The 49,107-nt window shown below is 70.7% G+C and carries 49 protein-coding genes; 33 read left to right on the top strand and 16 right to left on the bottom strand.

The genetic code is table 11. From position 1 onward, the window contains the following. Nucleotides 1-378: hypothetical protein (locus E1258_RS01465; RefSeq protein WP_207919361.1), on the top strand; the 378-nt coding region annotated here is incomplete at its 5' end. 539 nt (nt 379-917) lie between these two features. Further along, on the top strand, nt 918-1,253 hold the full coding sequence (locus tag E1258_RS01460; protein WP_132396077.1) for a hypothetical protein: 336 nt from the start codon (nt 918-920) through the stop codon (nt 1,251-1,253). Nucleotides 1,254-1,590: 337 nt separating this feature from the next. Here E1258_RS01460 and E1258_RS01455 read toward each other — a convergent pair whose 3' ends face one another. The 5 genes from E1258_RS01455 to E1258_RS01435 all read right to left on the bottom strand — a co-directional run bounded on the left by E1258_RS01455 (nt 1,591) and on the right by E1258_RS01435 (nt 6,058). Further along, complete coding sequence (locus tag E1258_RS01455; RefSeq protein ID WP_132396075.1) at nt 1,591-1,998, bottom strand: Imm1 family immunity protein; 408 nt, start codon at nt 1,996-1,998, stop codon at nt 1,591-1,593. After that, nucleotides 1,995-3,095: a DUF6244 family protein gene (locus tag E1258_RS01450; protein WP_132396073.1), complete on the bottom strand. Its 1,101-nt coding sequence runs from the start codon at nt 3,093-3,095 to the stop codon at nt 1,995-1,997. The genes E1258_RS01455 and E1258_RS01450 overlap by 4 nt, the downstream gene beginning before the upstream one ends. A 140-nt stretch (nt 3,096-3,235) precedes the next feature. Continuing rightward, on the bottom strand, nt 3,236-4,711 hold the full coding sequence (locus tag E1258_RS01445; RefSeq protein ID WP_132396071.1) for a tyrosine-type recombinase/integrase: 1,476 nt from the start codon (nt 4,709-4,711) through the stop codon (nt 3,236-3,238). After that, on the bottom strand, nt 4,708-5,070 hold the full coding sequence (locus E1258_RS34240; protein ID WP_243715108.1) for a hypothetical protein: 363 nt from the start codon (nt 5,068-5,070) through the stop codon (nt 4,708-4,710). The genes E1258_RS01445 and E1258_RS34240 overlap by 4 nt, the downstream gene beginning before the upstream one ends. Before the next feature lie 130 nt (nt 5,071-5,200). Further along, complete coding sequence (locus E1258_RS01435) at nt 5,201-6,058, bottom strand: hypothetical protein (RefSeq protein WP_132396069.1); 858 nt, start codon at nt 6,056-6,058, stop codon at nt 5,201-5,203. Nucleotides 6,059-6,155: 97 nt separating this feature from the next. Here E1258_RS01435 and E1258_RS01430 point away from each other — a divergent pair, with 97 nt between their 5' ends. From E1258_RS01430 to E1258_RS01420, 3 genes are read left to right on the top strand one after another with little or no spacing between them, the layout of a single operon-like run. Further along, nucleotides 6,156-7,289: a tyrosine-type recombinase/integrase gene (locus tag E1258_RS01430; protein WP_207919360.1), complete on the top strand. Its 1,134-nt coding sequence runs from the start codon at nt 6,156-6,158 to the stop codon at nt 7,287-7,289. Next, nucleotides 7,286-9,361 carry a tyrosine-type recombinase/integrase gene (locus E1258_RS34235; RefSeq protein WP_243715107.1) on the top strand — a complete coding sequence of 692 codons (2,076 nt, stop codon included), beginning with the start codon at nt 7,286-7,288 and terminating at the stop codon, nt 9,359-9,361. Before E1258_RS01430 ends, E1258_RS34235 begins: the two co-directional genes overlap by 4 nt. A 44-nt stretch (nt 9,362-9,405) precedes the next feature. Further along, complete coding sequence (locus E1258_RS01420; protein ID WP_132396067.1) at nt 9,406-10,104, top strand: class I SAM-dependent methyltransferase; 699 nt, start codon at nt 9,406-9,408, stop codon at nt 10,102-10,104. Between the two features lie 62 nt (nt 10,105-10,166). Here E1258_RS01420 and E1258_RS01415 read toward each other — a convergent pair whose 3' ends face one another. From E1258_RS01415 to E1258_RS01400, 4 genes are read right to left on the bottom strand one after another with little or no spacing between them, the layout of a single operon-like run. After that, complete coding sequence (locus tag E1258_RS01415; protein ID WP_243715106.1) at nt 10,167-10,682, bottom strand: DNA cytosine methyltransferase; 516 nt, start codon at nt 10,680-10,682, stop codon at nt 10,167-10,169. After that, nucleotides 10,679-11,545 (bottom strand): hypothetical protein, encoded by an 867-nt coding sequence (locus E1258_RS01410; protein WP_132396065.1) that lies wholly within the window; start codon nt 11,543-11,545, stop codon nt 10,679-10,681. Before E1258_RS01410 ends, E1258_RS01415 begins: the two co-directional genes overlap by 4 nt. Continuing rightward, the gene (locus E1258_RS01405) at nt 11,542-12,513 is read right to left on the bottom strand and encodes a TRM11 family methyltransferase (protein WP_132396063.1); all 972 of its coding nucleotides are present in this window, start codon (nt 12,511-12,513) and stop codon (nt 11,542-11,544) included. Before E1258_RS01405 ends, E1258_RS01410 begins: the two co-directional genes overlap by 4 nt. Beyond that, complete coding sequence (locus E1258_RS01400; RefSeq protein WP_132396061.1) at nt 12,497-13,411, bottom strand: hypothetical protein; 915 nt, start codon at nt 13,409-13,411, stop codon at nt 12,497-12,499. Before E1258_RS01400 ends, E1258_RS01405 begins: the two co-directional genes overlap by 17 nt. 831 nt (nt 13,412-14,242) lie before the next feature. Here E1258_RS01400 and E1258_RS01395 point away from each other — a divergent pair. Continuing rightward, nucleotides 14,243-15,109: a hypothetical protein gene (locus E1258_RS01395; RefSeq protein ID WP_132396059.1), complete on the top strand. Its 867-nt coding sequence runs from the start codon at nt 14,243-14,245 to the stop codon at nt 15,107-15,109. Nucleotides 15,110-15,459: 350 nt separating this feature from the next. Here E1258_RS01395 and E1258_RS01390 read toward each other — a convergent pair whose 3' ends face one another. Both E1258_RS01390 and E1258_RS01385 read right to left on the bottom strand, forming a co-directional pair. Then, nucleotides 15,460-16,206, bottom strand: a complete 747-nt coding sequence (locus E1258_RS01390; protein WP_132396057.1) for an NPCBM/NEW2 domain-containing protein — start codon at nt 16,204-16,206, stop codon at nt 15,460-15,462. A 110-nt stretch (nt 16,207-16,316) separates the two neighbouring features. Then, the gene (locus E1258_RS01385) at nt 16,317-17,246 is read right to left on the bottom strand and encodes a hypothetical protein (protein ID WP_132396055.1); all 930 of its coding nucleotides are present in this window, start codon (nt 17,244-17,246) and stop codon (nt 16,317-16,319) included. Between the two features lie 197 nt (nt 17,247-17,443). Between E1258_RS01385 and E1258_RS32990 the strand changes: the two genes are divergently transcribed. From E1258_RS32990 to E1258_RS01360, 6 genes are all read left to right on the top strand, one after another. Further along, on the top strand, nt 17,444-17,620 hold the full coding sequence (locus tag E1258_RS32990; protein WP_165949598.1) for a hypothetical protein: 177 nt from the start codon (nt 17,444-17,446) through the stop codon (nt 17,618-17,620). A 364-nt stretch (nt 17,621-17,984) separates the two neighbouring features. Further along, nucleotides 17,985-18,365 (top strand): pilin, encoded by a 381-nt coding sequence (locus E1258_RS01380; protein WP_132396053.1) that lies wholly within the window; start codon nt 17,985-17,987, stop codon nt 18,363-18,365. Between the two features lie 6 nt (nt 18,366-18,371). Continuing rightward, the gene (locus tag E1258_RS01375) at nt 18,372-19,286 is read left to right on the top strand and encodes a type IV secretion system protein (protein WP_132396051.1); all 915 of its coding nucleotides are present in this window, start codon (nt 18,372-18,374) and stop codon (nt 19,284-19,286) included. A 38-nt stretch (nt 19,287-19,324) separates the two neighbouring features. Continuing rightward, nucleotides 19,325-20,251 (top strand): PrgI family protein, encoded by a 927-nt coding sequence (locus E1258_RS01370; RefSeq protein ID WP_132396084.1) that lies wholly within the window; start codon nt 19,325-19,327, stop codon nt 20,249-20,251. Next, nucleotides 20,248-22,044: a VirB4 family type IV secretion system protein gene (locus E1258_RS01365; protein WP_165949597.1), complete on the top strand. Its 1,797-nt coding sequence runs from the start codon at nt 20,248-20,250 to the stop codon at nt 22,042-22,044. The genes E1258_RS01370 and E1258_RS01365 overlap by 4 nt, the downstream gene beginning before the upstream one ends. Before the next feature lie 35 nt (nt 22,045-22,079). Continuing rightward, entirely contained in the window at nt 22,080-24,551 is a 2,472-nt protein-coding gene (locus E1258_RS01360; RefSeq protein ID WP_132396049.1) for an ATP-binding protein, read from the top strand. Nucleotides 24,552-24,691: 140 nt separating this feature from the next. Here the strand turns inward: E1258_RS01360 and E1258_RS01355 are convergent, their stop codons facing one another. Then, on the bottom strand, nt 24,692-24,919 hold the full coding sequence (locus E1258_RS01355; RefSeq protein WP_207919359.1) for a hypothetical protein: 228 nt from the start codon (nt 24,917-24,919) through the stop codon (nt 24,692-24,694). Nucleotides 24,920-25,490: 571 nt separating this feature from the next. On the opposite strand from E1258_RS01355, the gene E1258_RS01350 reads away from it, so the two are divergent. After that, nucleotides 25,491-26,366 (top strand): replication-relaxation family protein, encoded by an 876-nt coding sequence (locus E1258_RS01350; protein WP_132396045.1) that lies wholly within the window; start codon nt 25,491-25,493, stop codon nt 26,364-26,366. A 119-nt stretch (nt 26,367-26,485) separates the two neighbouring features. Here the strand turns inward: E1258_RS01350 and E1258_RS01345 are convergent, their stop codons facing one another. Then, nucleotides 26,486-27,568, bottom strand: a complete 1,083-nt coding sequence (locus E1258_RS01345) for a hypothetical protein (RefSeq protein ID WP_132396043.1) — start codon at nt 27,566-27,568, stop codon at nt 26,486-26,488. Nucleotides 27,569-28,245: 677 nt separating this feature from the next. Between E1258_RS01345 and E1258_RS01340 the strand changes: the two genes are divergently transcribed. The 20 genes from E1258_RS01340 (at nt 28,246) to E1258_RS01250 (ending at nt 44,473) form a co-directional block, all read left to right on the top strand. Continuing rightward, nucleotides 28,246-28,962 carry a hypothetical protein gene (locus E1258_RS01340; protein WP_132396041.1) on the top strand — a complete coding sequence of 239 codons (717 nt, stop codon included), beginning with the start codon at nt 28,246-28,248 and terminating at the stop codon, nt 28,960-28,962. Nucleotides 28,963-28,990: 28 nt separating this feature from the next. Then, a complete protein-coding gene (locus E1258_RS01335; protein ID WP_132396039.1) occupies nt 28,991-29,416 on the top strand; it encodes a hypothetical protein in 426 nt (141 codons plus the stop codon). 335 nt (nt 29,417-29,751) lie between these two features. Continuing rightward, nucleotides 29,752-30,876 (top strand): hypothetical protein, encoded by a 1,125-nt coding sequence (locus E1258_RS01330; protein WP_132396037.1) that lies wholly within the window; start codon nt 29,752-29,754, stop codon nt 30,874-30,876. Then, nucleotides 30,873-31,214: a hypothetical protein gene (locus tag E1258_RS01325; RefSeq protein WP_132396035.1), complete on the top strand. Its 342-nt coding sequence runs from the start codon at nt 30,873-30,875 to the stop codon at nt 31,212-31,214. The genes E1258_RS01330 and E1258_RS01325 overlap by 4 nt, the downstream gene beginning before the upstream one ends. Before the next feature lie 151 nt (nt 31,215-31,365). Continuing rightward, the gene (locus tag E1258_RS01320) at nt 31,366-31,833 is read left to right on the top strand and encodes a hypothetical protein (protein WP_132396033.1); all 468 of its coding nucleotides are present in this window, start codon (nt 31,366-31,368) and stop codon (nt 31,831-31,833) included. Between the two features lie 178 nt (nt 31,834-32,011). Continuing rightward, nucleotides 32,012-32,356, top strand: a complete 345-nt coding sequence (locus E1258_RS01315) for an Lsr2 family protein (RefSeq protein WP_132396031.1) — start codon at nt 32,012-32,014, stop codon at nt 32,354-32,356. A 284-nt stretch (nt 32,357-32,640) separates the two neighbouring features. Next, nucleotides 32,641-32,790, top strand: coding sequence for a hypothetical protein (locus E1258_RS32985; protein WP_165949596.1), 150 nt, complete (start codon nt 32,641-32,643; stop codon nt 32,788-32,790). Then, nucleotides 32,790-32,978 (top strand): hypothetical protein, encoded by a 189-nt coding sequence (locus E1258_RS01310; protein ID WP_132396029.1) that lies wholly within the window; start codon nt 32,790-32,792, stop codon nt 32,976-32,978. Before E1258_RS32985 ends, E1258_RS01310 begins: the two co-directional genes overlap by 1 nt. Next, complete coding sequence (locus E1258_RS01305) at nt 32,965-33,357, top strand: hypothetical protein (protein ID WP_132396027.1); 393 nt, start codon at nt 32,965-32,967, stop codon at nt 33,355-33,357. Before E1258_RS01310 ends, E1258_RS01305 begins: the two co-directional genes overlap by 14 nt. A 141-nt stretch (nt 33,358-33,498) precedes the next feature. After that, nucleotides 33,499-34,422, top strand: coding sequence for a winged helix-turn-helix domain-containing protein (locus tag E1258_RS01300; protein WP_132396025.1), 924 nt, complete (start codon nt 33,499-33,501; stop codon nt 34,420-34,422). A 94-nt stretch (nt 34,423-34,516) separates the two neighbouring features. Then, on the top strand, nt 34,517-35,194 hold the full coding sequence (locus E1258_RS01295) for a GGDEF domain-containing protein (protein WP_132396023.1): 678 nt from the start codon (nt 34,517-34,519) through the stop codon (nt 35,192-35,194). A gap of 94 nt (nt 35,195-35,288) precedes the next feature. Beyond that, the gene (locus tag E1258_RS01290) at nt 35,289-35,879 is read left to right on the top strand and encodes a hypothetical protein (protein ID WP_132396021.1); all 591 of its coding nucleotides are present in this window, start codon (nt 35,289-35,291) and stop codon (nt 35,877-35,879) included. 214 nt (nt 35,880-36,093) lie between these two features. After that, nucleotides 36,094-36,498 (top strand): hypothetical protein, encoded by a 405-nt coding sequence (locus tag E1258_RS01285; protein WP_132396019.1) that lies wholly within the window; start codon nt 36,094-36,096, stop codon nt 36,496-36,498. 46 nt (nt 36,499-36,544) lie between these two features. Next, the gene (locus E1258_RS01280; RefSeq protein ID WP_132396017.1) at nt 36,545-37,585 is read left to right on the top strand and encodes a hypothetical protein; all 1,041 of its coding nucleotides are present in this window, start codon (nt 36,545-36,547) and stop codon (nt 37,583-37,585) included. 100 nt (nt 37,586-37,685) lie between these two features. Then, nucleotides 37,686-38,237 carry a hypothetical protein gene (locus E1258_RS01275; protein WP_243715105.1) on the top strand — a complete coding sequence of 184 codons (552 nt, stop codon included), beginning with the start codon at nt 37,686-37,688 and terminating at the stop codon, nt 38,235-38,237. After that, the gene (locus E1258_RS01270) at nt 38,234-39,325 is read left to right on the top strand and encodes a M23 family metallopeptidase (protein WP_132396015.1); all 1,092 of its coding nucleotides are present in this window, start codon (nt 38,234-38,236) and stop codon (nt 39,323-39,325) included. The genes E1258_RS01275 and E1258_RS01270 overlap by 4 nt, the downstream gene beginning before the upstream one ends. A gap of 101 nt (nt 39,326-39,426) precedes the next feature. After that, complete coding sequence (locus tag E1258_RS01265) at nt 39,427-40,098, top strand: hypothetical protein (RefSeq protein ID WP_132396013.1); 672 nt, start codon at nt 39,427-39,429, stop codon at nt 40,096-40,098. Between the two features lie 67 nt (nt 40,099-40,165). Further along, nucleotides 40,166-41,260, top strand: coding sequence for a DUF4314 domain-containing protein (locus E1258_RS01260; RefSeq protein WP_132396011.1), 1,095 nt, complete (start codon nt 40,166-40,168; stop codon nt 41,258-41,260). 410 nt (nt 41,261-41,670) lie between these two features. Further along, nucleotides 41,671-42,825: an AAA family ATPase gene (locus E1258_RS01255; protein ID WP_371688547.1), complete on the top strand. Its 1,155-nt coding sequence runs from the start codon at nt 41,671-41,673 to the stop codon at nt 42,823-42,825. A 10-nt stretch (nt 42,826-42,835) separates the two neighbouring features. After that, nucleotides 42,836-44,473: a VWA domain-containing protein gene (locus E1258_RS01250; RefSeq protein ID WP_132396009.1), complete on the top strand. Its 1,638-nt coding sequence runs from the start codon at nt 42,836-42,838 to the stop codon at nt 44,471-44,473. A 126-nt stretch (nt 44,474-44,599) separates the two neighbouring features. On the opposite strand, the gene E1258_RS01245 is transcribed toward E1258_RS01250, so the two are convergent. The 3 genes from E1258_RS01245 to E1258_RS01235 form a co-directional block, all read right to left on the bottom strand. Next, nucleotides 44,600-45,421 carry an SAM-dependent methyltransferase gene (locus E1258_RS01245; RefSeq protein WP_165949595.1) on the bottom strand — a complete coding sequence of 274 codons (822 nt, stop codon included), beginning with the start codon at nt 45,419-45,421 and terminating at the stop codon, nt 44,600-44,602. A 251-nt stretch (nt 45,422-45,672) separates the two neighbouring features. Next, a complete protein-coding gene (locus E1258_RS01240; RefSeq protein WP_243715104.1) occupies nt 45,673-46,905 on the bottom strand; it encodes a hypothetical protein in 1,233 nt (410 codons plus the stop codon). Nucleotides 46,906-47,093: 188 nt separating this feature from the next. Beyond that, nucleotides 47,094-48,563: a BTAD domain-containing putative transcriptional regulator gene (locus E1258_RS01235; protein WP_132396005.1), complete on the bottom strand. Its 1,470-nt coding sequence runs from the start codon at nt 48,561-48,563 to the stop codon at nt 47,094-47,096. Nucleotides 48,564-49,107 lie beyond the last annotated feature (544 nt).

Raw genomic sequence — 49,107 nt, 5'->3', positions numbered from 1 at the left:
GACTGGACCACCGTGCCCATCGGCATCCGCGACCACAAAGGCCGCCACGACGACAACGGCACCTGGCACGCCGACACCCGCGCCGTCGACCGACTCATCGGCACCTGGAACCCCACCACCGGCCACCGCATCAACAGCGCCGGATTCCACCACCTCGCCGAACTCGACCCCCACGCACCCAACCCACTACCACCCACCGTCAACGGCCCAAACGGACTACACATCGACTACATCCTCGGCAACCAAGCCCTCCTCAACACCACCACCGTCACGCCCGGCTCCTACCGCATACACACCCCACCCAGCGCCGACCCCACCTCCTGGCCATCAGACCACCGCCGCATCAGCTGCACCCTGCACATTCATCGGCCCGTATGAGCGCGCATCACCGCACCGGGGGGAGGTGTGACAAGGGCTGGTTCCTGTACAACGTCACCTGCGTCCGACCGTCGCCAGTGTCGTCTATCTGACGACCGGGCAACGCACTAGCCGTCCGTTGCGCTGCAGGGGAGCCGAGGAGTATGGGCCTGGCTCCGGTAGCATGATCATCCGAATAGCAATGGCGGCAACACGCGGCCAAGGAATGTGTCCTTCGTAACGCGCATCCGTCGCGCGACGGCCTCGTTGGAGATGGAGGTTGTTTGTTCCCCCTCAACACGGAGTTGTCCAGTGCGTTTTCCCTCCCCGACCGCGTCACCGCACCCCCTGTCCGTATACAGGGCTCTCGAGTACCTTCACCTGCGAGGTTTCACCTTTGAAGTGACATCGAAGTCCTGGGATGTAATTTGTCCATGTAAAAGGCACTCCCGCCAAGCTCATTACCGACCTTCTGACCCTGAGCGCTATGCGCAGGAGTTGCTCGCGTGGGCCCGGAGGCTACGTTGCTGGCGGCACGATGAAAGGATCGAGGCGCCGCAATGCGGGTTCGCATCACCTGGCATGTCACCACCCACGGCCGAGGCGAAAAGCGAATACCCGCAGAAGTGCTGCGCCAAGAAGCCAGACGTCTCATGGAGGCGCTCATCGCCGGCGAGGAAGCCGGAGGCATCGCGAACGTCGCCGTCGAAACCGATGCGGAGGAGCCCTCGATCACTGCGGAGGCGATCCTGCCCGGCGACGACACCCGCGCCGCCGCTGATCATCTGAGATCACTCAGTTCGAGAGTCCTCGACCACCCACGAAGTACCAACAACTTCCCCGAGTGGACTCTAGAGTTCAGCGAGAAGAGTTGCCTGACGGAAGCAGGCGAGTAGGCCCGAAGGGGGCCTGCCGCACCCCATGCGGCGAAGGTAAACTGGAGACGTCCCCTGGCAGATGGAATACCGCCTCCACCAAGTCCGACCGCCATGGGCTAGGCGCGGTTTCGTGCAGCCTGCCGCCCATCACCTGACGGCGACAGCACCAGCGGCACTGTGAAACATAGTGGCGTCAGCAGCGCCGACCGCTCAAGGCCTCCGCGCACAGTTGGCTGCGGAGCCCACAGCATCTACCCTTGCTGCGGAGTTGGATACCTATGTGAGGGTGTTCCTGCAAACTACTCCGGCGAGAAGGGAAGCCTTACGGCTTCCCTTCTCCGTTTCCCCGTGGCGCCTACGAAACGGATGGATTCCCCTGGGCCCAGGCCACGATGGTGGGTCGTTGGCCTGAGGTGACGTACTCGATGACGGCGTTGCGGGCGGTTGCGGTGTTTACCCGGGCGAGGCCGGCGGGGATATCCCGCAGACCGGTGTCGGGGGACTCGTACACCGTGATCGGCCTGTCGGCATCGAGGTCGGTGGCGTAGCTGCCGTCGGGGAGCCACCGCAGCGCGGCCCGGTCGGCGTCTACGTCGATGTCGATGCGCAACACCGGCCCGTTGGCGGTGCCGATGGTGAGTGTCTGCCCGCATTCTCCGTGGGGCATGATCGCCGTGACCTGTTCGTCGAAGCGGCGTCCCGCCTCGTCCGGGCTGGTCAGGTCGTAGGGGTGCCCGTGGTAGTCGCGTAGCAGCGGGGTCATCGGCTGATCCTTTCTCCGGTGCCGGTGTAGACACGGTGCCACCAGGTGGTGCCGCCGTCGCGGGTGACCCACACCCGTAGGCGGCTTCCCGCGGGCAGGATGGCCGGCAGGATCTTGTCACACGTCCAGGGGTAGGCCTGGTCTCGGTCGTTGGTGCCGCAGACGGTGTTGTCGATGGCGAGGTCCGCCTCGCCGCCGCCAACGCGGCGCAGGTGCGCGGCGGCCTTCGACTCGACGTGGTCGTAGAAGGTGACCGGGGGTCCACGTAGCGGGTCGTGGACGAGGTCAGCGGCCAGGGACCGGTCGCCTCCTCCGGACGTGACGGGCATGCCGTCGAGGATTCCTTGGGTGGGACGGGTGCTGCCCGCCGGCCGAGGAGGCAGAGAGCCAGCGGTGGCACGGACGATGTCGGGTAGTGCGCCAGGATTGACCTGTCGCCAGGCCGGGCCGACTGGTCCTGGGAAGGTGTCCGGCCCGCCATCAGCCGCCGGTCCCTGACTGGAGGCGGCCCCCGTGGGGTGCACGGGCGGCACGGGCTGGGCGGCGGGCACGTCGTTGCCGCCCGTGGCTGGGGCGTCGAGTGCACCGACGTGGCGGGTGTGCGTCAGTGCTGCGTTGACGGCCTGACGGGTGGCCTCCCCACGGGTGCGAAGGATGTGGAGAAGGTCGTTCACCCTCTGCAGGCCCGCCAGCGTCGGGCCGGGCTGTCCTCCCCGCAAGGTGCCCGCAATGTACTGCCGCGCTTGCCCGATCTGCGCCGCCGACGCGGCGATGCCGCTGTCGACACCAGTGAGGGCCGCGGCCACCGGGGCCAGCACGGCGGTGACGTCGTGCGGGGAGGACTGCTGCGGCACCGCCGCGACCGCACGCGTCGTCTCGCCGAGGACACCGCCGATCGAGGTCAGCTGCGCCCGGACCTGCCCGAGAATGCCGCGTACCGGAGTGAGCCCTGCCGCGACCGCCGTGAAGCCGGCGGCCGCGGCCCGGACGCTGGTCTGCTCCACAGCGTCGTCCACCGCCCGCACGTGCTGCTCAGTGCTGGCGATACCGACGGCCATCGCCTTCAGGTCACCGAGGATGCCGTCGATCAGCGACATCACCCGTCCTCACCTGGCGGCCCCCGCGCCCCACGACTCCGGTTATCGATCGGCGTGAAGGCAAGACAACGCCAGACCAAGCGGACGACCCTGGCATCGTGTCGCCACGGCCGGGGCGCTGCAGGCGCCGCGTCGGCGAGTCACGCAGCAGCGTCGTCGCGGGGGATAAGCTCGGCGGCGGCATCGGCACGGCCCCGCTCATGATCGAGGATGACCGAGGTGTAGGTGTCGGAGGTCAGCCCGATAGTGGAGTGACCGAGCACTTCCTGGATCTCTTTCATGTCGGCGCCGCCGTGGCGTAGGTAGGTCGCCGCGCAGTGGCGAAGGTCGTGCAGCCGCACGGGCGGCAGCCCGGCCTTGGCGACGAGGTGGTCGAACCGGTCGCTGATGGTCTGCGGATGCCACGGCTGACCGTCCGGGCGGACGAAGAACAATCCGCTGTCGGGCCAGGTGCCGTCGCTGACGCTCTGCCAGCGGCGGCGCATGTCGAGGTACGCCCTCAGGGCGGCGATGGTCTTCGGGCCGAGGGGAACGACCCGGTCCCCGGCGTCGCTCTTGACGTGGCGGGTGATCGGCTTGTAGCCGACGGTCGTGATCTGCTGCACGACGGTGAGGTAACCGGCGTCGAGGTCGACGTCGTGGTCGCGCAGCCCGCACGCCTCACCACGTCGCAGGCCACGGTGCAGGATCAACAGGAACATGGCGTAGAGGACGATGTCGTGGCCCTCGGTGTAGTCGAGGAACCGTCCAGCCTGCGCGGGCATCCACACCATCACCGGGCTCGGGCGTTTCCCCGTGGCCTGCCAGTGCTCGACCGCCTTCGCGGTCCACACCCGCGCCTTGGGTCGGCGGGCGGTGGGTAGTTCGATGCCGAGGGCGGGGTTGGCGGGGATCAGCTTCGCGCGGACGACCGCGTCGTTGAGGGCCTTGCGCAGGGTGGCGTAGAGACGTTGGGTGCTGGAGGCCCCCATCGGTCGCACACCCTTGACCTTGGCCCGCACGTCGGGGTCGGCGCTGGCGCGGGCCGCGCGGATCTCGTCCTGCTGCCGGCCGATGGCCGTGAACATGGCCTCCAGATGTCCGGTGCGCAGGCTCTGGATCGGGACCTGCCCCAGGTGGGGGATCAGATACAGACGGATGTGGTCGGCGTAGCCGCGCACCGTCTTCTCCGCCAGCCCTCGCCGCCCGTCCAGCCAAACGGTGAGGTACTCGCCGGTGGTGGTGGGCACAGCGGCGGGCACCCCGGCGCGGATGCGGGCGGCAACCGCGTCCCGATCCGGCAGCGGGCTACCCGGCCGGCAGACGTGCAGCAGGTCCCCGACCTGCACGGCGAGGTCGTGGTCACCGTCGGCGAGGTCGAGCAGCGCGCGTGCGTGGCGCAGCTCCGCGCTGGCGCTGTCGCGGCTGTCGAAGCCGGAACGGCGTAGTTGCCGGCGGGGCTGGGTGGCCCGGATGGGCAACTCCAGTTGATAGCCCCACACCCCGTGGGTGGGGTGCCAGCCGCCGCCGGGGCGGCGCAGCTTCGGGCACCGGCTGCCGACTCTCTTGCCGGTGGCCGGGTCGGTGCAGGTGCAGCGTTTGGTGAGGGCCCCTTCGGGCCCGCGGGCGCGAGTCACGGTTCCTTCTTTCGGTCACCACCGCTGTGCGGCGGGTCGATGCTGCTGATTTCCTGGTGGTGATCGACGCTTCGCATACCGCCCGGGGTCAAGTCGTCAGGGCAGACAGTGAGGCCGAGGACGGTGAGGATCCCGGCGACGGGCACCTTGTAGCGAGCGCCGACCCGGATAATCGGCACCGGGAACCCGCCGGTGCGGGCGAGGTCGTAGGACAGAGCACGTCCCAGGCCGAACACGCGGCCGGCGGTGGGCAGGTCGGTGATCGCGCCGAGCGCGCGGATCCGCTCCTCGGTCCACACCTCACCGCTGCGGTCGCTGGCGTTGGTCGTCTCGTGGTCATCGATGTTGCGGCTGGTCACAGTGGACTCCGAATGGATGTCGAAAGGGGCAGTCAGAAGAGGAAGCAGCCATCGAGATAGCGGACGTGTCCGCCCGCGTGGTCTTGCGCATCGGTGGGTTGGGTCCCAGACGACGTTGCGCAGCCGGCTCTCACGCCTGTGTCTGCCAGCGGTGTGGGCACAGCAGCAGCCGAAGAGCTGTGGCCGCCTGCTGGGCGACGACGCCGTTGCCGAGGATCCGCAGCGCGGCGGTGCGCGGCAGCCCCAGCATCGGGTCGGTGACCCACCCCTGGTCGAGACCCATGAGCCACTCCACGAACGGTGGGGCCAGGACCGGTTTGCCGTGCCGGCCCGGCTGGGTCGGCTCCGGCGCCGGGCGGCCGAGGATGAGTTCCCACCGTGCCACCGCGGCGGCGTAGGCACCCCACCGGTCGGCGTCGGGCTGGCCGAGCCCAGCGACGGTGGTGCGTAGGTCGCTCCCGCCGTCGCCATGCCTGCCGGGTCCGCGTGCGTCGGAGGCCCGCGGGGTGGGCAGGGGCCGGGCTGGCACCCGCACGGCGGCTGAGGGGAGGGTGAGGTCGCCGTGTGAGCCGCGCTGCCCGGGGCAGCCTTTGATGCCGTCGGTGGCCCTCGGGGTGGGCAGGAGCACCTGTGACAGCGGCGGCCGGAAACCGGCACCGGCTCGCCGCCCCGGGGTGCCGGTGTCACTGGCCCTCGGCGTCGGCAAGAGCCGCGCCGCGCCGACCTGCGCCGACGCAGCGTGCCTACTGGCGGCGGCGACCGAGGAAGGGCTGTCGGCGTCGGCCGGTGGTGGCGGGGTGGCGATACCCGCCGGGCTCGGCCGGCAGGCCGTCCCGACCGACAGGGACGTGTTCGACCCGGAGGCCACCGCGGCCGGGGTGGGCAGCACGCCGTGGCGGGTGCCGCCTGGTTCGATCAGGTCCGGCAGGCCGTGCTGGTGGCCGGGTCCTTTGCCGTCACGGGCGCAGGGTGTCGGTAACGTCCGCACCTCCTCCCGCCCGGCTGGGTGTGGCCACCTTCTTATCTGGACAGTTGAGGTGCCACTGATTCTGTGGACGGCTCGTTGAACCCCTACGTTGTCCAGCGTGCGTGTGACGAAGGTTGTTGATGCCCAGGTCGGGCAGCCGACTGTGGAGTTGGTCGACGATGCCGGCGTGCCCGTTGCCGATGTGGCCGGGTTCCTCCGCTTGTTGACGGTGCGGGACTATTCGCCGAACACGGTCCGTGCCTATGCGCATGACTTGCAGAAGCTGTTCCAGTTTCTGCACGAGCGTGGCTTGACGGTCGAGGAGTTCAGGCCCGCGCTGGCGGTGAGTTTCATCGAGTGGTTGCGAACCCGTTCGTCGCGCCGTAAGGCCCAGAGGCTGGACCTCGCGTTGACCGCCGGGAACGGCCGGTTGCTGGCGGCCAAGACCTGTAACCGTGTGCTGGCTGCGGTGTCGTCGTTCTTCGAGTACCTGATCAGCATCGAACGCTACGGCGGTTCCGATAACCCGATCGTGACGATCCCCGACCAGGCAGCGGCTCGGGTTCCGGGCCGCCCCCGGCCGCCGTTGGTGACGTCGCGTCCGCAGCGGCCGGTGCGTCGGGCCTTGCGGATCAAGACGGTGGAGTCGCTGCCACGACCGATGTCCGACGACACCTATGTCGCCTTGCTGGGCGTGCTGCGCACCCGGCGGGACCGCGCGTTGCTGGAGATGATGTGGGAGGGCGGCCTGCGGCCGGGAGAGGTCCTCGGCCTGCGGTTGGAGGACATCTCCTACGGACGTCGGCGAATCGTGGTGCGCCACCGGACTGATCATCCGGCAGGGGTTCGGCAGAAATCCCGCCGGGACCGGACCGTCGACCTGCTGGAAAGCCGGGCCTTGCCGGCCGTCAGCGATTACGTCATGCACGAACGCCCCGCTGACGCAGACACCGGCTATGTGTTCCTCGTCGGCGGTCGCGGCCGACGACGATTGGAGCCGTTGAGCTACGACGGTCTGGTGCGCATGTTCGCCCGGGCCGCCCGGCGTGCTGGCGTCCGCGACGCCTGGCTGACACCGCATGCGCTGCGCCACACGCACGCGACCCGCATGTTCGAGGGCGGAATGCGGGATCTGACCCTGATAACCCGGCTCGGGCACGCCAGCCCCGACTCGACGAAGATCTACACCCGGGTCAGTGATCCCGATGTGGTCAAGGACTACCGGGCCGCGATCGGGGACACCGCACCGTGAGCGGAGCCGTTCTGCGCCTACCGGCGTCACCGCCACCGCGCCTGGTCGGTGGTCCACGCCATTGTCCGGCCGAGGAGTACGAGTCGTTCGTCGAGCACAGCGGCATCTACAGCCAGGATCGCAAGATCCGGCTACATCGCCGACATGTCCGCTTCCTGCGCCAGTTCCCCGAGCTTGATAGCTGGTTCGACCAGCCGCTGCGGCAGCGGCTCGGGTGGCGCAACAAGGACACCCAGACCCGGCGTCGCGGCCCCGGGGTTGACTTCGACGTCACCGCCGGCTGGATCAACTACAACGCCCGCGACTACCTGATCTACCTGGCCCTTACCGGCCGACTGGGTCTGGACTGGGGCTGGCTGCTCGGCATCGGTGTGATCAAACCGTGGTCGATCGCCGACCAGCTCGGCCTGCCACTGACCGCCCAGGTCGACCAGCTACGCGAGCAGGTGACCGCGCTGGGACACAACCCCGACAGCAGCACGTTCCGGGTGTCCTGGACCGTGATGCGATTGGTGCTGCACCGCGGCGACCCGGACCTGCACGCGGTCACCGCCGACGATGTCGAGGAATTGAGGGCGACGATCCGCACCCTTGACCAGGTCCCCGGCATCGACGAGGTCCTCAGCCCACGGCACCTCACGACGATCAAGAACGCGTGGGGCACCAACGTGTTCCGCACCGGGATCGCGCTGTTCCACGCCGGGATCACCGACCGGCTGCCACAACGCCTGGACCGTAAACCATTGCCGCCGCTGAGCCCGGAGCCGCGAATCGCCGCGGTGATGGACCGTTACCTGGTCGAACGAGCTCTCATCGTGCGGCCCGACTCCATGAGCTCGACCCGGGCCGCGATGCGACGCTTGGGCATCTGGCTGGCCCAGCAACGCCCGGCTGTGGAGAACCTGGCCGAACTGACTCGCGCCGACCTGCTGGACTTCATGACGTGGCTGGGCGGGCAGCGCAAAGTCAAGCACCCCGAGCAGCCGCTCAGCGACGTCTACCGCCGCAGCATTATCTCCGAAGTCACCGTGTTCTTCCGCTACGGAGCCCACGCCGAGTGGACCGACATGCCCGCTCGCCCGGTACTGACCCGAATGGACGTTCCACGGGCGGTCCAGCGCGTCCCACGGTTCATCCCGGCCCACCAACTTGAACCGCTGATGACCGCGATCCGCGCCGTCGAGTGCCCGCTGCAACGGTGTGCGCTGCTGGTCGCCCGGTGGAGCGGCGCACGCCGCGGAGAGATCCGCCGGCTGCACCTCGACTGCCTCGACACCTACCCCGACGGCACCCCGCGGCTGCGGCTCGCCGCCGGCAAATCGCTCAAAGAACGCACCGTGCCGATCCACCCCGAAGCTGCCGAAGCGATCCGCCGTCTCCATGAACTGCGCGCCGGACACCAGGACCGCGGCATCCACGACAGAGACACCGGCAAGACTGTGCGCTACCTGTTCCTCAACAACGGTCGGCTCGCCGATGTCGAATACCTGATCGCGGTGCCGCTCGGACGCATCTGCGACGAACTCGGCATCCTCAACGCCGAAGGCAAGCCCGCCATCCACGCCCACCGGTTCCGGCACACGCTGGGCACCCAACTAGCCGAGAAAGGCGCCCGCACCCAGACGATCGTGAAGATCCTCGGGCACCTCAGCGCGGGCATGTCCATGACCTACTCGCAGATCTCCGACCCGGTCGTGCTGGCCGACTACCAGGCCGTCCTGCAGCCTGGAGCGGCTATCGCCGGCCCTCTGGCGGACACTCTGCGCCGCGGCCAACTCGACCAGACCGCACTCGACTGGCTCCAGACCAACCTCTACAAGACCGAACTTGAACTCGGACGCTGCCTGCGCCTGCCTCAGGAAGGGCCGTGCGAATGTGACCTCTACCTGAGCTGCCCTAAGTTCGTCACCACACCTCAGTACATCCCCCGGCTAGAAGACCGGCTGCACACCGAAGAGCAACTCGCCGCCGACGCCACCGAACGTGGCTGGGCCCGAGAGATCGAACGACACCGCTGCATCGCGGACCGCATCCGCAGCCTGCTGCAGGAACTCAACACGTCTCGCCCGTGAGCGAGCTTCCCGTCCCTACCAACCCAACCAGGAGGAATCGACCGATGACGCGAACCGAGTCACCGCTGGAAGACCGCAACGCGCCCGGGTCACCCAGCAGGAACACAGACGACTGGTTGGTAGACGCCCGGACCTCCTACGACACGGTCGCCGACAGCTACGCCAACTTCGTACGCGACGCCCTCGCCACGGAGCCATACCTTCGTGCAAGTCTGGCGTTATTCGCTGAGCTGGTCCACGCCGCCGGCGACGGGCCGGTGGCGGACGTGGGCTGCGGGCCGGGACACGTCACCGCCCACCTGCACAAACTGGGCGTCGACGCCTTCGGCATCGACCTATCACCCGCGATGATCGACCTGGCTCGGCGCGACCACCCCGATCTGCGATTCGAAGTGGGCTCGATGACCGATTTGCAACTCGCCGACGCCTCGATTGCCGCCCTGCTTGCCTTCTGGTCATTGATCCACATACCCGATGACGCCGTCCCTTCGGTTTTGGGCCACTTCCACCGGGTGCTGCGTCCGGGCGGACCGCTGCTACTCGGCTTCCACGTGGGCGACGAGTCGAGGCTCAAGACACAGGGCTACGGCGGCCACCCCATGAATGTCTACGTTCACCGTCGCCAGCCCGACCGAGTCGCAGCGTGGCTACGCGACACCGGATTCACCATCAAGGCCCACCTGCTGATCGGCCCCGACACTGACGCTCCCGGGGCCATCCTCATCGCAGTCCGCCAGCCCTGACCACGCCGACAACCCGGTCGGACCGCAATGCTGGCGACGAATCAGCGGTGCTGTGATCTTCACTACTGCCGCCACTGTTTGTCCAGATAAAGCAGGAACAGTCGGTCCCGTCGGTGGGCGGCGCCGATGTCGGATGCGCGTAGGCATAGCCAGCTCGTGTCGTACCCGATCTCGGCCAGGTCGGCGTGGACGACGTCGAGGCCTCGCCGCAGGAGGGCGGCGACGTTCTCCACGAACAGCAGCCGCGGTCGTAGTACGCGAACGGCGCTGGCGACGTGGTTCCAGACGCTGGAGTGCACGCCGGTGATGCCGGCGCGTTTGCCGGCGTCACTGATGTCCTGGCAGGGGAACCCGGCGGTGAGGACATCGACGGGGGCGACGTGGGTCCAGTCGATGACGCTGATGTCGCCGAGGTTGGGGATGTCGGGCCAGTGGTGGGCCAGGACGGTGGCGGCGTGCCGGTCGGTCTCGGCGTACCAGGCGAGGCGGCCGCCGAGCACCACCTCGACGGCCAGGTCGAGCCCTCCGTAGCCGGTGCACACTGAGCCGACTCGCGGTGCGGCGTGTTCAACGTTCACGCCACCTCCCCACGCCCGGCGTCGACTGTCGCCAGCTCGTCGCCAGGGCATGTCCACGGCCCACAGCCAGGCGCGTCCGCCGGCCGGGGGCGGGGACGCAGCACCACTTCATCGAGCGGCACCCGCGCCCGGTGGAGGAAGAACTGCCCCCGCAACGGATGCCCGTCGGCGTTGGCCCGTGCGGACCCGTGACGGATGGCGCGGTCGAAGGCGACCGCCGCCGCCCACTCCGCCGGGCTGTTGCCCTTCAGGTCGGACCAGAAGCTGTCGTCGTGAAACGGGCAGCCCACACACGACGACTTCGGGGTGTCCCCGAGGCCCTGCTCGGCCAGGAACCGGAGACAGTCGGTCCGCCGCCACCCCAGGTCGAGCAGCGGATGGACGTTACGCATGTAGCCGACGTCGGAGTCCCGGGCCCGGCCGATCTCGTCCACGCTGATCCCGATCGCCATCTGTGCCCACACGCCGGCCGGCACCCGCGTCGGGTGTGGGTAGCCGAGCCGGCGCCGCACCTCCGCCTTGATGGGTTTGATCTTGTATTCGCCGGTGCACTGCCGGCGGGCCATGCCCCGCTCACCGTTGGGCCCCAGGGTGAACAGGGGCATGGACGCGAAGCGGTGCTTGGGGTCGAGGGCGTCGGCCCGGATGTCTCCGGTGCTGACCCGCACGACCTCGATGCCGGCACTGCGGGCGATGCCGGTCAGCCGGTCCAGGTGACGGTAGACCGCCGCCGGTTCCCAGGACGTGTCGGCGAAGATCGCCGCGTCGAACCCGGGGATCGTGTCCTGGGCGGCGAGCAGCAGGAGCGTGGTGCTCTGCACGCCCGCGCCCAGCGACAGGTATCGGTGGGTGGGTGCGCTCACGCGACTACCCCGGTCCCGCCGTCGGGCGGCAGTCGTTTGGTGAAGATCAGGACGTCTTCGTGGGCGATGAGGTGCATCGGCATCCCGGTGGCCCTGGCCTTGCGGACCTGTTGGAGTTGGAAGAACGACGGTCGGGCGACGAGGTGCCCGTCGCGGACGGCGGCGAGGAGCGCGACGCACCGTTCGATCGGGACGAGGCCGGCGCGTTGGCCGGCGGCGATGACGGCGCTGGGCAGGTCGACCAGCTCGCCGCGCTTGCGCCACGGCCGGGCGGTGACCACGACGACGCCGCCGGGGCGCAGCAGGGCGGCGCAGCCGGCCAGGATCCGGGTGAACCCGTCGGCGAGGCCGGTCAGGTCGCGGTAGGCGAGGTTGCCCCGGTCCTGGCCGTCGTTGTACCGGTCGTCGTGCTTGACGACGCCGTCCGCGCCGGGGCGGACGAGGCCGTGGACGGTCGGCCCGTACGGCGGTGAGGTGACCACGAGCGCCACCTGCCCGGTGAGCGCCGCGGGCACGAGGGACATCAGGCGGGTGGAGTCGCCGCGGATCACCGACGCCCGTCCGGTGGCGCCCTGGTCGTGGGCGTGGCGGATGTTGGCGTCGGCGATGTTCGACCACTGCGGCTCGTACTCGATGCCGAACGCGTCGCGGCCGGCGTGGACCGCCTCGACCAGGGTGGTGCCGATGCCGCACATCGGGTCCAGGACCAGGTCCCCGGGCCGGGTGTAGGCGCGCACCGCGTGGGCGGCGATCGCCGGCAGCATCCGGGCCGGGTGCTTGACCGATTCCGGCACGTACCGGCCTCGCCGCTGCACCGGGCCGGTGGACTGGGCGGTCGCCCACACGGACAAGACCTCGGGACCGGCGCGGTGCTTGCCCTGGTAGCCCTCCCCTGCGAGGCTGGGGGCGTGGGGTGTGTTCGGGTCGGGTTGTGCGGTGGCGGGGTGCTGCTCAGGCACGGCGCTCACCGCCCTCGCGCCGGTGGCGCTGTCCCGACTCGGCCGTCTGTGGGGTGAAGACCAGCAGGTCCGCGTGCACCCGCAGGTGGGCGACCCGCCACTGCTCGGGGTTGGCGTGGGCGAGGGTGAGCAGTTCCTCGTCGGTGACGTGATAGACGAACTGGTCGCCGTCGGTGTCGGCCTCGACGGCGACGACGTGCTGCAGGAAGCCGAGACCTGCGTGGGAGGCGGCGGCCACGAGCGGCCCGAAGTCCTCCGGCGTGGTCTGGACGCCGGCCGGTATGCCGACGACGAGGACGAGGCAGCCCCCGGGGCGCAACAGCCGTGCGCAGGCCGCGAGGAGCCAGGCGAGCCGGACCCGGGCGGGCGTGTCGGCCTCGTGCAGCGGCCAGCAGGCGACCACCAGGCTGGTGGTCGCGTCCCACAGGCCGTCCTGCGGCAGCTGGGGGAGCGTGTCGGTGTCGGGCAGGTCGGGGTCGGTGAGGTCGTCGCCGAACCACTCGGCCAGCTCGGGCGGGTCCTGTCCGTCGCCGGCCTCGGGCTCGCCCGAGGTGGCGGGCGGGTGGGTGTCGGCCGCGGGGAGGCCGGTGGTGGCGGGTCCGATCATCAGGGCGGAGCTGTCGGTGAACCAGGCGCGGTGGTGCCGGCGGTCACCCCGGGCGCAGGTGGCGGCCAGAGCGTGGTCGGTGGTGAGGTCGACGACCGCCTCCCCGGGCCGGCTGTAGGCGGCGACGAGGCGGTAGGCGAGGCGGGCGGGCAGGCTGGTGTCCGTCGCGGCCCGGGTGCGGGCCGTGCGCCAGACCGTGATCGGCACCGGCGGGTCACCGACGATGAGGTCGACGAGTGCGGCGTCGGCCGGCTCGACAGGCTCGGTCGGGTGGTGCGGGTGCGGCGTGTGCTCGCTCATATGGATGTCGGCTCCGCGCCGCGCCGTGAAGCGCTGACACCCCCAAACCGGGCCGTGTGAGTCCCAGCGAACACTTGCCGACCTCACAACCGCCCACACAGCCCGCAGGGCCCACCATCGAGGGTTCCGCTTCCGCAGCTCTCGCCAGGTGCCGACGATTGCTCCGTGAGGAACTCTGATCGGCGGTTCCTGTCAGTCACATCGAGTCACTGCCAGTGGTGATGTGTGGGGTGCGGTCCATTCCATGGCGCCGGACCGAGGGCTCTGGGTACCTCCATGGGCCACGGCGATGACCAGCGCTGTGGGGGATCTTCCGGCTGGCGTAGGGCCGGGCCGTTGCTATCGGCGTGGCCAGCCGCAACGGGGCCTCCGCCACTGGGTGGGGTGTCATCGGTGACAGAGCTTCCCGGCTGTCACAGGGCGCATGACGGGGGAGTGGAGGCTGTCAGCGGACAGCGGTGACAGCGGCGTGAGCCGGCCGCGACTGTCACCGGTTCGCGGACGCGACCGCTGTGAGCGTCGCCGACACCTTGTCACAGGTCGCGGGTGGATGTCGGTCGCATCGCTGTCGAAGTGATCGGTCACAGGCCTCTGTCAGGGTGTCACAGGGCAGGTCAAGTCACCCACGCCACTTCCTCGGCGAAGCAGCCCTGTCGATGACACTTCGTTCGCCGGCCTCTACGCGAGGGGGCGTTTGGCCGGCGGTGGTGGGGTTTCGGGCCGCGCTGTCAGAGCGCTGTGAGGCGCCCGTGGCGAAATCAATGGCACCGCTCGCCGTGACGACACCGGCGACGGCACCGAACCCCTTCTCGCTGTCATAGGAGCTTTGACATGAGCGTGTCCGACACGGGCTGGCCGGCGTCCGCGCTTGACGCGGCGGCGACCGCCTTCGCCGCGTTGACGTGTGAACCCGATCCGCCGCTGGTGCTCGACTGCGCGGCCTTCGACACCGGCACGGGGCTGCCCCGACAGGTGATACCGCTGCCCGCTTTGCGGGACTGGCTGCTGCGCCACCCCCGCGCCTACACGGCGCGTGACGAGGTGTGGCGGGAGGTGATCCGCCGCGCACGGCTCGACGGACCGCACTGGGTGGTGGGCGCGGTCGGCATGGCGCTGCCGGCGCTGCGGCAGTACGCGGCCCGCCTGTGTGAGGGCTATGACGGTGACCCGGCGGACGTGGACGCCGAGATCCTGACCGGGTTCCTGACCGCGTTACGCGAGCGGGTCGACCTGGCCAGGGACGCCCCCTACGCGGGCCTGTGCAGGGCCGCGTGGCGGGCCGGCCACGAGCTGCGGCTGAGCCAGCGCGCCTACTGCCCGGTGGAGGACATCGAACACGTCGCCGCCGGCCCCCGCACCCCGAAGGCACCCTACGGGCACCCGGACCTGCTGGTCCGCCGTGCGGTAGCCCTGGGAGTCCTCGACCCCGAGGACGAGCAGGCCTACATCGACGTGCGGCTCGGTCGCCGCGCGATCGAACCCATCGCGGACGCCAACGGCGTCAGCGTGGACGCGCTGCGCATGAGGCTGTCGCGGATCGACTCCCGCATCGCCGAGGCCCTCGCTGAAGGCCTGTTGACCGGGGTCGTATCGCCGGAGACCGTGACGCGACTGCGGGTGCGCGCTGGTCAGCGCGGTCAGCGGCGGGCAGGCCGTACCAGGGCAGCCCGACGCAGGATTGTCCCGGTCTCGACCTGACCGCCCTTCCCACACCGCAGACTGCGGCACCGGTGGCCCGACGTGCATCGCGTCGGGCCACCGGTCGTTCTTGCCTCCGCACTGACAGAAGCCACTCGGCAAGGGAATCCGTCATGTGGCGATCGCGGATCCCCGCCAACTGGAGAAGGCCTCTCACCGGAGCGGAAGGGGCTGGGGAACGGGAAGAACAGCCACGCGCCTGGGGTCGATCTCGCACCTGGGCCGGTCGTACGTCGTCAAACGGCTACGTATTCGGTTCATAGGCCGCGCCGGCATCCGTCAAGCCACGTTCATCCTGCCTGCTCCGTTATCTCAGGGCGCAGGATGCTGATCGCTGCGTGAGCGGGGGTCTACGTGGTCAACCGGGGGTCACCCCAGGCCAACTCGGGAAGACCGTTGGACCGGCCGCCTGCGACGTTGGCTCCCGCTTGCAGCGGGTTGTCGACGGTGTCCGTGCGGTAGGCCAACAGTTTCAGCCGCACAGCATCCGGAGGGAGGTCGATCTTCATCGACTTGGGCTTCCCGAGAGTCGCGCTGACCTTCTTCACGGGCGAGCCGTCGACGAATACCTCGAAGTATCCGACCTGGTCGGCGTCCTGGGCGTCATCGAGGACCCCGACGGTGACCGCGAAGGTCTTGTACCGGCCGCCGAGGTTGAACTCCACGACGCCTCGAGGGCTGTCGCAGAACACGGAGCAGCGGTAGACGACGCTATGGCCGTAGTGCTCTCCTCGGATCTCCGCTGACCCGACATCGATGTCAGACGCCTGGTTGAGCAAGTCGAGATCGGTGGCGTACACCGTCCCAGCCGTGGGGGTGGCGGCCTGCCCGGGGGTGGCTTCCGGCTCCGGAGACGTCGTGGGCGGCGTGCTCATGGCGGGGCCCAGGGGTGAGGGCTTGGTGGCCTCCGCCGAGGGAGAGGCGGGAGCGGCGAGCTCAGGGCCGTTCTTGCCGGTGACGAAGCTGACGATACCCATCAGGTCGGCGACCAGCCCGATGACGGTGAGGGCCAACACCACCCCGAACATGGCGAAGACGCGCCGCAACCAGGACGGTTGCCGCTCGGTCTCCTCAAGGGTGTCCCTTGGCATCGTCATCGCCCTCCCCGTCCAGTGTGCCAGCGAGCCCCATGGGGTCCGTGTGAGGTCAAGCTCCGGGCGAGGCCGGCGCGGGCTACGCGATGCCGAACTGCCGTCCAGCCGTTCGGCTAGCGCAGGTCACCATGCCTGACAAACTCAGGGCTGAGGGTGGGCACGTTGGGTGCCTGACCTCGGCGGTACTGGCCGGCGGCGTTCCAGACGCCGGTGAACTGCTTATAGAAGTAGTCGAACCACTCGCCCTCGCGTCTGCGGATCAGCCTGAAGGTGGGCCGCAGTTCGTGTTGACCGCCGAAGGAGCCGAGGCGAACGTCCATGGAGCCGTCGTCCAGACCGGGGTCGTAGGCGTAGAGCGTGTACGGAGGCAGGTAGTCGACCAGGCGTACCTCGAGGGCGTTGCCCTGTTCGAGTCGCCGGTCGAGCAGTCCGAGGTTGATGGCGAGGTGTTCCTCCAGCCTCTTCAGGCCCCAAGCCGGTCCCGCGCGGAAGGCCAGCATGGACATTGCCGCTCCGCCGGGGCGGATCAGCAGTACCTTGACGCGGACGTCGCGGGCCAGCGCCTGCCCGAGATAATTGTCGAGGAAGGGAATGTGCATCGACAGGGTCGTGCCCCACAGCCACACCTCGTCCTGGGCGCCCTGGATCAGGCGGGAGACCTCGATCAGGTCGTCCTGTTCCACGAAGAACCGGTTGGCGGAGGCGGGCTGCTGCAGATCACCGAAGCTGCGGTGCCGGGTCTGGATCGACTTCGACCTGTGGATACGGTCGAGCGCGTCGAGCCACGCCGACACCTCCTGGTCGTCGCGGACGTCGCAGGCGACGAGGAGGTTGAGCAGGAGCTGCCTGCTGGGCGGCCGGACTCCGGATCGGGCCTCTCCGAGCGAAGCCCGGGGCATCGGACGGTTGTGCGCGATCCCCCACGACTCCAACTCCCGCAGGGACAGATTGCCGTTGCGGGACAACAGGTTCCGGATACACCCTGCCAGTGCCTCCGTTGTCTGCACCGACTGGAGTTCAGACGCCATGCTGCGGTCGGACATGGTCCCTCCCCTGGAGAGCTCGATGCGACAAAGTATTGGCGACCTTCGGTGTGTCTGGCACCCGGTGGGGCGTCCGGTCGGACACCCCGACGGTCCGATGCCCGTCTGGCTGCCTGCTGAACTGCCCGGACGGTAATGGCGTCCGGGTTCAATCGTTGATCTTGTTGGACAGGCGGTCCGAGGTGCCTGATGGTGTCATGACCACCAACAATTCCTCCTCGCCGAACACCTGCCACCAGCGCGCACGCGTGGACACCGAGAGCAGCCGCGATCGGGCGCTTCAGAACAAGTTTCTCCCGGTGGTCACCGCTGGCGCCGTTTCCGGTATCGCGCGAGCGGTGACCTCGTGGCTTCTCGACCATGTCGGCTTGTAGTGCGCCGTAGCCGCAGGGTGTGAGCGTGTTGTGAGCGCGGCATGTGTTCGGCAGGGCTCACAGGACGCGGTTTGGGGGTGCGGGACCGCCGAGCTATACCGCTCGCTGGTTCCGTCCGCCGCCGGGCGACACGAGGAACTGACGACCGTGTGCCTCGGGTGCCGCGCCAGTTGATGCGCTGACACCACATCGAATGACCGCAACCACCCATGAGGGAGGACGAGCTCCTCCCGGGGATCACGCGGTTCGTTCGCGTCTTCACCGACGCCCGGCGGCGGCCCCTTTCCGGACCGCTTCGAGTAATCGCCGTGTCCCGCGTCGCGCCGTTCGGCGTCGCGCGGGGCGTGGCGGGAGGTGAACCGCAATGTCCCGCATCCCACACCACACCGCTCGCGTCGAGCGAGCCGTCCGTATCGCGCTGCGCGTGACCGTGCCGCTGGCCGGTGTCGGCATCACCCTCGCGCTCGCGTCCGACGCCTCCGCCGATTCCGGTGAAACTGTCCATGTGGCGGCGAACTCGCTGCCGGTGGTGATCGCCAACCTGCGCACCTGGCTGATGGGGCTCCTGGGCGCGGTCGCGACCCTGTTCCTGGTTCTGGCCGGTGTGTACTGGGCCACCGCTGGTGGTGATCCGTCGCAGGTGGAGAAGGCGAAGCTGGCCCTGCGTAACGCGTTGATCGGCTACGGGCTGGCCGTGCTCGCGCCGATCCTGCTGCAGGTCGTTCAAGGCATCGTCGGGGCCTGAGCCGTCATGGGATGGTTCCTCGACGAGGCCGTCGGTTGGCTGACCGAGGCGATCCTGGCCTGCCTCACCACCGTCTTCGACCTGATCACCGGTGTCCTGCTCACCACGCCGAAGGTCACCGTGCTTCCGCAGGTGCACGCGCTCACCGGCCGGTCGGTCTGGATCGTGGACACCGTCTTCGTCCTCGCGTTCGTCGCCGCCGGCGTCATGGTCATGGCCGCCGGCGGCGACGAACAGTCCCGGTACACGGTCAAGGACCTGCTGCCTCGGCTGGTCGTCGGGTTCACCGCCTCCCACTTCTCCCAGCTGGTCTGCGCCCAGCTCATCGACCTCGCCAACGCCCTGACCGGGGCGATCAGCGACAACGGCTACGACGACGGCAACGGCGCGTTCACCGCGATCCAGACCCACCTCACCGCGGCGCAGGACCGCATGGTCCCGCTGTTGTTCCTGGTCCTGGCCGTGATCATCACCGGGCTGGTCGTGACGTGCGCGGTCCAGGTGATCGGCCGGTTCGTGACGCTGCTGGTGATGACGAGCGTCGCGCCGCTGGCGCTGGCGTGTCATGCGTTGCCGGCCACCGACGGGCTCGCCCGGCTGTGGTGGCGCGCCTACACCGGATGCCTGGCCGTCCCCGTCGCGCAGGCGTTCTTCCTCACCGCAGGCGAGCGGATGCTGCTCGACCCGGCGATCATGCTGCCCGTGTTCGGTCTGCCCGTCGACCCCGGCGGCACCCTGAACCTCCTGGTCGTCGTGGTCCTGCTGTGGACCACCGTCAAGATCCCCGGCCTGATGGCCCGCTGGGCGGGCCAGCCCGCACGCGGCGCCAACGTGCTCGGCGCGGCCGTGCGCGTCGTCGTGGTCCAGCAACTCACCCGCGCCGTTCCCGGCCTGAACACCCTCCGGAGGACCCTCAGATGACCCGACCCGAACCCGACGAGGCGCCGACCACGGCGCGGATGCCCGCCGACGTCGACGCCCCCGACAAGGTCGCCTACGGCCTGACGTTCCACCAGCTGGCGATCGTCGCCGCGGGTGCGCTCGTTGTCTACGGCCTCTGGCAGGCGCTGCACACGGTCGTGGCGGTGCCGGTCCTGGCCGGCGCCGGTGTGGTGATCGGCGGGCTGGCCATCGGGGTGGCGCTCGGCCGCCGCGACGGCCTGTCGCTGGACGTGTGGCTGCTGCACGCCGTGCGCCACACCCGCGCACCCCGCTGCCTGTCCACCGCCCCCGCTACTGACGGCGGCGGCGTGCCGGACTGGGTCGAGGCCCCCGTGGCCGTCCGGCAGCCGTTGCCGGCGCCGTTGCGGCTGCCCGCCGACGCCATCGACGACGACGGGCAGGTCAGCCTCGGCGACGTCCGGGCGGCGGTCGTCGGCGCCACCACCGTGAACCTGGCGCTGCGCACCCCGGCGGAGCAGGCGGCGTTGGTCGACGGCTGGGGACGGTGGCTCAACAGCCTCTCGGCCCCGGTCCAGATCGTCGTGTCCGCGCAGCCGGTCGACCTCGCCTCCCACAGCCGGGCCCTCGCCGCCGCCGCGGACACCCAGCCGCACCCGCGGCTGCGGGCGGCGTGTGCCGACCACGCTGGTTTCCTCGCCGACCTCGCCGACGGCCGCGACCCGCTGCGCCGGCAGGTCCTCATCGTCGCCCGCACCGCTGCGGGCGAACGCGGCCCGCACGCGGCGCGGCGACGCGCCGATGACACCGTCCGCGCGTTGTCCGGTCTTGGCGTCACACCCCGTGTCCTGGACGGCCCGGCGGTCACCGCCGCCCTTACCAGCGCGGCCGACCCGTACCGGCCGCCGCGTCCCGGCGGCCTGGCCGCCCCCGACGCCGTCATCACCGCCGCACCCGCACCCACCACTCGGAAGCAGAGGACATGATCATGATCAGTAGGAGACGACGCGGGGGAGATGACGCGGGCGGCTCGGGTCGGACGGGTGCGGTGGAGTCGACGGTCGCGCCCGCCACCGTCGAGGTCACGCCCCGGTGGCTGCGCGTCGGCGACGGCTACGCCGCGACGCTGGTCGTGACCGGCTACCCGGCCGAGGTCGGTCCGGCGTGGCTGGAGCCGCTGCTGTCCTGGCCGGGCCGCCTCGACCTCGCGGTGCACATCGAACCCCTGCCGGCGCCGGTCGCCGCGTCCCGGCTGCGTCAGCAGCGGGCCCGCCTGGAGTCATCGAGGCGGGCCGACTCCGAGCGCGGCAGGCTGGCCGACCCCTATGTCGACGCCGCCGCCGAGGACGCCGGTGACCTGGCCGAAAGGCTCGCCCGCGGCGCGGCGAAGCTGTTCCGCGTCGGCCTCTACCTGACAGTCCACGCCCGCTCCGAGGCCGAGCTGACGCAGGCGTGCGCGCAGGTGCGGGCCGCCGCCGCGTCCACCCTCCTCGACGTGCAACCGGCCACGTGGCGGCAACTCGCCGGCTGGAGCACCACCCTGCCCCTGGCCACCGACGGGCTACGCATGCCACGCACCATGGACACCCAAGCGCTGGCCGCCGCGTTCCCGCTGGCCAGCCCTGACCTGCCCGCCCCGCTCCCCGGAGACCCACCCACCACGGGTGGGGTCCTTTACGGGGTCAACCCGGCCAGCGCCGGCATCGTCTGGTGGGACCGCTGGGCGCAGGAGAACCACAACTCCATCGTCCTGGCCAGAAGCGGGGCGGGGAAGTCGTACTTCGTGAAGCTGGAGATCCTGCGCAGCCTCTACCAGGGTGTGCGGGTCGCGGTCGTGGACCCCGAGGACGAGTACCTGCGGCTGGCCGACGCGGTCGGCGGCACCATCGTCCGACTGGGCCTGCCCGGCGTGAAGATCAACCCCCTCGACCTGCCCGTCGGCGACCGCCGCCCCGACACGCTGACCCGCCGCGCGCTGTTCCTGCACACCCTGGTCAGCGTCCTGCTCGGCCAGCAGCCGCCACCGGCGGAGCGGGCCGCCCTGGACCGGGCCATCCTCGCCGTCTACCGGTCCGCCGGCATCACCGCCGACCCGGCCACCCACCACCGGCCCGCGCCCCTGCTACGCGACCTCGCCCAGACGCTGCACACCGACGACGACCCGGCCGCCACGACGCTGGCCGCGCGGCTCGCACCCTGGGTGCGGGGCAGCTTCGCCGACCTGTTCGACGCCCCCACCACCCACACCCCGGACGGGCACCTGGTCGTGTGGTCGCTGCGGCACCTGCCCGACGAGCTGCGCACCGTCGGCACCCTGCTCGCCCTGGACTCGATCTGGCGCACCGTCGACGCCCCACAGCACCTGTCGCGGCGGCGGCTCGTGGCCGTCGACGAGGCCTGGCTGCTGATGCGCGACGACGAAGGCGCCCGCTTCCTGTTCCGCATGTCGAAAGCGGCCCGCAAACGCAACACCGGGCTGACCGTCATCACCCAGGACGCCGCCGACGTCCTCGGCACCGACCTCGGCCAGGCCGTGGTGTCCAACGCCGCCACCCAGATCCTGCTCCGGCAGGCGCCGCAGGCCATCGACGCCGTCGGCGACGCGTTCGGACTCACCGGCGGCGAACGGCGACTGCTGCTGTCGGCCCGCCGCGGCCAGGGCCTGCTCATCTGCGGGGTGAACAGGACGAGCTTCGAGTCGGTCTCCTCCGACACCGAACACGCGCTGTGCACCACCGACCCGAGCGATCTGGCCGACGCCGACGAGGAGGATCTGTGACACCGACCGGCGCTCACCCGGCAGCCATTGTGTCGATGTCGGCGCCCGGCCCGACGTTCGGGCCGGGCGCCGACGTCATCGCGCCCCCTACCGAACCCGGGACCGCCCTGGTCGACGCCGCCGTGTGGGCCACACAGCGGCCCTGGCTGGCCGCTGTCGCCGCCACGGTGCTGGTCGCCTGGATCGCCGCCCGCAACCTGGTCGATGCCTGGCGGCACCGCCACCACACCCACGGGGCGCGTCTGGTGACGATCGCGCCGCCGCCCGACGTGGACCCCCGCAGCGCGGGCGCGTGGTGGGCGAACCTCACCGGCGTGCTCACCCCATCGCGGCGGCGGCGCCTGCTCTACGGCGCCCCGCACGTCGTGTGGCAGTACACCTGGTCCGGCCGGCAGCTGCTCATCTCGATCTGGGTGCCCGGCACCGTCCCACCCGGGGCGGTCGAGGCGGCGGTGCGGGCCGCGTGGCCCGGCTCGGCCACCACCACCGACACCAACCCGCCACCGCCGATCCCCCTCAACGCGCACCCCGCGGTCGGCGGGCACCTGCTGCCGGTCTACGCGGAGTGGCTGCCGCTGTCCACCGACCACGACACCGACCCGCTGCGCCCGCTGATGTCCGCCGGCTCCCAACTGAAACCCGCCGAGCACGCGTGCGTGCAGGTCCTCGCCCGACCGGCCACCCCACGCCGGGCGGCACGGGCCCGCCGCGCCGCCGGGAGGCTACGGTCCGGCAAGACCGCCGTCCCGGCGATCAACCCGGCCGCCCCGCTGCTGTGGCTGCTCGACGCGTTCCTACCCGCCACCGGCACCGGCCGAACCACGGTGCCCGCCGCCCGGCGGGACCCCACCGTCGAACGGGACGTCCGCGCGATCCTGAACAAGACAGCACACCCGCTGTGGCAGACCGGCATCCGCTACGCCGTCGCCACCACCAACCGGCGGCCCGCCGCCGACCCGCGTGGCCGGCTGCGGGGCATCGCCGACACCCTCGCCTCCGCGTTCGCCATCCACACCGGCCGCAACCGGCTTACCCACCGGACTCGGATGCGCGCTCCGGTGGCCGTTCTCGCCGCCCGTCGCCTCGGACCCGGATTCCTCACCTCCACCCCGGAACTCGCCGCCCTCGCCGCCCTGCCGCAGGATCTCGCCGTGCCCGGCCTCGACCGGGCGCGGGCCGCGTCCATGCCGGCGCCGGTCGCGGTCCCCGCAGGTGGGCGTGGGGTGAAGATGCTCGGCGACGCCGAGGTCGGCGGCCACAGCGTCGGCCTGTCGGTGCCGGACGCGAGGTATCACATGCATGTGATCGGTTCGACGGGCTCCGGGAAGACGACCCTGCTGGTCAACCTGGCCCTCGACGACATCAAGGCCGGTCGGGGCACCGTCGTCATCGACCCGCACGGAGACCTCGTCCTGGACATCCTCGACCGGCTCCCCGCCACCATCGCCGACCGCGTCGTCCTGTTCGACCCCGACCAGGAGAACCCGCCGACGCTGAACCCCCTCGAAGGCGACGACCCCGACCTCGTCGTCGACAACCTCGTGTCGATCTTCGGCACCATCTTCGCCAAGGCGTGGGGCCCACGGATGGACGACGTCATGCGGGTCGCGTGCCTGACCCTGCTGCGCCACAACAACGTGACCCTGCAGCACATCCCCCCGCTGCTCAACAGCCCCCAGTTCCGCTCCGCGATGACCGTGGACCTCGACGACCCGGCCGGGCTCAGCGGCTTCTGGCAGTGGTACGACAGCCTCAACGACAGCCTCCGCTCCCAGGTCATCGGCCCCGTCCTCGCCCGACTGCGGTCCTTCCTGCTGCGCGACTTCGTCAAACGCACCATGCGGTACCCGAAATCCAGCTTCGACATGGGCAAGGTCCTCGACGGCGGCGTGCTGCTCGTCCGGATCCCCAGAGGCATGCTCGGTGAGGACACCAGCCGGCTGCTCGGCTCCCTGATCCTCGCCCAGGTGTGGCAGGCCGCCACAGCCCGCGCCGCCACCGCACCCGAACGCCGCCGCGACACCACCCTCATCATCGACGAGGCGCAGAACTTCCTCACCCTGGCCAACAGCCTCGACACGATGCTCGCCGAAGCCCGCAAGTACCGGCTGTCCCTCGTCCTCGCCCACCAGGACCTCGCGCAGTTCCCCCGGGACCTGCTCGCCGCCGCCTCCGCGAACGCCCGCAACAAGGTGTACTTCACGATGGCGCCAGAAGACGCGAAGGTGCTGTCCCGACACACCCTGCCCGAGTTGGGCGAGCACGACCTCGCTCACCTCGACGCCTACACCGCCGCCGCGCGGCTCGTCGTCGGCGGAAGACAGACCCCCGCGTTCACCATGCGCACCCGACCGCCGAAACCGATCGTCGGCGAGGCCACCGCCATCCGCCAGGCCGCCGCCGCGGCGGTACCGGCCCAGGACACCAGCGCCATCGACGACCTCGTCGAACGGCTCAGCCGCAAACCCGACGACCGGCGGACCCGCCCGAAGAGCGACCGTGCCTGACCGGTCTGTCAGCCCGGTGACGTCGCCCGGATGGCGCAGCGGGCCATGGCCATCGTCATGACCCGTCGCCTAGCCCGCTACCACCGGGACGATACGCACCGCGACCGTCAGCACCGGCCGAGCCGGTTCTCAACGAGCACTCAGTCCAGCGAGACGCGCAGGATGAAGTAATAGCCCGCCGGAGCCGACGTGCTGTAGAAGCAGGGGGAGGCGAACGAGCCGCCTTCCGGGTCGTGAGACGCGACCGAGTTCGCGTTGCACCTGGCCAGGTCGGCGTACGGTCCCATGTAGTAGGTGGCGTACTCCGTAGCGTGGGCGGCGGTGGGACCGACGAGCAGGGTCGTCGCGGCCGCCGCAGCGGTGGCCATCGCGGCGACAGCCCTTCCAAGACGAGTCATGAGCGATTTTGACATGTGTCGATTTCTCGCGGCAAGGTGAACAGCCCGCCCAGGAGACTGTGCAGATAACGACAGTCGACGCCAAACCTAGCCAACCGCGCTGACCTGGCCCTCAGGTCGTAAATGCCCATGCCTCACCGGTCCACCAGCCAGCCGGTCCGACGGCGACCGCAGCAAGGTCTACTTCACGTGCGCGCCCGAGGACGCGAAGGTCCTGTCCCGGCACACCCTGCCCGAACTCGGCGAACACGACCTCGCCCACCTCGACGGCCACACCGCCGCCGCAAGTCCGACGACCGGCGGACCCGCCCGAAGAGCGACCGCGCCTGACCGATCTGCCAGCCCGCTGGCGTCGCCCGGGTCGCGCACCGGCTCGTCACCTGGATCGCCACCGGTGACCGCCCGACCCCCACAGCACAGTGCTGACCTGCGCTGTCAGTGCCGCACACGGCCCCTGACAGACCCCGCGCGCCCGTCTGTCTCCCGCCAGACACCCCTCCCGATCGGGAGGGGCATCCCATCCTGCCCAGGAGCAAACATCATGTACTCCCGTGTTCCCTCCGCCTCCAGCAAACCCGACCCCCTCGCGGTCTTCGGCCGCATCGTCCCCCGCGACCACGCCCTCCTCGCGCTGCTCGCCGAGCACTACCTGCTGTCCACCGACCAGATCACCCACGCCTTCTTCGACAACCGCCGCACCGCCCAGCGGCGGCTCACGATCCTGCACCGCCTCGACGTGCTACACCGATTCGCCCGCAGCGGCGCCCACGGCCGCTACGGATCCCTGCTCTACACCCTCGGACCCGTCGGCCTGCAACTCCACCCGACGAGCTACCACGACCCGAACGGCCACGGCGGCAAGGCACCACGCAGCTCCCTGGAACGCGCCAAGCGCATCGCCGCCAGCGGACAGGTCAACCACCTCCTCGGCGTCAACCAGTTCTTCACCGACCTGATCGCCACCGCCCGCCACACCGACACCGTCCGGCTGTCGCGGTGGTGGTCCGAACAGCACGCCACCACCGTCTACGCCCAGGCCGGCATCCGCCCCGACGGCCACGGCGTCTGGACCGTCGGCGACACCTCCACCGGGTTCTTCCTCGAACACGACAACGACACCGAGAACCTCGCCCGGGTCGTGGCCAAGCTGCGCGGCTACGAACGCCTCACCACCTTCGGCCCCCGCTACCCCGTCCTGTTCTGGGTACCCAGCCGACGCCGCGAAGCCAGCCTCCTCAACGTGCTCGCCGGACTGCGCACCACCAGCCCGATCGCCACCGCCGTCCACGGCCCCGACCCCGCCGGCCGCGTCTGGACCCTCGCCTCGGACCCCACCCACCGCCGGCACCTACACGAACTGCCCTGCGACCACGGCCCCGACACCGCCACCAATCCACAGCGCTTCGACGACCTGTAGAAGGCCTCACGCCGCAGGTGAGGGCTGCCAGCATCGGCTGACACTCTCGGCTCTGACGTTCCGTCTGGCCTCGCCACCACCGGTCACAGCTGGAGTAGCAGCAGAGCCGGTCCCACCGCTCAGGCCAAGCCTTGGCCATAGAGATCGAATCCGATCTTTGCAACTTGGGCCAGATGCTGCAGGTTTGCCGGAGCACCTTCCAGCAGGCCCTTGCTTCGGTCGAGTAGCGAACGCACCCATCCCTTGTCGGGCTCGTCCTTGGCCGACTCCCGCTCCAACTCGGCGGCGACCATCTCGTACTGAGGCTGTTGGTCCTCCGGCAGCAGCCGAGCGAACTCCCGCAGGGCCTCCGCGAACACGGTCAGGACCTGTCCATCGTTGGTATGGGTCTGGCTCTGGGCGACGTCACGGTTCGCCACCGCAAGCTGCCCGCTGTTGTTGCCCATGATCGTCACATTCACGCCGCTACCGTCCGCCCTGTTGAGATACTCCACCACGCCCTCGTACTGCTCGACACACTCAGTTCCAGTGGACTCGAGAGTGGGTGCCTCGTCGGTCCCGCCCAACAAACGCCGCTCCTGGAGGAATCGGACCGCCTCCATCAGGTCGGCCGCGCTGAACAACACCCCGTTGAACCAGCCATACGGGCTGTTCGCGATCTCGGCGATCTCGGTCGACTCGCCGTTGGCCACCCGTTCGTAAACCCACCGCATAACCGCGTTCCGGCAGGCACCGCGTCGTGCTCGCGCGTCCTTCCGGCTCTCGATTCGGGCAACTGCCGTCTCCCGGCCGCTGTCCGTCAGCATCGCCGATCGGCTCATGTGATGACGTCTGAAGGCTTTGACCTCGTTGATAAGGCCCCGCTCGCCGAGCGAGTCATAGGCGACGTCCACGTGCTGCTCGACCAGTGGAAGTCGATCTTCGACCCCCAACTCCGCCATCATCCGAGAAGTCGGCGGTAGCGAACTACGGTTGGTTTTCGAATACTCATACAGCCAGTCTATGAGCCAACCGGCGACGAGTTCGAGCTCCGAGCCGGTAACCGAACCGCCGACGACACTGGCTGAACCGCTGCTAGGAGAGACGCTGCCCGTCGTCTCCGTCTGGACCGGCACCCGAACCGGGTACTTCTTCAACTCCTTTTCCAACTTTCGCTGCATCTCCCGCAACCCTCTCGGATTCGGCTTGAAGCTGCTTGCCACGTTTCCCCCTCGGCAACCGAGCGTATCGGGCAGCCAGGGTAGCTCCTGAGTGCGACAACGGTGGCCGCTACGGAGGATGCTGGAACCGCACTGCGGCAATGATCAACATCCGGGTGGACAACTGCCGCTAGGATTCCCCGAACGCCGGTGCCAAGAGCCGCCGGTCTCAGAGATTTCAACACTGACGTCTCGGTCGCGGCCCAACTATCGGTAGAAGGCCGCAGCGCCGCGCAAGCCCGAGTATCCACCTCCGCAGAGAGGTCGACCGCGGCTCGCGCCTGTCAGCGAACAAGATCATTTGTGGGAGGCCCGGAGCCTCACACGGTCCCCGCCGACGACGGCTCACCACAGGCTGGAACGTCTCACAGTGCAGGTCAACCCCGCTGCCGGCTGATTACGTAGCCGGACCGGCCTGACAGAACAGGCCGCTACCGTTCACGGCACCAATAGCACCCCTACATCTCCACCCCGGTTCGGTCCCACCTCGGAACCACCGCCGCACCCACCGGTGCGCTCCGCTCACCCGCCCTGTCCGGGCCGGTCGGCACCGCGCCGCGCGGCGACCCCAGGTCGCACCCACCACCCCGCACCACACCTCTTCTCCCGCCGACCCGCGTACCCAGCGGGCCGGTCATCTCCGCGCGTCCTGACGCGCCCACACGAAGGAGGACAGCTCCATGCCCAAGACGCCTCGCAAGGTGACCCTTACGCCGGCTGTCACGCCGACAGCCACGATCCGCACCATGATCCTCTGCGTCCCGGACGAGTTGCCCCGCGAGGCGCTGACCGCGCACCAGCTCGACCGCAACTTCGGCGTCCGGGGCACCCTGTCGCCCCGGTTCTGGGCCAACCCCGACCTGCGCCTGTGGCACCACCGGCAGATGATCAGCCTCCGCAAGGGCCGCCCGGCCTGCTGCGCCGGCGGGCCGGTGCGGCTGCTCGACCTCGACGGCATGCGCCAGGCCGCCGGCGTGGGGGCGGCCATCCGCCACCAGGTGTTCAGCAGGGCCGTGCACGGCACCCGCAACGCCACCCCGTGGCACGTCTACGAGGCCCGCCACCTAGCGGACCCGGACGCGTACCCGTGGAAGGCGGCCGTGGCGGACTTCCACCACCAGCCCCGGGTCAACGCGATCCGCATGCACAACGCCGCCACCCACGGCGCCGGACGGATCGCCCTCGACGAGCTGGAGATGTACCAGGCCGGTTGCATGGCCTACCAGCACCACAGCGCCCTGACCGCGGTCACCGGCGACGCGTTCATCACCGCCGACGGCGCGAAGGTGGCCCCGGCCAGTGACGCCATGGCCGACCGGGTGACCTACCTCGAACAGGCCAACCTTCTGCTCACCACGATCGACCCTGACCAGCGGCTGCTCGCGGTCGCGCTCTGACCGAAACTGACAGGAAGGAGCGCTCCTGATGGGTCGCGTCATGTTCCTGCTCGACGAGGTCGAGCAACTCGCCGACGCCTGCGTCCGCGCCCACCGCCGCGAGGCACCCCCAGCGGCGCCACCGGCGCTGCGGCTGTCCCACGACGAGTTCGCCCGGATCTACCTGACCGGCGACAGCATCCACACCGCAGAGCGCCATCGCCTGCGCCCCGTCACCTACAGCCTGCTGGGCTGGCAGGACACCCCGGTGCTGGCCGGCGAACTCACCGGCGAGCACCACCGGCGGCTGCGCCCGGGCAGCCTCGGGGACATCCCCCTGCGCCAGCCGGAGGGCGACCTGCTCCACCTCATTCAGTGCGGCGTCGACGCCGGCTGGCACACCTTCGTCATCGACTACGTCGACGACACCGTCATCCCCGGTGTCGGCCGAGGCCGCTTCCACACCCCTCACTGACACTTCCTGGAACCAGCGATCAAGCAGCCGCCATCCCGTACACACGCCGTCGGTCAAGCGGCCACGTCACCCTGGCCCCATCATCACCTCGACGGCAAGGCCAGCCCGTTCGCACTCCCGATGCCACACCTGAGGCATCACCTGATTAGAACCCGCCGGCCGCCCACGGCAGGGACACCGGCCGCGCCACCGGCTGGCGACACGGCCGCTTATCCCTCTTCCACGACCGCGACGACATCGCCCGGCAGGCCACCGGTACCCCGATCGCGCCCACAGAGCCCACGGCGACCCATCCCGGTTCGCCGTCATCACCCTGTCCGAAGGGACGAAACACCATGATCCGAATCCCGATCTGCCCCGCCTGCGCCGAGCCGGTGGCAGACCAGCCCGCCCAGGGCTGGACCAGCGCCTACCGCAGCCACAACTGGTGGTGGCACCTCACCGACAACACCCCCATCTGCTTCGACACGAACGGCAGGCGCTCGCAGGCGGTGTTCGTCGAGGACGGACTCCCTGCCGACAGCCAGGCCAGCGCCTGGCTCGACGCGATGAGCGAGTTGTTCACGATCGGCGGCCCCTACGACCCCGCCCGCCTGGGCAGCGCCGTCACCGCCGCCGAGCACCTGCACCGCTGGCTGCACACCGCCACCGGACCCTTCAGCGCCCTGATGGCCCTGCCCACGCCCATCGAAGTCGCGTTCCTCGTCGGGCACCTGCACCGCACCAACCGGCTGCGCGCTCGAATCCACGCACAGACCGGCTCCCACGTCCTCGACCAGGCCCGCCAGCCGCAGTTCACCGGCCTCACCGACAACAGCGACATCCACGGCGAGGTCATCGACACCGCCGACGACATCCACGCGTGGCTCCAAGAGGCCGCCGACGCCTGCGCCCAGGCAGCGCGCACGACCGGTGTCGCCTGGTCCGATACCCGCAAGCTCACCGCCCTGACCGCCACCGAGCACTGTGGGCAGGCGGACAACGACATCCCCACCACCGACGCCGATCACGAGCCGCCGACCGCCCACGTCGCGCCCGCGCCGCCCGACACCCACGAGCCTTCGCCCTCGCGCCTGGCCGAGCTGATCGGTACGGCCTTCGGGAACGAGGCCGGCTTCAGCCCGGATCTGACCCGCACCGCGACCCGGATCCTCGGCACCCTCACCATCTACCTGTCGAACTGCCTCGGCCCCGCCCGGCCCGCCGCCATCGCGACGCCCCAGGACCTCGCCGACCTGACCACCTCGCTGACCCACCTAACCCACAGCTTCCACACCAGCCTGCGGCAGGCCGCCGAGCACGCCGCACCCCACGACACCACGGGAGGCGACACCACACACGTCACGGCGCTGCACGCGGCGCTGACCCAGGCCAGCGACGCGCTGCGCCACGCCGCGCTGAACCTCGGCAAGGCCTCGTACCACGCCGCCGGCCTCGACCTGCCGCAGAACCAGCCGTGACCAGCCACGGCCGGGACGGCACCGCCACCACGCCCCCGCCCAACGGACGGCAGGTCGAGCGCACCTTCGGCGAGCACCGGCAGGGCTACGACCTCACCGAGATCCGCCGAACCAGCGACGCCCTCCTGCGGGTCCGGATCCACCGCGACGCCCACCAACACCAGAGCTACGCGCTCGTCGAGGTCTTCACCTCCGCGATGACCTGGACCGCGCTGACGACTGAGCCAGCATCGGGTTGGCACGCCGCGACGCCGTACCGCAGCACCGGCCCGGTGCCGCTGGAGAGCCTCGCCGACCGGCTCTTCGCTCGGGCCGACGCGATCCTGCGCACCCAGTAACAGCTCACAGGGTGCACCGCCCACAGCCGCCGCTGGGGCCCTGTCCGCACCAATGCCAACGGCCGACGCCCGGCCGAACAAGCGCGAGCCGCGCCCGGGCACGGCCGCACGGCCGTGCCCGGGGACGTCTCCGAAGAGAGGACCCGCACCGATGTCCGAAGCCCGTTCCCGGTCATCGCCGCAGCCGGTATGCCACCCGAATGGTGACCTCACCGCCTGGCCAGAGCAGCGGTACGCCTGCGACTGCGGCGAGGAACTCCGGGCGGCCCGGATGGGCCCGAGGATCAACGACTGGATCTACGAGACCCTGTCCGGGCAGCGCTACCGCGACGACCGGCCGCAGCTGCTACGTGACGACCCCGCCCGGTGGTGGCGGGAGCTGCGCCGACGCATGACCGATGGTGACATACGCGCCGCCCAGCTCTACAGCACCGTGACCGCCGCCGAGAAACTCGGCCTCACCCCGTGGTGGCACTACCACCACCCGGTGACGACACTGACCGCCTCACCTGCCCGGCGGCCGCCGTTCTGCTGCGGGTCCCCGATGCGGGCCAGCCCCGACGGGTGGGCCTGCCGCGTCACCGGACGCCTCTTCCCCTACCTGCCCGCAGCGCACTGATCCCGCTCTGACAACGCGGTGAACTCACCACGTCCTCATCGACGGTGCAGGGACAACACCGACACCCGCCAGCGCCGGCGCCGGCGGGTGAGACGCCCTACCAACCCGATGACCGCTGCCCCGACGCCGCGCCTGGCGTCGGGGCCATCGCCATACCCACGGCAAGGAGAACCCTCTGATGGCAACCAGGACGACCGTCGTCGTCACCGACGACCTGGACCACAGCACCGACAACGTCGGCACCTACCGCTTCGCCCTCGACGGCGTGGAGTACGAGATCGACCTCGCCGCGCACAACCTGGCGCGCCTGCGGGAGGCACTCGCTCCATACGTGGCGGCCGGACGCCGGCTGCCGAAGCGCCCTACGGCCCGCCGCAATCCTGGGGCCCGCGGCGGCCGTAGCGCCGACGCGGACGTCCGCGAGTTCTGGGCCGCCCACCAGCAGCGCCTGGGGCTGCCGCCGCACCGCAGACACGGCCCGATTCCCCAAACGGTCCGCGACGCCCACCGCGACAACCACTGACCCACCCCTCTACCGCACGGGAGACCCAAAGCACATGCGAGTCATCACAGCGCCGCCGCGACCGGCCGGCGAGTTCCTCACCATCCCCGTAGCCGAGAGCACCGCCGGCGAGTCGGTGGTCGTCACCTGGTGCCGGGAGATCGCCACCGACATCGCCACCTCCGTCGGCGGCGCCGTCGACAGCGCCGAGTACCTGCTACGGCTACACCCGCACGGCTACGCACCCCACTCGCTGTACTGCTCCTTTCTCATCGCCGGCCACACGGTGGCCGTCTGGGTGGGTGATGTGGGACGACCTGTGGCGCGAGCCCGGATTCGGCCTCGCCGTCGACGGCCAGCCGGTGCCCCTGGACGCGACGAGCACGGTCCGGCCGGCGGCCGTCATCGCCCACGCCGCCTGGCAGGCCATCCTCGCCGACCTGAGGAGGCGCTGATGGCCCGCCGCCGGGACGCGGTCCTCGTCCGCGCTTGCGCCGGAACCCACCTGGCCCGCCCGGTACGGCACCTGCCGCGTGGCATCGCCGGCGACCGCCTCGACCGGCAGGTGGCCGGCGAATCCGACTGCCACTCGGTGGCCAAGCTGGCGAACGGTTCAGGGGCGGTGGCCGATGCCCGCTGTTGACTACGAGCCGCCACGGGGCAGCACGGCGGTGTTCTCCGGCAGGTGGCTGCGCTACGAGCCGGTCCCCGGTTTCCACCGCTACTACGAGGGCTACCGCGGCACCGTGATCGGCTGGTGGAACGGGACCTGCGAGTTCACCCTCGACCACGAGGCCGTGACCGCGCTCGTTCAGACGTTTGCCGCGATGGCCAACTACGTGGGCGGTGACTGGCGAACCGTCGACTTCGACGGGCACGTCCTCACCATCGCCCGGCCGGTGTCCCTCGGCGGTGGCGTCCACCTCGCGCGCCCCGTCGATGGTTGCTACCGGATCGGCTGGGGCCTGCCGTGGCGGCCTGTCGATCCCCGCCGCTGCGACCGGACCTTCGGCCAGCCATAGACCGCCGCCCGCCCGCGCGGGCCCGTGGCCCGCCATGCGCCGACGGTGTCCCGAGATCCGGTCATCGCACTTGATCACGAGGCGCCGTCGAAGCGTGCATCGATGCACGTCACCCAATCAGGTCGACCAACAGGAGGACGGATGGACAACGAACCGGAGCAGAACGCGAACCCGACCGCGCTCGACAAGGTGACCGCCGCTCTGGCGGCACTCGGACAGGACACGGCCGCCGCGATCGCGCAGCGAGCCGGCGTGGGGTACTCGACGGCCACCAAGCGGCTGCGCGTGCTGGAGGAAGCCGGCCAAGCCGAAACGTTCCGCGCCGACGACGGCCGCACCCTCTGGCGGCAGCCGGCGAGCACGGCCGGCAGCATCGACACGCCGGCCACCGCGACCGACGACCCGCCCCACACCCTCGAACCAGACCGCGCCCCGCACGGGAACCCCGAGCAGCCGGGTGGTACCCCCGCACCGGCAGCGGACACGGACACGGACACCACGGTCGCGGCGGAACCGGAGGAGGAGGAGTCAACCGGCAACCCGCCAGACGAGGTGCGCCGGCCGGCGCCGCAGGTCGCCGCGGATCCACCGGCCCCGCCGCAGGACACGTCCCCTCCGCCGGGTGGCGGCCTGAGCGAGGCACGCGCGCCCGACCTTGCCGGCGAGGGCGGCGAGCCCGTGACGACGGTCAGCGTCGAGCACTCGGCCGCTGTCGAGGCAGGTGAGGTGAAGCCCGGACGCGACCTCGACCCGGCGAGCGCGCATGACCACCTACCGGCGGGTGGTCAGGCCGAGGCCCCGGACACGGCGGCGGGGGCACAGGCGCGCCGGTCGAAGGGGAGCCTGCGCGGGGCCATCCGCGACGTGCTCGAAGCCCACCCCGACCAGCCGTTCAAGACCAGCCAGCTGTGCAAGGCCATCGACGAGGCCAACGAGGGCAGCGGCTCGGCCAAGGCCAGCGCGGGCGCGGTCGTCAACGCCGTGCACAAGCTCGTCGCCGTCGGCATCGCTGTCCAGGTCGCCGACCGGCCGGCGACCTTCCAACTCGCGCCCACCAGCGACTAGCCGGCGCCCACATCCCTGGTAGCCCGGGGCGGGCGTCGAACTTGGCGGCTCACGCCCACCCCGGTGCTCCTTCACTGACAAGGAGCGATGTCAAGTGTCTCACCTGCACTCCTACCTCACCGCGGCCGGCGGAGTCCTCGCCGGCCTCGCCGCCGCGTCGGCCCTACTCGCCTGGCAACGGCAGATCCTCCACCGGCAGCGACACACGCTGGCCGCCGTCGAACACGACCGGTCCCACTGGCGCCACCTGGCCACGCACCACGACACCACCGACCTGCCGAACCGGCGCGCCCTGCTCACCCACCTCGAAGCCATCTTCTCCCTCGGGGAACCGCTCGGGCTCGTCCTGATCGACCTCGACCGGTTCAAGCAGGTCAACGACACCTACGGCCACGAGCACGGCAACGACCTGCTGTACGAGGTCGGTCGCCGCCTCGAAACCCTCGGGCCGCCGGTGATCCTGGCCGCGCACCTGTCCGGTGACGAGTTCGCCCTCCTCATCGACGGGGACCGGGCCGACGTCGAGACCGCCGCCCACGCGGCCCACCACCGCATCAGCGGCGCCCCGTTCGACATCGCGGGTCAGCAGGTGACGGTCACCGCCAGCGTCGGCCACGCCCTCGCCGAGCCGGGCATGCTGCCCCGCGACCTCCTGCAGGCCGCGGACCAGGCCATGTACCTGGCCAAACGCACCCGCAGCGGCATCCACGGCCACGACCCGAGCCACGACACACCACCGGGCCTCATCACCCGCTACCGCGACCTGCGGTAACACCCAGCGCCGCTCTTAACGCAAGCGTTCCCTCCTCAAGCCCCGCAGGCCGCCCGGCCTGCGGGGCTCGCCGTCGATCAAGGAGCTCATCACCGTGTTGTCCTTCAACGCCGTGCACACCCTGACCGGATGCCTCCTGGACGTCGAGGCCCGCGCCGACCAGCTCGGCTGGGGCCGCCCACCGCTGCTGCTGCTCATCCAGGACCGACCCGCACCCTCCGCGACCAGCGGCACGCGACGCGAGCTACGCGCCGCGCACCTCCCGCTCAACGACGCCCGCATGAGCCGCTACCGCGCCGGCCTCACCGACTTCCTCCCGGACCTCGCCGCCACACTCGCCGCCGGCACACACATCAGGCGGCCCACCCTGGCCGCCTGCCTCGACATCGACCTGATCACGGAGCTGCTCGCCGAACCCACCCCCGGACTCCGGCTCCTGGCCTGGGCCGTCTGCTACGAGGACGTGCTCGTCGAGTCCGCCGAACCCCACGAGATCCGGCGCATCGACGCAGTCGACGCCGACCACCGCGCCTACCAGATCACCCGGCTACGCGGCGAACAGCACCCGATCGTCTTCATCGACGAGCACCTCGGCGACGAGGCCTCCGCCCAGTCCGGGCTGGTGCGCCTTGTCCAAGCCACCAGCCGCCCCAGCCCACCCTCGCCGCCGCAGAGAACGGCCTGAGCACGGAGCGTCGACACGACGCCCACCCTGAAGAGCACCCCGGTAGGCCCTGCTCCCACCGTGCCGACCGCATCACCTCAGGCAGGCGACTTGACCTTGCCCGAGAGATAAGCGTCGATCGTCGTGGTCATCGCCGAGCCGGTCATCAGGCACAACACCACCGACCCGACCCGGCGATGCCCCCTGCCCGAGAACCCGACGGAAGGTCACCCGCATGTTCGACCGGAGCCGGTCCCGCCCCTCCCAGCGGGCCCTCGTGCCCAGCGACGTCACCGACCCCCTGCTGTGGCGGCTGGCCGTCGACGTCCTCACCGCCCACCAACCCGGACCCGACGGCCGCTGCGTCAACCTGCAGTGCACCGACCAGGTCGGCCCGTGCCCGGCGGCCGCCAGGCAGGCACAACGGGCGATGCGCGCCGCGCGAACCCAGATAGCGAAGCCGCCCCTGCCGCAGCCGGCCATCGCCCACGCACCAGGCCCGCAGCGGCCCGCGCGCGACCGCGGCGGGTTCGTCGGCTGGTTCACCACCGGCCTCGCCGCCACGACCACCCACCTGCGAACGCGGATCCCACAGCGACTACCACGCCGGGTCCCCGGCGCGACCCTGGCCGCCGCCTAGCCCCGGCGATCGCCGAACACCACCCCAACCCCATCAGGAGGACCCCATGACCTTCCGCACCGAGACCACCCTCGCCGGCTACGCGCGGGCCGCCGTCGACATGAAGACCCGCATGCACGAGTACTGCGCCAGCATCGACGGCAGCGAGTACACCCGAGCCTTCGTCGAAACCAACTGGGCGGGCCTCGCGCCAACCCACGGCGACGACGAGGACGCCGCCCACCACAGGCTCACCGACGTGATCAACCGCGCCAGCAGCACGGTATGGGCGCAGGGCGAGGCCTACGTGCTCGCCCCCGCCATGACCGCCATCGTCGCCGCGGCGGCCGAAGCCCTCGACCTCACCGGCGACCTGCTCACCGCCGACGCGGCCCCCACCGACGCCGGTGTGCTCTACCTGCCCGAACCGATCTACCACCGCGCCCTGACCGGCCAGGTCAGCGGCATCGCCGCGATCACCTGGGCCACCATCACCTCCCCCCAGGGGCGATCCTGGCTGATCTGCGGCTGGGCCCACCGCGACGACCCCGACGACCCCCACGCCGCCCGCATCCAGGACTACGCCCACCAGGACCCCACCCTGCTGTCACGACTCGGCCCATACGTGCTGACGAACCTCGACCTGCTGCCGATCGCAAGACCCGTGCCCGCCATCGCGCAACCGGACATCGACGAGCCCGACCGCGACTGGGAGTCCGCCCCCGACGGGCGATACGTCATCGCCGACGCCACCGCCCGCACCAGCGTCTGCGCGGCGATCGCCTACACGTTCTGGCGCATCCAGGCCCAACCCATCAGCGTCACCGCCTCAGCGCCGCTCGACCGGCCCGCGCGCCGCCGCGCCGCCCGCGCCCACGTCGTGCACGACACCCGCGTCGTGATGCTGCGCCGCACCTCCACCCTGACCGAACCCGCCGACGGCCACACCCAATGGCACTACCGGGTCCGGTTCGTCGTGCGCGGCCACTGGCGCCGCCTGATCGACAAGCACGGGCAGGCCTACCGGATCTGGATCCACGCCCACCTCAAGGGCCCCGACGACGCGCCGCTGCTGCACGGCGAGAAGGTCGCCGTCCTCGCCCGGTAGCCCAACACCCGAACCTCACCGACCCGACGACCGCGCGGCCCTCGACGCCAGCGCGGTCGTCGCCGTATCCGCATCTTCGTCAACACGAGGAGACAAGACCGTGGGAACACCCTGCTACGTCGGAGTCAACGCCCCCGCCGGCCCGGCCATCGTCCGCGCCCGCTACATCCACGACGGCTGTCCCTCGTCGCTTATCCCGCAGCTGCGTGGCATCTGGGCCGCCACCACACGCCGCGACACCAACGCCCTCATCGAGGCGGTCCTCGCCTACGACTGGGCCTACCTCCGGTCCGACATCACCCCGGACACGCAATCGTTGCCTGGCCAGAACTCCGTCGCGGGCATCGGGATGACGCTCGGCGACACCGATCCGGAGCCGGCTACCGTCTTCCCCCTCCACCGTGCTGTCGACCTCGGCGCCTCGTGGATCTACCTGATCAACCCCGCCGACAGCACCGTCACCGTGTACGGCGGCGACGGCGACCCGGTCGGCATCCACCGCCTCCACGACCCGACAGAGCCGGAGGAGAGACCCGCCCGGCGCCCGCACGCCGCTTGCCTCTTCCCGCGGCACGCCGCGCCTGGCAGCCACACCCTCACGCCGGCCCGCCCCAGGCATCGACTCGCCATGGGCTGCCGGAGGACGGGATGACACTTCGAGCCCTGGTGTCGCTCGCCGTGGCGGTTGTCGCGGTGGTCATCCTCTGCGCCGGTGGTCTCGGGGGAGTCCTCGGCGGCGGCAGCGCCGCCGCCGGCTGCATCCCCGTGTCTGTCTCACCCGCCGCAGCGCCGTCTACCTTGCCGTCGGCGTCGGCGCCGCCGACGGTGTGGCCGGCGATCGGTGACTGGGACGGCGACCAGGTCGGCAACGCCGCCGCGATCGTCACCACCGGCATCCGCCTCGCGGTTCCCGCCCGCGGGTGGGTGGTCGCGGTCGCGACCGCGATGCAGGAGAGCACCCTGCGGAACCTGTCCGGCGGCGACCGCGACTCGGTCGGCCTGTTCCAGCAGCGCCCCAGCCAAGGCTGGGGCACCCCCGCACAGCTGCAGGACCCCGTCTACGCGTCGGAGAAGTTTTTCGGCAAGCTGGTCGCGGTCAGCGGCTGGCAGGCCATGCCGCTCACCGAGGCCGCCCAGGCCGTGCAGGTCAGCGCCTTCCCCGACGCCTACGCGAAATGGGAGGGACCGGCCACCCGGCTGGTCGCCGCGATCGCCGACACCACCGGTCTACCCACCGACGGCCTGGCCGGGTGCGGGGCCGCAGGCCCGTGGACGCAGCCGGTTCTCGCCCCTGTCGGGTCGGGGTTCCGCAGCGCAGACCGGCCCGGCCATGACGGCGTCGACCTCGGCGCCCCGCGCGGCACCATCATCCGCGCCGCGTCCGCCGGGACCGTCCGCACCGTGCGCTGCGACGCCGTCCACGCTGCCACCGGCGCCGCATGGGGCTGCGACCGCGACGGCGACCCCGTTCTCACGCGCGGGTGCGGCTGGTACGTCGACATCGACCACCCGGGCGGCCTGCTCACCCGCTACTGCCACATGGACCGGCCCCCGATGGTGACGCTCGGGCAGCCGGTCGCCGCCGGCCAGCCCATCGGCGTCGTCGGCTCCACCGGCCACAGCTCCGGCCCGCACCTGCACTACGAGGTGCACCACCACGCCGATGCCAGCCCGAACGGCGCGATCGACCCGGTGCCCTTCATGGCCGCGCAGAACGCCCCGCTGCGCACCAGGCCCTGACGCGACTCCAGCGGCCCCATGGCCACCCAGCTCGGCGGCCATCCCCGGCAGGGGCGACCGCCGCAACCCCCTGTCCACACATCCCTGAGGAGGAGAGGTACGTGAGTACACCCGCGCTGATCGGCGTTGCCGCGTTCCGCGGTAGGTACACCGCCCGCCGTATCCAGTTCGGCGAGGATCCGCAGGTCCTGGTGCCGCTGCTGCGCCGGATCTGGACCGACACGTTCGGCCGCTACACCGACGCCATGGCCGCCGCGCTGCTGGCCCGCGACTGGTGGAGCCTCGCCGTCAACCCCAAGCCGCGGCGCTGGGACCGGCATCCGCCCGTACCGGGACTGGGCTACCCGGCCGTCACCGAGGACGGCAGGACTCGCCGGGGCTCGCTGCGGGAGGACCTCGACGGGTTCGACGAGTGGCTGTACCTGCTGCACCTCGACCAACGGCGGCTGGTGGTGTACGAGGCGACGGTCCACGGCCGCTGGCTGCGCCACAGCGCCCACCACCTCGACCCGGTCGAGGACCTGTTCGTCACCGCACCCGCCCTCGACAACGGCGGACCGGAGATGACGGTGTGCACCGTGTGCGGCGCGGTCGACGAGATCGACCACGTCGAAGTGCCGTCCATGGCCGGCTACGGCCACGACACCTCCACTAGCTGCACCCGCTGCGGCTCCTCGCTCGCCACCGACCCGATGTTCGGCGACCACCTCGTCCGCAAGCCCTGGCCACCACACACCCCCACGACGGGCGACGCGACGGACCGCACCCGATGAACCCACTCGCCCGACGCGGCCGACACCGACCGGCCGCGACCTGTCCCTGCACCGATCGGAGAACACCATGATCTACCAGCCCGGCCAGCGCGTCACCCTGGTCCACACCAGCGACCCGCACACCCTGTTGCGGCCCGGCGACACCGGCACCGTCCGCCGCCACGACCAGCGGCACAACACCGTCGAGGTCACCTGGGACAGCGGCTCGACACTGTCGATGTGCCTCGACGCCGGCGACCGCATCGAGCACACCACCACCCCGGAGCCGACCGGCGGGCCGGTCGGCGAGGCCACCGGATGGGCCACCGCGCTGCGGCGGATGCGCGCCGCCGGCGCCGAGGCCGGCCGCACCGCCGCCGCCCGGTGGGCCCAGAACACCATCGGCCCCAGGGCCGGCGGCGACACCCGCCTGGCCGCCCGCCGGATCCTGGCCGGCATCGGCGACGGCGATCCCGCCGTCCTCGACGCCCTACCCCACGTCACATGGGCGGGGGAGTCGGTCGACACCAGCGGATGGGAGCTGTTCGCCGACGCCACCGGCGACGTCTCCGGCTGGTTCGGGCTGCGTATCCAGGAGCGTGACGAGGCGGTGGCCGTCTACCGCGACGCCTTCGACACCGCCGCCACCGACCGCGTCGCCCAACTGTGCCGTCTCGCGGCCAGCCCCACCGGCCGCGGCATGTCCCACCTGCACCCCGACCGGGTCCGCGTCGGCGATGTCGGCGTGTTCTCCGGCGAGTGGGCACGCACCGTCGGCCCGGACGGCGACGACCGTATCGCGGTGGGGTTCGTCGGCACCCTGATCGACCACTGGAACGGGTGGGCCGTGTTCTCCTCCTGCACCCGCCCGGTGGCCGAGGCGATCGTCGCCGACCAACGGCGGCACCGCGACCAGCACCGCCACAGCCTGCGCGAGCAAGGCGTACCGGAGAACGACCTGGACCGCAGGATCGACGAGGCCCTGGCCGACCTGTCCTTCGACGGCGACGTCATCGTCGCCGACCAGCGTGTCCTGTCCAACGACCCGGAAACCATCGACCGCATCACCCCGGACGACGACGGCCGCTACGTGGTGATGGGCTACAGCTGGTGCTGGGAAGCCGTCGACCCGTACGCCTGCGACCAGATCGTCGGCGACCTGCCCGACCCCGACCAGGCGTAGGACGCGGATCCGACCACGCCGCACCGACACCGGCACCACCGCCGCAGACAGGCGGCCGGCAAGGAACCGACGCACCCTGCTCGGGTCGAATGCCGGCCTGCGATTCCCGATCCCGGACGCGCCTTCCCGACCGGTAGGCGCTTGACCTGAACATCGCTCCGCGTAGCCGAGCACGGCTACGCGCGCTCTTCCCGCCCGCAGTGGCCCACCAACGCCGCCGCGCACCCCGGGAAGGGGCGCGCGGCGGCGTCAACCGCCAAGGAGCACCTCATGCCACACCCGAGCACGCCAGTCCGCCGGTCGCTGACCGGCCACCAGCCGGCACCGCAGCTGCCCGCAGACGACTTGATCACCTGCTGGACCGCCGGTATCGGTTGCACCCCGACCGTAGCCATCGTCGGAGGTGCCCGGTGACCTCGCCCGCTCGACCCGCCAAGCCCAAGGCCAAGCCCCGCCCCATGTTCGGGCCGGTCCTGGCCCTGCTCGCGGCCGAACCACACCGCGCCTTCTCCATCAGCGACATCGGCAAGCACCTGCCCGGCCGGTCCTCGGGGGCGATCGGCTCCGTGCTGAACCGCCTCGTCGACCGTGGCTGGGCGACGATGTCCGGCGGGTCGCCACGCCGGTACACCATCACCGCCGACGGCATCGACGCGTTCGCCTCCGGAGCCGGTGCCAGCCGCGCCCCCACACCCACCGCCACCACCGGCACGCCTGCGGTGCCCGCCGCACCGGCACCTGCCCCGACCGGTCCGGTCCCGCCTCGTCCCGGCGCTGTCCTGCGGCCCAACGGGGTCTGGTACCTGCCCCGCCAACTCGGCGATGACACCGACGTGCGGGTGCTGCGCCGGCTGCGAAGCGACAACATCCCGGTCCTGCTCTACGGACCGCCCGGCACGGGGAAGACCAGCCTCATCGAGGCCGCCTACACCGACGCGATCACCGTCGCCGGCCACGGCGACACCACCGTCGAAGACCTCGTCGGCAACTACGTGCCACTGCCCGACGGCGGCTTCGAGTTCACCTACGGCCCCCTCGTCACCGCCATGCGCGAAGGACGCGCCCTGTTCATCGACGACGCCACCCTCATCCCACCCCGCGTCCTGGCCGCCCTCTACCCGGCGATGGACGGCCGGGGGACGATCACCATCGCCGCCCACCACAACGAGGTTGTGACCGCCGCCGACGGGTTCTTCGTCTGCGCCGGCCACAACCCCGGCGTCCACGGCGCGATCCTCACCGAGGCCCTCGCTTCCCGCTTCGCCGTGCACATCGAGGTCACCACCGACTTCGACCTCGCCCGCTCCCTCGGCGTCCCCCACGGCGCCATCGACGCGGCGATCGCCCTCAACCAGCGGATGCGCAAGCACGAGATCGACTGGGCACCACAGCTACGCGAACTGCTCGCGTTCAAGCGCGTCGCCGCCAGCCTCGGGCTGCCCGCCGCCGTGGCCAACCTCGCCGCAGTCGCACCCGAACCCGACCGCCCAGCCGTCGTCGAAGCCCTCCAACGGGCCTACCGCGGCACCACCATCACGCCCCTCACCCTCGGCAAGCAGAAGTGAGGCAACCGCCATGACCAGCGTCTCCGCGCACCTGAGCACCTCCGGGCCCAGCCCCGCCACTACGACCTCGCCCCCGGCGGCGTCACCCTGGGATCCGTGGTCGGCAGCTTGGACGAAGCAGGCCGCCCGGATCACCAGCCGACCCGACGCCCGCGTCACCGTCACCCCGGCCGCCGGCGGCCCACCCGGCTTCAGCTACCCCGCCACTGCCGAGATCCACATCGACGCCGACCTCGTCGCCGACCCGACGATCGCCGACCCCCGCCGAACCGCCCACCGGTCGAAGGCCCCTGTCGCCTACGGGGTTCTGCTGCACGAGTGCGCCCACGTCATCCACTCCGCGTGGGATCCGCCGCCCGGCGTGCCTCCCGTCGTTCGGGAGGCCGCGCTCCTGCTGGAGGAATCCCGCGTCGAACGGCGCTACCGCGACACCCGACCCCGCGACCGGCGGTGGCTACGCCGCGCGATCACCGCCATCATCGACCCCGCCGACACCCCCACCGACACCCTGTGGAGCGCCGCCTACGCCGCCGGACTGCTTCTCGCCCGCGTCGACGCGAAGATCCTCTACCCCGCCGACGTCCGCACGCCGCGACGCCTGATCACGAAGGTTCTCGGCCGCAAGCTGCTCAAGGGGTTGCGCGGCATCTGGCGGGAGGCCCAGACCGTCGGCGACACCGACACCACACGGATGGTCGACCTCGGCGAACGCTGGTGCCGCCTGCTCGGCATCGACCCCACCACCAGCCCTGGCCTACCCGTCGACGACGCGGCCACCAGCGCGATCGCGGCGGCCATCGCCGCCGCCCTCGACACCATCCTGCACAACCCCGCCGACACGCCGGCACCCGGACCCGGCGGGCCCCGGACCGACATGCCCGGCATCCACGTCGACACCGACGTGCCGATCACCTGGACCGAACGCGACCCCGCCGACGCCGAACGCCAAGCCGCCAACCGGCTCACCGCCCTACTACGCCGCGCCCGCCACCGCGAACCCGCCCGCACCCGCGAACCCAGCACCGCTCCTCCCGGACGACTGCGCACCCGCGCCGCGGTCACCCTCGCCGCCCAACGCGCCAGCGGCGCCATCCCCACCGCCCAGCCCTGGCAACGCACCGTCCGCCGACCAGTCCCCGACCCCGAACTGACCATCGGCATCCTCATCGACGCGTCCGGGTCGATGACCGCCTTCGCGAAACCCATGTCCTCCGCAGCGTGGATCATTTCCCAAGCCGCCACCCGCGCCGGAGCCACCACCGCCACCGTCGCCTACGGCGACCGGATCACCGTGCTCATCCCACCCGGCCGCCGCCCGGCCAAGGTCCGCGACATGCGAGCCGACGCCAGCACCGAACGGTTCGTCGAAGCCTGCGCCGAAGCCGACCGGCTCCTGCGCCTGTCCGCCCCCGGCACCGCACGGCTGCTCGTGGTGGTCTCTGACGGCCACTACGTCAACCCTGACGAAAGCCAAGCGACCATCACCCGCCTCCACCGGACCGGCTGCGCCGTCCTGTGGCTCGCACCAGCCCACGAAAGCTGGCCGCCGCGGGTGTACGACCACACCACCACCATCAGCGTCGACAGCCCCACCACCTGCATCGACCTCATCGGCCAAGCAGCCGTCGACGCTCTGGCCAAGGCCTAACTATCGCGACTCGGCCTCTCCATCGTGCCCGCAGCGCCGGAGCCGGGCTGAGCGAATGTTCGCTCAGCCCGGCTCTCGCATTCAATTGATTTTCGGAGACCACACCCATGAATCCATGAGACAGGCCTATGCCTTACGCGCGACCGCCCCGTACATGGCGATGTCCTTGTCTGCGATTCGTGGGGCCTCGGACCCGTCCGGACGCCACTTGTGGACCTGGACCAGCCCCGGTTCCACTAACCTGAGGCCGTCGAAGAATCCCAGCGCCGTGGCACGGTCGCGGAAGACGAGGGTCTCGCCGAGCCTGTTGTACTGCCGTTGGACCTCGGCCAGCGGGATCGGGTCGAACTCGTCGGTGGCGATGGACATCGCCAGGTAGCTGCCCGCCGGCAGCACGTCCAGGACCTGTCGTACGACCCGTAGTGCTTCCGCGTCGTCCTCGATGAAGTGCACGATCGCGATCAGCAGCAGCCCCACCGGCTGGCTCAGGTCGAGGGTCCGCAGGAACTCCGGCGCGGAGATGATCGATTGGGGGTCGCGCATGTCCGCCGCGACGTAGGCCGTGCGTCCCTGTGCTGTCCCGACCATCAGCGCACGGGCGTGCGCGAGCACGAGCGGGTCGTTGTCGGTGTAGACGACACGTGCGGTCGGGTCGACCGACTGCACGATCTCGTGGAGATTCGGTGATGTCGGCAGCCCGGTGCCGATGTCGAGGAACTGCCGGATGCCGCACTCGGCGGCCAGGAAACGCGCCACCCGGTGCATGAAGGACCGGTTGGCCTGCATGTGGACCCGCAACGCGGGCCAGATCCGCAACGAGCTCTCGCCGGCCTCGCGGTCGGCGGCGAAGTTGTCCTTGCCGCCCAGGATGTAGTCGTAGATTCGCGCGCCGTGCGCCCGGTCCGTTCGCAGATCTATCCCGCGGGCATCGTCGCCGCGACGTTCCACCACTGCCTCCGTACAACGATGCCGCCACTCGTGCAGGCGACCCTACACCGGCCACGTACCGTACTCAGATCCTCTGCCGACGGCCGATGCGCGGCGAGTTCCGCAGCCGGATTGGCGGCGTCCGAGGTGGGCTGAACGAGTGGACGCTCAGCCCACCTGGGGGCCTTGAGTAGGAGACCGGTCCCTTTCGCGTTTGTCGGGTCGGTCATCGCGGGGGCCGTCGACTTCACTCACTTTGGTCCTTCTGTCGATCACGCCGGGTGCCGCCGTGTCCGTTCCCTGGCGATTCCCGGCCGCCGAGGGTAGTCCGGTGGTAGGTAGCGGTAGACCGAGCGCAGCGATCTACCGATCCTCTCGGCGATTCGTTCAGGCTCGATGTTTGGTTCTCGGCGCAGCCAGTAGGCCACCGCTTCCCTGGTTTCCCTGGGGACGTCCAAGACCTCATCGTCGTCCGCAACATCTCTGCCTTCCGCGCCAGCAGCTTCGTTCTCTGCGGGCACGGCTTGTGGTGAGACGCCGTCGCTGCTCTCGGCTTGCCGGGAGTGGTCGTCCTTGGGATCGGGGACTGGGTTGCGCTCTGGACCCGGATCCGAGACCTGCCGCTCATCATCTGCCGTTGCCGCTGCCGTGAACCGGCTGGACGGTGACGGCGGAAACGACCGGGGATCAGGTGCCCGAGACGTTGGGGCGTGACCTTCTCGGTTCAACCAGCGACGGCAGCTGGCGTTCTCAGCCGTGATGATCCGTTTCGGGGTGATGTCTGCGGCGAGGAGGTCGGTGAGTTCGTTGTAGTCGGCGGTGGCGGTGAGGCGTGCGGCGACCTCATCGAGGTCATACACGCGGACGGCGATGTCGGCGGTGGCGGTGTCCAGGGTGGCGCGGATCTTGCGGTGCAACACCTTCGCGATCGCGGCGTTGCGGCGTTCTCGGGTGGCGGCGGCGCGGGCGTGGCGTAGGGAGTCGTAGAGGTCGAGGCCGTCTGCCTTGGCGATCGTTCGGGCTCGGAGGGTGATGGCGGGGTGGCGGAGCCAGTGCCCGATCACCTCGTAGGCCGGTGGCGTGGGCGGGAGGTTGCCGGTGGCGCGGAGCCGGTCGCGGCGTTGGTTGCCGGCGTGGATCAGCCAGACGAGGTATCCGAGGGCGGACATGGCGGCGTAGAAGCCGCCGAGGAGGTGGTCGGGGTGGGCGGCCCAGTTGAATGCCGCCGCGCCGACGGCGATCGTGGCCGAGAGTAGGCGGGAGGCGAGGGCTCGTTCGCCGAGTCGGCGTCTGACGTCGGCGTCGGCCATGAGCACGACGCCGCCGAGTTCGAGGGTGGCGACGGCGGGGACCGCGATGATCAGCGGGACGTCGAGGGTTTGGGCGGCGCCGGTGACCTGTCCGACGAGGGCTACGGCCAGAACGAGGGCGTAGAAGGTCTGCCGGGTCCAGGCGGCGTGCCTGACTGCTTTGAGTACGTCGGCGTCGAGGTCGTCGCGGGCCACCGGGACGCCAGCGGGCGTCCGTACATGCGCTGGCCGGTGAATCGTCTCCCACGACGGGGATTGGCCGAGGGACGAGGTGGGTTGCGGGGCGGAGCTGTCGCTGGTGACAGGCGCGACGGTCTCGGCCGAGGTCGTATCGGCGGGCAGACCGGTCGATGCCGTCACGGGCGCAGGGATGGAGTGTGCCGTCATGAGCGGGGTCCGTGGTCGCGGCGGCGCGGGTGTCCGGCGGGTCGGTGGGGTCGCGGGTCGGCGATGAGGCGGTGGGCGAGGGCGAGGGTGGTCTCGCTCGGTTGGGCGTCGATGTCGGCGAGGCGGCGGGTGAGGTCCTCGCGGAGGGCGTGGATGGCGTCGGCGTGTCCAAGCGCGGCGTGGATTCGCATCGCCTGCTGGTACAGCGGTTCAGCGTAGGGGTCGTGTCTGATGGCAGCCTGGATGACGGTGAGGGCTTCGTTGGGATCTGGTGTGGTGGTGGCCAGGGTGAGGTGGGCGTCGAGTGCCTGACGTCGGATGCCTTCGCGATGGGCTTCGATCCACTCGTAGTCGAATCCGTCGGCGAGGTTGCCACGGTAGGCGTCAACGGCGCGGCGTAGCGCGGTGAGCCGGTCGGTGTCGGTGGTGGCTCGGTCGACGGCGCGGAGCGCGGCGCGCATCTGCCACAGGTCGGTATCGATGGTGTGCCGGTTGAGGGTGTATCGGTGGGTGGTGTGGGTGAGGTAGGTGGCGGGGCCGCCGGTGTGGGCGAGGGCCTTGCGGAGTGCGGACACGTAGGTGTGCAGCCGGTGGGGTGCCTTCGACGCGGGGGCGTCGGGTAGCAGGTCGTCGAGGATGGCGTCCTGGGTCGCTTCGCCGTCATGGACGGTGAGGTAGACCAGCAGTTCGAGGGCTTTCGCTCGTAGCGGCAGGCTGGTGTCTCTGCCCAGGATGTGTGCGCCACCGAGGACCTGCACCTTCACCCGCCCGCCGTGATCACCCGATGGTCCGGCGACGGTGGGTGGGGCGCTCGAGCGGTGGGAAGTTTCGGCGGTCGTCGTGGTATCGAGGGTGCCGGTGAGCCGGGGCGTGGCGTCGGCACCGGCTGGTACACCGGCGTCGGCTGTACCAGGGGTGCTCGCGGTCAGGCGAGATTGCTCTCTTGCGGCGCTGTCCGCGTTGCCGCTCTTCGCGGCCGAAGGTTGGTGTGCGGCGGTGAGTGTCGCGAGCAGGTCGAGGGTGTCGGCGGTGGTCATTACGGCCAATCGGCCGACCTCTGGAGGGTGGATGCCCTGCTGCTCCTTGTGTTCGGCGGACGTGGTGAACCCGTCGCCGGCGACGGTGACGGTGTCTCCGTAGGGCCAGGGGCCGAGCAGGACGCCGTGGATGTCGAGTCGTTGTCCTTGGGTGAGCAGTGCGGCGGTCCGGGCGTGTTCGTGTGCCGCGGTGGCGTCGGCGATGAGGAGCAGCGGGGGTAGGGCTTCGGTCGACGGGTGGGCGTCGCGTAGCGCGGGAATGGTGTCGGCCTCGCGTGCGACGCAGACCCGGGTGCGGTGCAGAATCTGCTCCTCCACCGTGGTGAGGGCGTCGGTGAGGGTCTCGGTGACGATCAGGCCAGGCGTGTCCGCGACGAGGGCCGCCTGGTCATCCAGCAGGCCGGCCAGAACGGTCAAGGGCACGATCACCTGGCCGTGGTGGGCCTGCTCCGGTGTAGCGGCGGTGAGTGTGGATACCAGGAGCCCGCGCGCCGCTGCCTGCGCGGCCGGTCCGGTCAGTCCGAGGCCCGACGCCGGCCAAGCCCCGGTCGATCGGCCGGTCAGCGCGTCTGTGGCGGGGCCTGCGCCGGCCAGGGGCCCGGTTGTGCCGGTGCGGGGTGGCGCGGTCAGGGCCGGATCGGGGTCGGTGTGAGGGTGAGCTGCGGCAGCATCTGGGTCCGCCGCGAGGGTGGCCGCAGTCGCGATCGACCGTGAGGCGTTGCCGGAATCGCTGCTGGTGGCCGGGGCGTAAGACGGCGTTAGGTCGGGCAGCGCACGCCGGAGGATGGCCAGGACGGCGGGCAGGCGCGGTTGCGGACCGTGCTCGAGGGTGTTCGGGGACGCGTAGCGAGGCGAGGTGTGGTGTTTCCGGCGTGTCCACGCGAGAGCGGCGGCGGCCAGCAGCGCGGCGGCGAGCGCCGCTTCTATCCAGCCGCGGTCGCCGAGGGACACGCCGGGCTGGTCGCAGTCCGAC

Source organism: Micromonospora sp. KC207 (genome assembly GCF_004348615.1).
Classification (GTDB): Bacteria; Actinomycetota; Actinomycetes; order Mycobacteriales; family Micromonosporaceae; genus Micromonospora.
This window is presented reverse-complemented; position numbering and strand designations above follow the sequence as displayed.

Coding starts and splice junctions, on each gene's coding strand:
- E1258_RS01355 (WP_207919359.1), bottom strand. CDS start 24,919: ATGGCCACCGCTGCGGCGGCCGCGACGACCCTGCTCGTCGGTCCCACC.
- E1258_RS01420 (WP_132396067.1), top strand. CDS start 9,406: ATGACGCGAACCGAGTCACCGCTGGAAGACCGCAACGCGCCCGGGTCA.
- E1258_RS01270 (WP_132396015.1), top strand. CDS start 38,234: ATGACACTTCGAGCCCTGGTGTCGCTCGCCGTGGCGGTTGTCGCGGTG.
- E1258_RS01300 (WP_132396025.1), top strand. CDS start 33,499: ATGGACAACGAACCGGAGCAGAACGCGAACCCGACCGCGCTCGACAAG.
- E1258_RS32985 (WP_165949596.1), top strand. CDS start 32,641: ATGTGGGACGACCTGTGGCGCGAGCCCGGATTCGGCCTCGCCGTCGAC.
- E1258_RS01460 (WP_132396077.1), top strand. CDS start 918: ATGCGGGTTCGCATCACCTGGCATGTCACCACCCACGGCCGAGGCGAA.
- E1258_RS01330 (WP_132396037.1), top strand. CDS start 29,752: ATGATCCGAATCCCGATCTGCCCCGCCTGCGCCGAGCCGGTGGCAGAC.
- E1258_RS01305 (WP_132396027.1), top strand. CDS start 32,965: ATGCCCGCTGTTGACTACGAGCCGCCACGGGGCAGCACGGCGGTGTTC.
- E1258_RS01315 (WP_132396031.1), top strand. CDS start 32,012: ATGGCAACCAGGACGACCGTCGTCGTCACCGACGACCTGGACCACAGC.
- E1258_RS01260 (WP_132396011.1), top strand. CDS start 40,166: ATGATCTACCAGCCCGGCCAGCGCGTCACCCTGGTCCACACCAGCGAC.
- E1258_RS01320 (WP_132396033.1), top strand. CDS start 31,366: ATGTCCGAAGCCCGTTCCCGGTCATCGCCGCAGCCGGTATGCCACCCG.
- E1258_RS01455 (WP_132396075.1), bottom strand. CDS start 1,998: ATGACCCCGCTGCTACGCGACTACCACGGGCACCCCTACGACCTGACC.
- E1258_RS01340 (WP_132396041.1), top strand. CDS start 28,246: ATGCCCAAGACGCCTCGCAAGGTGACCCTTACGCCGGCTGTCACGCCG.
- E1258_RS32990 (WP_165949598.1), top strand. CDS start 17,444: ATGACCACCAACAATTCCTCCTCGCCGAACACCTGCCACCAGCGCGCA.
- E1258_RS01385 (WP_132396055.1), bottom strand. CDS start 17,246: ATGTCCGACCGCAGCATGGCGTCTGAACTCCAGTCGGTGCAGACAACG.
- E1258_RS01350 (WP_132396045.1), top strand. CDS start 25,491: ATGTACTCCCGTGTTCCCTCCGCCTCCAGCAAACCCGACCCCCTCGCG.
- E1258_RS01400 (WP_132396061.1), bottom strand. CDS start 13,411: ATGAGCGAGCACACGCCGCACCCGCACCACCCGACCGAGCCTGTCGAG.
- E1258_RS01390 (WP_132396057.1), bottom strand. CDS start 16,206: ATGACGATGCCAAGGGACACCCTTGAGGAGACCGAGCGGCAACCGTCC.
- E1258_RS01370 (WP_132396084.1), top strand. CDS start 19,325: ATGCCCGCCGACGTCGACGCCCCCGACAAGGTCGCCTACGGCCTGACG.
- E1258_RS01365 (WP_165949597.1), top strand. CDS start 20,248: ATGATCATGATCAGTAGGAGACGACGCGGGGGAGATGACGCGGGCGGC.
- E1258_RS01375 (WP_132396051.1), top strand. CDS start 18,372: ATGGGATGGTTCCTCGACGAGGCCGTCGGTTGGCTGACCGAGGCGATC.
- E1258_RS01450 (WP_132396073.1), bottom strand. CDS start 3,095: ATGTCGCTGATCGACGGCATCCTCGGTGACCTGAAGGCGATGGCCGTC.
- E1258_RS01380 (WP_132396053.1), top strand. CDS start 17,985: ATGTCCCGCATCCCACACCACACCGCTCGCGTCGAGCGAGCCGTCCGT.
- E1258_RS01310 (WP_132396029.1), top strand. CDS start 32,790: ATGGCCCGCCGCCGGGACGCGGTCCTCGTCCGCGCTTGCGCCGGAACC.
- E1258_RS01360 (WP_132396049.1), top strand. CDS start 22,080: ATGTCGGCGCCCGGCCCGACGTTCGGGCCGGGCGCCGACGTCATCGCG.
- E1258_RS01285 (WP_132396019.1), top strand. CDS start 36,094: ATGTTCGACCGGAGCCGGTCCCGCCCCTCCCAGCGGGCCCTCGTGCCC.
- E1258_RS01395 (WP_132396059.1), top strand. CDS start 14,243: ATGAGCGTGTCCGACACGGGCTGGCCGGCGTCCGCGCTTGACGCGGCG.
- E1258_RS01280 (WP_132396017.1), top strand. CDS start 36,545: ATGACCTTCCGCACCGAGACCACCCTCGCCGGCTACGCGCGGGCCGCC.
- E1258_RS01335 (WP_132396039.1), top strand. CDS start 28,991: ATGGGTCGCGTCATGTTCCTGCTCGACGAGGTCGAGCAACTCGCCGAC.
- E1258_RS01250 (WP_132396009.1), top strand. CDS start 42,836: ATGACCAGCGTCTCCGCGCACCTGAGCACCTCCGGGCCCAGCCCCGCC.